Annotated in this window: 39 protein-coding genes and 1 pseudogene; 17 read left to right on the top strand and 23 right to left on the bottom strand. The window is 67.4% G+C overall.

The window, feature by feature from the left end; genetic code table 11:
• Positions 1 to 31: 31 nt before the first annotated feature.
• Positions 32 to 589, top strand: a pseudogene (locus tag HMPREF3115_RS27685) (substrate binding domain-containing protein); the annotation flags it as partial.
• 299 nt (positions 590 to 888) lie between these two features.
• Here the strand turns inward: HMPREF3115_RS27685 and HMPREF3115_RS27690 are convergent.
• Positions 889 to 1,227, bottom strand: coding sequence for an antibiotic biosynthesis monooxygenase family protein (locus HMPREF3115_RS27690; RefSeq protein ID WP_006410924.1), 339 nt, complete (start codon positions 1,225 to 1,227; stop codon positions 889 to 891).
• Positions 1,228 to 1,271: 44 nt separating this feature from the next.
• Complete coding sequence (locus HMPREF3115_RS27695) at positions 1,272 to 1,901, bottom strand: LysE family translocator (RefSeq protein WP_070556969.1); 630 nt, start codon at positions 1,899 to 1,901, stop codon at positions 1,272 to 1,274.
• Between the two features lie 81 nt (positions 1,902 to 1,982).
• On the opposite strand from HMPREF3115_RS27695, the gene HMPREF3115_RS27700 reads away from it, so the two are divergent.
• On the top strand, positions 1,983 to 3,311 hold the full coding sequence (locus HMPREF3115_RS27700; protein ID WP_070556971.1) for an aminotransferase-like domain-containing protein: 1,329 nt from the start codon (positions 1,983 to 1,985) through the stop codon (positions 3,309 to 3,311).
• A 242-nt stretch (positions 3,312 to 3,553) separates the two neighbouring features.
• Here HMPREF3115_RS27700 and HMPREF3115_RS27705 read toward each other — a convergent pair whose 3' ends face one another.
• On the bottom strand, positions 3,554 to 5,131 hold the full coding sequence (locus HMPREF3115_RS27705) for an aldehyde dehydrogenase (NADP(+)) (protein ID WP_006406866.1): 1,578 nt from the start codon (positions 5,129 to 5,131) through the stop codon (positions 3,554 to 3,556).
• A 247-nt stretch (positions 5,132 to 5,378) separates the two neighbouring features.
• Between HMPREF3115_RS27705 and HMPREF3115_RS27710 the strand changes: the two genes are divergently transcribed.
• Together HMPREF3115_RS27710 and HMPREF3115_RS27715 are read left to right on the top strand one after the other, a co-directional pair.
• Positions 5,379 to 6,755, top strand: coding sequence for an MFS transporter (locus HMPREF3115_RS27710; RefSeq protein ID WP_006406865.1), 1,377 nt, complete (start codon positions 5,379 to 5,381; stop codon positions 6,753 to 6,755).
• A gap of 158 nt (positions 6,756 to 6,913) precedes the next feature.
• Positions 6,914 to 7,762: a helix-turn-helix domain-containing protein gene (locus HMPREF3115_RS27715; RefSeq protein ID WP_070556973.1), complete on the top strand. Its 849-nt coding sequence runs from the start codon at positions 6,914 to 6,916 to the stop codon at positions 7,760 to 7,762.
• Between the two features lie 28 nt (positions 7,763 to 7,790).
• On the opposite strand, the gene HMPREF3115_RS27720 is transcribed toward HMPREF3115_RS27715, so the two are convergent.
• The 6 genes from HMPREF3115_RS27720 to HMPREF3115_RS27745 are packed head-to-tail and all read right to left on the bottom strand — an operon-like array spanning position 7,791 to position 14,015.
• On the bottom strand, positions 7,791 to 9,002 hold the full coding sequence (locus tag HMPREF3115_RS27720) for an acyl-CoA dehydrogenase family protein (RefSeq protein WP_070556975.1): 1,212 nt from the start codon (positions 9,000 to 9,002) through the stop codon (positions 7,791 to 7,793).
• Positions 8,999 to 9,853 (bottom strand): hypothetical protein, encoded by an 855-nt coding sequence (locus HMPREF3115_RS27725; RefSeq protein WP_070556977.1) that lies wholly within the window; start codon positions 9,851 to 9,853, stop codon positions 8,999 to 9,001. The genes HMPREF3115_RS27720 and HMPREF3115_RS27725 overlap by 4 nt, the downstream gene beginning before the upstream one ends.
• Before the next feature lie 55 nt (positions 9,854 to 9,908).
• Complete coding sequence (locus HMPREF3115_RS27730; RefSeq protein WP_070556979.1) at positions 9,909 to 10,565, bottom strand: methionine ABC transporter permease; 657 nt, start codon at positions 10,563 to 10,565, stop codon at positions 9,909 to 9,911.
• Complete coding sequence (locus tag HMPREF3115_RS27735; RefSeq protein ID WP_070556981.1) at positions 10,558 to 11,736, bottom strand: methionine ABC transporter ATP-binding protein; 1,179 nt, start codon at positions 11,734 to 11,736, stop codon at positions 10,558 to 10,560. Before HMPREF3115_RS27735 ends, HMPREF3115_RS27730 begins: the two co-directional genes overlap by 8 nt.
• Positions 11,737 to 11,754: 18 nt before the next feature.
• Positions 11,755 to 13,152: an LLM class flavin-dependent oxidoreductase gene (locus HMPREF3115_RS27740; RefSeq protein WP_070557009.1), complete on the bottom strand. Its 1,398-nt coding sequence runs from the start codon at positions 13,150 to 13,152 to the stop codon at positions 11,755 to 11,757.
• Between the two features lie 11 nt (positions 13,153 to 13,163).
• Positions 13,164 to 14,015, bottom strand: coding sequence for a MetQ/NlpA family ABC transporter substrate-binding protein (locus HMPREF3115_RS27745; protein WP_006410923.1), 852 nt, complete (start codon positions 14,013 to 14,015; stop codon positions 13,164 to 13,166).
• Between HMPREF3115_RS27745 and HMPREF3115_RS32935 the strand changes: the two genes are divergently transcribed.
• From HMPREF3115_RS32935 to HMPREF3115_RS27765, 5 genes are all read left to right on the top strand, one after another.
• On the top strand, positions 14,014 to 14,373 hold the full coding sequence (locus HMPREF3115_RS32935) for a hypothetical protein (RefSeq protein WP_175685117.1): 360 nt from the start codon (positions 14,014 to 14,016) through the stop codon (positions 14,371 to 14,373). The two genes, HMPREF3115_RS27745 and HMPREF3115_RS32935, sit on opposite strands and share 2 nt — an antisense overlap.
• Positions 14,374 to 14,430: 57 nt before the next feature.
• Complete coding sequence (locus tag HMPREF3115_RS27750) at positions 14,431 to 15,795, top strand: 2-hydroxycarboxylate transporter family protein (RefSeq protein WP_070556982.1); 1,365 nt, start codon at positions 14,431 to 14,433, stop codon at positions 15,793 to 15,795.
• A 163-nt stretch (positions 15,796 to 15,958) separates the two neighbouring features.
• Positions 15,959 to 17,842, top strand: coding sequence for a sensor histidine kinase (locus HMPREF3115_RS27755; protein WP_006406854.1), 1,884 nt, complete (start codon positions 15,959 to 15,961; stop codon positions 17,840 to 17,842).
• Positions 17,832 to 19,193, top strand: coding sequence for a sigma-54-dependent transcriptional regulator (locus HMPREF3115_RS27760; protein WP_059937173.1), 1,362 nt, complete (start codon positions 17,832 to 17,834; stop codon positions 19,191 to 19,193). Before HMPREF3115_RS27755 ends, HMPREF3115_RS27760 begins: the two co-directional genes overlap by 11 nt.
• A gap of 23 nt (positions 19,194 to 19,216) precedes the next feature.
• The gene (locus HMPREF3115_RS27765; RefSeq protein WP_006411194.1) at positions 19,217 to 19,546 is read left to right on the top strand and encodes a DUF3579 domain-containing protein; all 330 of its coding nucleotides are present in this window, start codon (positions 19,217 to 19,219) and stop codon (positions 19,544 to 19,546) included.
• Positions 19,547 to 19,610: 64 nt separating this feature from the next.
• Here HMPREF3115_RS27765 and HMPREF3115_RS30530 read toward each other — a convergent pair whose 3' ends face one another.
• Entirely contained in the window at positions 19,611 to 19,919 is a 309-nt protein-coding gene (locus HMPREF3115_RS30530) for a hypothetical protein (protein ID WP_081068820.1), read from the bottom strand.
• A 392-nt stretch (positions 19,920 to 20,311) separates the two neighbouring features.
• On the opposite strand from HMPREF3115_RS30530, the gene HMPREF3115_RS27770 reads away from it, so the two are divergent.
• On the top strand, positions 20,312 to 21,166 hold the full coding sequence (locus tag HMPREF3115_RS27770; protein ID WP_006411195.1) for an alpha/beta fold hydrolase: 855 nt from the start codon (positions 20,312 to 20,314) through the stop codon (positions 21,164 to 21,166).
• A 142-nt stretch (positions 21,167 to 21,308) separates the two neighbouring features.
• Here the strand turns inward: HMPREF3115_RS27770 and HMPREF3115_RS27775 are convergent, their stop codons facing one another.
• On the bottom strand, positions 21,309 to 21,749 hold the full coding sequence (locus tag HMPREF3115_RS27775) for a PACE efflux transporter (protein WP_059937175.1): 441 nt from the start codon (positions 21,747 to 21,749) through the stop codon (positions 21,309 to 21,311).
• Positions 21,750 to 21,848: 99 nt separating this feature from the next.
• Here HMPREF3115_RS27775 and HMPREF3115_RS27780 point away from each other — a divergent pair, with 99 nt between their 5' ends.
• Entirely contained in the window at positions 21,849 to 22,739 is an 891-nt protein-coding gene (locus HMPREF3115_RS27780; protein WP_070556984.1) for a LysR family transcriptional regulator, read from the top strand.
• A gap of 147 nt (positions 22,740 to 22,886) precedes the next feature.
• Positions 22,887 to 23,858 carry a helix-turn-helix transcriptional regulator gene (locus tag HMPREF3115_RS27785; protein WP_223852683.1) on the top strand — a complete coding sequence of 324 codons (972 nt, stop codon included), beginning with the start codon at positions 22,887 to 22,889 and terminating at the stop codon, positions 23,856 to 23,858.
• Here the strand turns inward: HMPREF3115_RS27785 and HMPREF3115_RS27790 are convergent.
• The 8 genes from HMPREF3115_RS27790 to HMPREF3115_RS27825 form a co-directional block, all read right to left on the bottom strand.
• Positions 23,821 to 25,341, bottom strand: a complete 1,521-nt coding sequence (locus HMPREF3115_RS27790; protein ID WP_070556986.1) for a hypothetical protein — start codon at positions 25,339 to 25,341, stop codon at positions 23,821 to 23,823. The two genes, HMPREF3115_RS27785 and HMPREF3115_RS27790, sit on opposite strands and share 38 nt — an antisense overlap.
• A 16-nt stretch (positions 25,342 to 25,357) precedes the next feature.
• Positions 25,358 to 26,692: a hypothetical protein gene (locus HMPREF3115_RS27795; RefSeq protein WP_070556988.1), complete on the bottom strand. Its 1,335-nt coding sequence runs from the start codon at positions 26,690 to 26,692 to the stop codon at positions 25,358 to 25,360.
• Positions 26,692 to 28,326: an LVIVD repeat-containing protein gene (locus HMPREF3115_RS27800; protein ID WP_035947705.1), complete on the bottom strand. Its 1,635-nt coding sequence runs from the start codon at positions 28,324 to 28,326 to the stop codon at positions 26,692 to 26,694. The genes HMPREF3115_RS27795 and HMPREF3115_RS27800 overlap by 1 nt, the downstream gene beginning before the upstream one ends.
• A gap of 46 nt (positions 28,327 to 28,372) precedes the next feature.
• Positions 28,373 to 28,798: a hypothetical protein gene (locus tag HMPREF3115_RS27805; RefSeq protein ID WP_175835831.1), complete on the bottom strand. Its 426-nt coding sequence runs from the start codon at positions 28,796 to 28,798 to the stop codon at positions 28,373 to 28,375.
• 493 nt (positions 28,799 to 29,291) lie between these two features.
• Entirely contained in the window at positions 29,292 to 30,833 is a 1,542-nt protein-coding gene (gene opcM, locus HMPREF3115_RS27810; protein WP_006406839.1) for a multidrug efflux transporter outer membrane subunit OpcM, read from the bottom strand.
• Positions 30,834 to 30,843: 10 nt separating this feature from the next.
• Entirely contained in the window at positions 30,844 to 34,029 is a 3,186-nt protein-coding gene (gene ceoB, locus HMPREF3115_RS27815; RefSeq protein WP_053298173.1) for a multidrug efflux RND transporter permease subunit CeoB, read from the bottom strand.
• A 45-nt stretch (positions 34,030 to 34,074) separates the two neighbouring features.
• Positions 34,075 to 35,292 carry a multidrug efflux RND transporter periplasmic adaptor subunit CeoA gene (gene ceoA, locus HMPREF3115_RS27820; protein ID WP_053298172.1) on the bottom strand — a complete coding sequence of 406 codons (1,218 nt, stop codon included), beginning with the start codon at positions 35,290 to 35,292 and terminating at the stop codon, positions 34,075 to 34,077.
• A gap of 31 nt (positions 35,293 to 35,323) precedes the next feature.
• Positions 35,324 to 36,184 carry an alpha/beta hydrolase gene (locus HMPREF3115_RS27825; protein WP_006397264.1) on the bottom strand — a complete coding sequence of 287 codons (861 nt, stop codon included), beginning with the start codon at positions 36,182 to 36,184 and terminating at the stop codon, positions 35,324 to 35,326.
• Positions 36,185 to 36,356: 172 nt separating this feature from the next.
• On the opposite strand from HMPREF3115_RS27825, the gene ceoR reads away from it, so the two are divergent.
• Positions 36,357 to 37,361 carry a putative multidrug efflux transcriptional regulator CeoR gene (gene ceoR / locus HMPREF3115_RS27830; protein WP_053298171.1) on the top strand — a complete coding sequence of 335 codons (1,005 nt, stop codon included), beginning with the start codon at positions 36,357 to 36,359 and terminating at the stop codon, positions 37,359 to 37,361.
• 452 nt (positions 37,362 to 37,813) lie between these two features.
• Positions 37,814 to 38,107: a DUF4148 domain-containing protein gene (locus tag HMPREF3115_RS27835; protein WP_006406837.1), complete on the top strand. Its 294-nt coding sequence runs from the start codon at positions 37,814 to 37,816 to the stop codon at positions 38,105 to 38,107.
• A gap of 218 nt (positions 38,108 to 38,325) precedes the next feature.
• Here the strand turns inward: HMPREF3115_RS27835 and HMPREF3115_RS27840 are convergent, their stop codons facing one another.
• From HMPREF3115_RS27840 to selD, 3 genes are all read right to left on the bottom strand, one after another.
• Positions 38,326 to 39,399 (bottom strand): purine-nucleoside phosphorylase, encoded by a 1,074-nt coding sequence (locus tag HMPREF3115_RS27840; RefSeq protein WP_006406836.1) that lies wholly within the window; start codon positions 39,397 to 39,399, stop codon positions 38,326 to 38,328.
• Positions 39,400 to 39,526: 127 nt separating this feature from the next.
• Positions 39,527 to 40,117, bottom strand: coding sequence for a LysE family translocator (locus HMPREF3115_RS27845; protein ID WP_006406835.1), 591 nt, complete (start codon positions 40,115 to 40,117; stop codon positions 39,527 to 39,529).
• Between the two features lie 64 nt (positions 40,118 to 40,181).
• Positions 40,182 to 41,246 (bottom strand): selenide, water dikinase SelD, encoded by a 1,065-nt coding sequence (gene selD, locus HMPREF3115_RS27850; protein ID WP_080559108.1) that lies wholly within the window; start codon positions 41,244 to 41,246, stop codon positions 40,182 to 40,184.
• A gap of 124 nt (positions 41,247 to 41,370) precedes the next feature.
• On the opposite strand from selD, the gene HMPREF3115_RS27855 reads away from it, so the two are divergent.
• Positions 41,371 to 42,207, top strand: coding sequence for a DMT family transporter (locus tag HMPREF3115_RS27855; RefSeq protein ID WP_070556990.1), 837 nt, complete (start codon positions 41,371 to 41,373; stop codon positions 42,205 to 42,207).
• 40 nt (positions 42,208 to 42,247) lie between these two features.
• Here HMPREF3115_RS27855 and HMPREF3115_RS27860 read toward each other — a convergent pair whose 3' ends face one another.
• A complete protein-coding gene (locus HMPREF3115_RS27860; protein WP_070556992.1) occupies positions 42,248 to 43,759 on the bottom strand; it encodes a MocR-like pyridoxine biosynthesis transcription factor PdxR in 1,512 nt (503 codons plus the stop codon).
• Between the two features lie 120 nt (positions 43,760 to 43,879).
• Here HMPREF3115_RS27860 and HMPREF3115_RS27865 point away from each other — a divergent pair, with 120 nt between their 5' ends.
• A complete protein-coding gene (locus HMPREF3115_RS27865; protein ID WP_045593479.1) occupies positions 43,880 to 45,169 on the top strand; it encodes a 4-aminobutyrate--2-oxoglutarate transaminase in 1,290 nt (429 codons plus the stop codon).
• A 75-nt stretch (positions 45,170 to 45,244) separates the two neighbouring features.
• Positions 45,245 to 46,530 (top strand): NAD-dependent succinate-semialdehyde dehydrogenase (locus tag HMPREF3115_RS27870; protein ID WP_256276451.1); only part of this gene is annotated, 1,286 nt, incomplete at its 3' end.

Genomic DNA, 46,530 nt, shown 5'->3' on the forward strand with positions numbered 1-46,530 from the left:
GCCTTGAACACGGAAATCCTGACACCCCCTCATGGACACACACCCGGAACTCGAAATCGAGTTCATCGCGCGGGACAGTCTTGGCGACCTCGTCATGGACGGCTTCGACCTCGCCGTTAGATTCGGCGAACCGAAAGCCTCTACCCTAATCGCGAGAAAGCTGCTCGACTCCCGCATCGCGACAGTTGCAGCACCGTCGTACGTTGCACGTTGGGGACGGCCGGCAAAACCCGAGGACCTGGAAGGTCGACGCCACAGATGCCTCGAATTTCGAAACCCGGAGACTGGCAAGCCGTTCCAGTGGGAATTCCATCGCAAACGAAAACGCATTGTGGTGAACACTCAGGGACGACTCACGGTCAACGACCCGGGCGCTCTGCTTAACGCATGTCTCGCCGGTTCCGGGATTGCGCAGATGTTGCTGCTCGGTGCCGAGCCCCTGATTGCCGACGGGCGGTTGATCAATCTCTTTCCCGAATGGGTAGACGAACGGTATCCGTTATACGTCTACTACGCATCCCGGCACCACGTGCCGGCAAAGACCCGCGCTTTTCTGGACTTCGTGGTGGAACTGATGCGCAATCACTAACGCGCCGGCACGCGCTGCTGCTGTTACGGCGGACCGGCGAGGCAACATCGAATGGCCCGTTACGGATCCGTTGCGGTCTCCCATGATCAGATTGCGAACGTTCACTTTTGGTCGAAAGCCACCAGCGTCAACTCCCGAAACGCTAGCTGCGCTGGCTTTCCCCGGCCGCTCGCCAGATCGCGCGCAAACATCGGTTGTCCAACCTGTCCGTTTGCCCCGCATCACGCAGCCGCCCCTCTTCCAAAGTGCGCACCCCGAGGATGAACGCGGCGCCTCAACGACGGCGCCGCCCCCACCCATCACCGCCCTCCCAACCTCCGCGAGTCCTGCACAAAGTGCTCGACCGTCCCGTCTCCATACGCCCGCTCAACCTTCGAAATGACGACGTGATACCCGCCGTACCACTTGCGGAATTGTCGTTTCGCATCGAGATGCTGCGGCGCGGACGCAAATGCCTTCAGCGACGCTTCGTCACGCCAGTAGTAGCTGGCATTCACGAGCCGCCCGTCGGCCGATCGCCAGGATTCCGCGCCGACGAAGCCCGGCAAACTCGCCGCGATGCCATCGATGATGGCGCTCAGCCGGTGGAACTCCTCGTCGACTTCACCGGGCTTGTAGATGAACGCTGCGATGTACATCGAGGATTCTCCATACGTTGCGAGTACGACACGCCGTCTACCGCTCAGACGGGACGAGACATCACGGCCAGCCGCACGGCCAGCAGCACGAGCAACGCCGCCAATCCGCGAGACTGCAGTTTCGCCGCGCGCGCATGGCGGCACAGAAAGCGGCGCACCGAACCGCCGACACTGCCGAGCAGCGTGTGAAACACCGTACTGATCGCCGTCAGCACACAACCGAGCACGATCAACTGGTGGCCCACCGCGCCTTTGCCGGGATCCGCGAACTGCGGCAGAAAAACCATGAAGAACAGCAGCGCCTTCGGATTCAGCAGGCTGTTGAGCATCGCACGCACTAACACCGAGCGCAGCGTCGCCTGGGAAGCGGCGACCTGGCCCAGCTCACCCGGTCGACGCATAGCCTTGTAGGCCATCCACAGCAGATAAGCCGCACCGGCATAGCGGATCACGTCGAACGACGGCGGCCAGGCGGCGACCATCGCCGTCACGCCGGTCGCCGTCAGCAGCGTGAGGATCAGGTCGGCGACGCCGATACCGAGCGCCGCAGCCGCGCCGCCGCCGAGCCCGTAGGCCATGCCGTGCGCCATCACGAACGCCATGTTCGGCCCCGGAGACAAAAGCAGCGCCATCACCGCGCCGGAGAAGATCAATAAGGTCGAGGTGTCGATCATGCTGGCGGCCGTTTGCGTGAGTGGAGATCCCAGCGTAATCTCTGCAGGCGATACAAACAAAAAATTGTTCTAGATACATCGATGGCCGAACCTCGATACAAATCCATCGTCGACGATCTGGTCGGCCACATACGGGCAGGCACGCTGCCGCCCGGCACGCAGCTCCCCACGATCCGCGCACTGATGAAGCAGCACGGCGTCGCGCTGGCGACCGCGTCGCGCGTGTACGGCGAACTCGAAGCGATGGGGCTCGTAGTCGGCGAAGTGGGAAGAGGCACCTTCGTGCGCGATACGTCGTTGCCGCGCGGACTCGGGCTCGAGCAAAATCCGGCGTGCTCCGGAACGATCGATCTGACCTTCAACTATCCGTCGCTGCCCGGGCAGGTCGAGTTGCTCCGCACGGGGTTGCGCACACTCGCCGCGTCGGGCGATCTCGATGCACTGCTGCATTCCGCGCCGCAAGGCGGACGCAGGCACGAACGGCAAACCGTCGCCAAACATTTACGCAATCGCGACATCCGCGTGCCCGGCGAACAGGTGCTGATCGTCAACGGCGCGCAGCAGGGGCTCGCCGTGACAGTCATGGCGCTACTGCAGCCCGGCGACATTCTGGCCATCGACGCGCTGACCTACCCCGGCATGAAAGCGCTGGCGCAACTGCACCGGCTCGACCTCGCGCCGCTGCCGTCATGCGTGGGCGGCGGCCCGGATCTGGATCGGCTCGACGCACTCTGCCGGCGACGCCCCGTGCGCGCACTCTATACGATGCCCACGCTGCACAATCCGCTCGGCTGGGTGATGAGCGAACCGGACCGGATTCGCCTCGCCGAACTCGCCGAACGTCACGACTTTCTCGTCATCGAGGACGGCGCCTACGCGTTCCTCGCCGAGCCCGCGCCGAAGCCGGTTTTCACGTATGCGCCCGAGCGGACGGTCTACGTATCGGGGCTGTCGAAAAGCGTCGCATCGGGATTGAGGGTGGGCTTCGTTGCGGCGCCGGCGCGCCTGATACCGCCACTCGAGCGCGCGATCCGCGTATCGACATGGAACACGCCGTCGCTCACCGTTGCACTGGCGTGCCAGTGGATCGAAAGCGGGATGGTCGACACGCTCGAGGAGCGAAAGCGCAAAGATGCGCGGCGCAGACAGTCGCTCGCGCGCCGCATCCTGCGCGGCGGCGCAATCGTCGCGCACCCGAACTCCTACTACGTGTGGCTCGAATTGCCCGACGACCTGCGCGCCGATCGCGTCGCGGCCGATCTCGAACGTGACGGTGTACTCGTGACCACGGCCGAGCCGTTCTCGACCACGCCGAATACGCGTCATGCCCTTCGCTTGGCGCTCGGTTCGCTGTCGCTGGATGCGCTCGGCGATGCTTTGCACAAGGTTCGCCGAGCCGTGATCGGCTGAAGCGGTTCGCGGAATCGGATGATCGGCGACGCGTCGTACAGTTTGCGAACGTGCCGTTGTCGCTGGGAAATCGGCTGGCCGCCAATCGCCGTACGGCCAACGACGGCCACCCCGCCGAACTCGCGCAACGCGCCGCTCTCGACGATAAAAAAGCGGAACCGACCGCCGGGCCGATTCCGCCTCCTCATTTCCCGCCGTCATTCCGGCGGCCGACCGCCCACCGAAACGACGCGTTCAGCACATCACTCCGCCTTCCCGTCCCGCAGCCGCGGAATCGAAAGCGGATTGTCCTGCTGCAGCGCTTCGGGCAGCAGATCGTCCGGGAAGTCCTGATAGCACACCGGCCGCAGGAAGCGGTCGATCGCGGTCGCGCCGACCGACGTGAACGCCGCGTTCGACGTCGCCGGGAACGGGCCGCCGTGCACCATCGCGTCGCACACCTCGACGCCGGTCGGGAAACCGTTCACGAGCAGACGACCGGCCTTGCGTTCGAGGATCGGCAGCAGACGGCGCGCGAGCGGCTTGTCGTCGGCGTCCATCTGCAGCGTGGCCGTGAGCTGGCCTTCGAGCGCGTCGAGCACGCGCGCGACCTCGTCGAAGTCGCGGCAACGCACGATCAGCGACGACGGCCCGAACACCTCGTGACCGAACGCCGGCTCCGACAGGAATGCCTGCGCGCCGACTTCGTACAGCGCGCCGCCCGCCTGGCATTCGGTCTGCGCCGGTTCGCCCGCGCCGATCTCGCGCACGCCCGGCAGTTCGGCGAGCGTGCCGCGGCCGTTGCGATACGCGTCCGCGATGCCGCGCGTCAGCATCACGCCGGCCGGCTTCTTCGCGAGCGCCTGCGCGGCGGCCGCCTCGAAGCGATCGAGCTCGGGGCCGTCGATCGCGAGCACGAGGCCCGGGTTCGTACAGAACTGGCCGACGCCGAGCGTCAGCGATTCGACGAAGCCGGTCGCGATCGCGTCGCCGCGCGCGGCAAGCGCGGCCGGGAACAGCACGACGGGGTTGATGCTGCTCATTTCCGCGTAGACGGGAATCGGCTGCGGCCGCGCGTTCGCGAGCTGCACGAGCGCCATGCCGCCTTGCCGCGAGCCGGTGAAGCCAACCGCCTGAATCGCCGGATGGTTGACGAGCGCCGTGCCGACCACGCGGCCCGGCCCGACCAGCAGCGAAAACACGCCGGCCGGCATCCCGCACTTCTCGACCGCCGCGCGGATCGCGCGGCCGACGAGTTCCGACGTGCCGAGGTGTGCCTCGTGTCCCTTCACGATCACCGGGCAGCCGGCCGCCAGCGCCGACGCGGTGTCGCCGCCCGCGACCGAAAACGCGAGCGGGAAATTGCTCGCGCCGAACACCGCGACGGGGCCGAGCGGAATCTTCTGCAGCCGCAGGTCCGAGCGCGGCAGCGGCGTGCGCGTCGGCTGCGCGGGATCGATCGACGCGGCGAGAAAGCGGCCGTCGCGCACGACGCGCGCAAACAGACGAAGTTGGCCGACGGTGCGCGCGCGTTCGCCCTGCAGCCGCGCGGCAGGCAGCCCCGTTTCCGCGTGGGCGCGCTCGATCAGCGCGTCGCCGAGCGCGACGATCTCGTCGGCGATCGCCTCGAGAAACGCCGCGCGCGCCGCGAGCGGCTGCGCGCGATAGGCGTCGAACGCGCCGCGCGCGAGTTCGCACGCGCGATCGACGTCGGCCTGCGTCGCGATGCCGAAGGCCGGCACATCGATCGGCGCGTCCTTCGACGGGTCGAATGCGTACAAGGTGCCGGCCGAGCCGGTCACCGCGTCGGCGCCGATCAGCATCTCTCCTGTCAGTTGCATGGGTGTGCTCCGTGGGTTCGGTGGGATCGAACATTGTAGCGCAACAGATACGATGTCTGCCGACGTAGGCGTGCTTTCCTTGTCGTCCGAAGCCGGCCTGCGAAAGGCGGGCCGCACGCGATCGCATGACGCGCACCACGGAGATACGATGACTAGCAGTCGGATAACCAAGGGGAAACCCGAACTTTGCACGCCAGCATGCGGCCCCTACACTGCTCACCATGTCATATGACGACGTACATTTAAAGTGACGAATCAGACTCGCTCTCGCGACCTCCCGATCGACCTCGCGCGCACCGAACGCCGAACCGCGGTGCGCTACTGGATCCTGGCGATGCTGTTCGTCGTCACGACGCTGAACTATGCGGACCGCGCGACGCTGTCGATCACCGGCACGCCGATCCGCCAGGCGTTCGGCATCGATCCGGTGACGATGGGCTATATCTTCTCCGCGTTCAGCTGGGCGTACGTGCTCGCGCAATTGCCGAGCGGCTGGCTGCTCGACCGGTTCGGCGCGCGGCGCGTGTATGCGGCAAGCATCTTCCTGTGGTCGGCGTTCACGCTGCTGCAGAGCACGATCGGCCTCGGCGGCAGCGCGGCATTCGCCGTCGTCGCGCTGTTCGCGATGCGCTTCGCGGTCGGCATCGCGGAGGCGCCCGCGTTTCCGGCGAACGCGAAGGTCGTCGCGAGCTGGTTCCCGACCGCCGAGCGCGGCACCGCGTCGGCAATCTTCAACGCCGCGCAGTATTTCGCGGCGGTCGTGTTCTCGCCGCTGATGGCGTGGCTCACGCACGCGTACGGCTGGCATCATGTCTATCTGTGGCTCGGCCTCGCCGGCATCGCGCTCGCGCTGCTGTGGCTGCGCGTCGTGAAGGACCCGGCCGACCATCCGGCCGTGAACCGCGCGGAGCTCGAGCATATCGAGCAGGGCGGCGGCGTCGTACGCGCGGCCGCGCGCCGCGACGGCACGCGCACCGAAGGCTCGCGCGTCGCCGGCTGGTACTACGTGCGCCAGCTGCTGTCGAACCGGATGCTGATCGGTGTCTATATCGGTCAGTACTGCGTGAACGTGCTGACCTACTTCTTCCTCACGTGGTTTCCGATCTACCTCGTGCAGGCACGCGGGATGTCGCTGCTGAAGGCCGGCTTCATGACGTCGCTGCCGGCGATCTGCGGCTTCCTCGGCGGCGTGCTCGGCGGGATGCTGTCGGACGCGCTGATCCGCCGCGGCGTGTCGCTGACGCTCGCGCGCAAGATCCCGATCGTCGGCGGGATGCTGCTGTCGATGGCGATCATCGGCTGCAACTACGTCGACAGCGAAGCGCTCGTGATCGTGCTGATGGCCGTGTCGTTCTTCGGCAAGGGGATCGGCTCGCTCGGCTGGGCGGTGGTCGCGGATACCGCGCCGAAAGAGGCGATCGGCCTGTCGGGCAGCCTGTTCAACATGTTCGGCAACACGGCCGGCATCGTGGCACCGATCGCGATCGGCTACCTCGTCGGCGCGAGCGGCTCGTTCAACGGCGCGCTCGTGTTCGTCGGCCTGAACGCGCTCGTCACCGTGTTCAGCTATCTCGTGATCGTGAAGGACATCCGGCGCGTCGAGTTGCGCCATCGGGCGGGCTGAGCGCGCGTCGCGCCAGGCGGCGGGCTCGCCGGCCCGCCGGCGCAAAATCATCGCTCGGCCGTCGCCCGCACGCCACGCACCGAACCGCCTGCCGTGCACCGCGACGCTTACCTCGCAGGTAATGCCCGCCGCGCACCGGATTGCTTATCATCCGGTGCATGAACCCGACCGCCGCCTTCCATTCGATCCCCTCGTCCGCCGGCCGTGCGTCCGGCGTCGGCCCGCTGCTGCGTACGTGGCGCCAACGGCGCCGCCTGAGCCAGATGGCGCTCGCGCTCGAAGCCGACGTGTCCGCGCGCCATCTGAGCTTCGTCGAATCGGGCCGCGCGCAGCCGAGCCGCGAGATGGTGCTGCATCTGGCCGAGCGTCTCGACGTGCCGCTGCGCGAACGCAACGCGCTGCTCGTCGCGGCCGGCTACGCGCCGCTGTTTCGCGAACGGCCGTTCTCCGATCCGCAGCTCGACGCCGCACGCCATGCGGTCGAAGCGGTGCTGCGCGGTCACGAGCCGTATCCGGCGCTCGCGGTCGATCGTCACTGGACGCTGCTGGCCGCGAACCGCATGCTCGGCGCGCTGGTCGCGCAGGCCGATCCGGCATTGCTGCAGCCGCCCGTCAATGTCCTGCGGCTGAGTCTTCATCCGGATGGTCTCGCGTCGCAGATCGTCAATTGGCAGGAATGGCGCGCGCACATCCTGCATCGCCTGCAACGGCAGATCGACGCGAGCGGCGACCGCACGCTGCATACGCTGCGCGACGAACTCGCCGCGTATCCGGCGCCGCCCGGCCAGCCCGACGAGACGCACACGCGCACCGACTATGCCGATATCGCGGTGCCGCTGCGCCTGCGCACCGCGGCCGGCGAACTGACGTTCTTCAGCACGACGACCGTGTTCGGTACGCCGGTCGACGTGACGCTGTCGGAACTGGCAATCGAGGCGTTTTTCCCGGCGAATGCGCAGACGGCCGACGCGATGCGCGCGCTGGCCGACGCTTTGCCCGCGACCTGACGCGCGCGCGACGGCGTCGATCGTGTCGTCACGTATAGAGCGACGCCTGCGGCAGCGTGCCCGTCAGCGCGAACCGGCCGACGTCCCGCAGCCGATAGTCGAGCGGATCGTGCAGCGTATGCGTACGCGCGTTGCGCCAGAAGCGGTCGAGCGCGAGCGACGCGCCCGTCGCGCGGGCGCCGCATGCGTCGAACAACGCTTCGCCGTTCGCGAGCGCCGCACGCTGCGCGACGATCTTCGCTTCCGATACGGCGAGCGCGACTTCCGCACGCGCATCGGCACTCAGCGTGTCGTGCTGCACCCATGCATGCTGCAGCGCACGTGCCGCGCGGTCGGCAAGCGATGCCGCAGCCACTGCCTGCACGCGCATGTCGCCGAAACGCTGCAGCGTATACGGATCGTCGCTCGCATGCGCGACGTCCGCGTGAATCCACGGCCGCCCATGCTGCAGCACGTAATCGCGTGCGGCCTCGAGCGCGCCTTCGGCGAGCCCGACGAACAGGTTCGTCAGCACGAGCTGCGACACCAGCGTGCGCAGCGTCGCACGCGGCGTCGGCGGCGACTCGGAGCGGTGCAGCACTTCGTCGGGCGCGAGCGTCACCGCGTCGAAACGCACGCTGCCGCTGTCGGTCTGACGCTGGCCGATCGGATCCCAATCGTCGTTGACGGTGATGCCGTCGCGATCGGTCGGCACGACGCCGAACACGGTGCGCCCGGTGTCGCGATCGTGCGCGGACACCGTCATCCGCTGCGAGCCGCGCGTGCCCGAGCAAAACCCTTTCACGCCGTCGAGCCGGTAGCCGCCGTCGGGCGTCGCGGTCGCGACGAGCCGCGTGTCGAGCGGATTGACGGCATTGCCCCACCACCAGCGATGCTCGACCGTGCCGCGCAGATAGCGTTCGCGCTGCGCGGCGTTGCCCCACACGTCGATGCTGACGACCTGCAGGCACTGGAACCCGACCAGATGCGCGAGCGCGCTGTCGACGCGCGCGATCTGCCGAATCGCATCGTAGATCGCCGGCCACTCGGCGCCGCGCCCGCCGAATGCGCGCGGCACCGCGAGCGTCAGCAAGCCGGCGTCGGCGAGCCACTGCTTCTCGCGCGCCGCATGCCCGCCCGCGCGGTCGCGTACGGCCGCCGTGTCGCGCAATGCGTCGATCGTGCGCGCGAGCGCATCGCGGTCGAGCACGGACGAATCGTCGTCGCGCGCAAGCGTCGCCGGGCCGCGTGGATCGTTCATGCGACGACTTCCCGATCGTGTTCCTGACCGACGCTATCGCGCGACAACGGCACGAGCGCGTCGAGACGACGGCCCGTCAGCCGCGACAGCATTTCGCGCCGCCAGTCGTCGTAGATCGCGCGGTAGTCGGCGATATCGGCGCCGAACACGTGCGCGGTGTGCGCGTATTCGTCGTGCAGATAGCCGTCGAGGCGCGCCTGCATCTGTTCGTCGGCCGCGATCACGCGATCGATCAGCGCATCGCGCTCCGCCGCAGGCAGCGCGGCCAGCGTCGCGAACCACCAGTTGACGATCTGTACGCGATGCCATTCCTCGTCCGGCCGGATCCGGTTCTCGCCGTGCTCGCGCATCGCGCCGTCCGCGATGCGGCCGGTCTTGCGCTGAATCCACAGCTTCGCGAGGATGTGCAGCTCGTAATGCCATTCGAAGGCGAGAAAGCCGGCGAGGTCGCGCACCGCGAGATCGCCGATGCGCGCCCAGTGCGCGGCGACGAGCCGGTCGACGTCCGGCAGCGGATCGCGACCGGTCAGCTCGGTCACGCGTTCGCGGCCGATCGCTGCATGCGCGCCGTCGTCGCCGAGCTGGCGCGACAGGATCAGTTGAAAGTGCGGATCGTCGCGAAACAGCGTATCGATCGCCTTCGCGACGACCTGCACGATGAACAGGTCGTGCGACGCCATCTTCGTGTAGTAGTCGGCGACGGCGGCCACTTCGTCCGCCGTGCGCGGTTCGCGCGGCGGCGCCGCGAGCTTGTCCGGGAAGTCGGGACGATGACGTCGCGCGACGTCGACGAATAGCGCTTCCTCGAATTGTCCGTTCCATTCGCGCGGTGCGCCGATGGGCAAAGTCATGATGATTCGGTCTCTCAGGATCGTTGATGAAGCGGGCAGGCGCGCGCGGCGCCGTTCAAGCGCGCCGGGTCACGCGTCGGACCAGGCGGTCGCCCGTGAATTGCACGGCCGAGACGAGCGCGATCAGGATCACGATCACGGTCGCCATCACGGCGGTGTCGAAACGCTGGTAGCCGTAGCGGATCGCCAGATCGCCGAGCCCGCCCGCGCCGACGGCGCCGGCCATCGCGGTCGAACCGATCAACGCGACGACGGTGATCGTGAAGCCGCCGAGCATGCCGGGCAGCGCTTCGGGCAACAGCACGTGCCACACGATGTGACGCCGCTTCGCGCCCATCGCGAGCGCGGCTTCGATGAGCCCGCGATCGACTTCGCGCAGGCTCACTTCGGCGATCCGCGCGAAGAACGGAATCGCGGCGATCGACAGCGGTACGACGGCCGCCCACACGCCGATCGTCGTGCCGATCAGCACGCGCGTAAACGGCAGCAGCGCAACCAGCAGGATGATGAACGGCGTCGAGCGGAACACGTTTACGAGCGCGCCGAGTACGGCGTTGACGCCGCGCCGTTCGTAGATGCCACCCGGCGCGGTCGTCACGAGGACCACCGCGAGCGGAATGCCGAGCAGCGCAGCGATCGCGGCCGACGCGGCGACCATCGACAGCGTGTCGCGGATCGCGTCGAGCAGTTCGGGCCACCACAGTTCAAACATAGCCGAGCACCTCCGCGTGATTCGCATGCCGGCGCGCGCGTTCGAGCAGCGCGGCGACCGCGCCGCGCACGGGCGCGACGCCCGCATCGTCCGCGCGCGGCGGCGCTGCCGCGATCACGAGACGGCCTTGCGCATGGCCCTGGATGCGTTCGATGCCGCCGTGCAGGAACCGCACGGAACCACCGAGCGCCGCCGCGAGCGCGCCGACGTCAGGCTCGCCGCCGCTCTCGCCCGTATAGCGGACGTCGAGCACGATCTGCGCGCCGTCGGGCAGCGCGGCCTCGTCGTGCAGCGGCTGCACGCGCGCCGCGAGTTCGGCCGGCAGGTCGTGCACGAGCGTGCTGAGCAGCGCGCGCGTCGCGCCGTGCTGCGGATTGCCGAACACGCGCCATACCGGGCCCGTCTCGACGACTTCGCCCTGCTCGATCACCGCGACCGTGTCGCACACCGCGCGGATCACCTCCATTTCATGCGTGATCAGCACGATCGTCAGCCCGAGGCGGCGGTTGATGTCCGCCAGCAGCGCGAGAATCGACTGCGTGGTTTCGGGATCGAGCGCCGACGTCGCTTCGTCGCACAGCAGCACCTCGGGGTCGTGCACCAGCGCGCGCGCAATGCCGACGCGCTGCTTCTGGCCGCCCGACAGGCTCGCCGGATAGGCGTCGCGCTTCGCGGCAAGCCCGACCAGTTCGAGCAGCGCTTCGGCCTTGCGCGTGCGCTCGGCCTTCGGCACGCCGGCGATCTTCAGCGGCAGCGCGACGTTCTCGAATACCGTCTTCGCGGACAGCAGGTTGAAGTGCTGAAACACCATCCCGGTCCGGCGGCGCAGCGCGACGAGGCCGTCCTCGTCGAGCGTGCCGACGTCGACGCCCTGCACGCGCACGCGCCCCGAACTCGGGCGCTCGAGCCCGTTCATCAGCCGCAGCAGCGTCGATTTGCCGGCGCCGCTGCGGCCGATGATGCCGAACACCTCGCCGCGCCGTACGTCGAGCGTCACGTCACGCAGCGCGGCGGCCTGCCCGCGCGGCGATGCAAATACCTTGCCGACGTGCTCGAGCGAGACGGCCGCGCCGCTCGTCGCCTCAGCCGACTGCACGCGCGCCTGGGCGTGCGCGCCGGCCTGCGCGGCCGCTGCATCGATGAATCCCAGCGTATCGAACCAATGCGTCATCGCTTGCTCCCGTAATCGTCATGCATGCGCGGATTCGCGCGCGGCGGCCGGCCGGTGCTGCGCGCCCGTATGCCACGCCGGCAGCCGCGCGCCCGCGCCGAACAGCTTTTGGCGCAGCGTCGGCGCGGGATCGTAGTCTTCCTTGTAGACGCCGCGGTTCTGCAGCTCGGGCACGACCCAGTCGACGAAATCCTCGAACGATTCAGGCATCACCGTGCGCGTCAGGTTGAAGCCGTCGATGCCGGTCTCGTCGATCCACGACTGCAGCTCGTCGGCGACCTGCGACGGCGAACCGACGATCGGCGCATAGCGGCCGCCGAGCGACATCTGCTCGAGCATGCGGCGCACGGTCCACGCGCCGCTCGTGCTCTTGCGCGAGATCGCGTCGACGGCCGACTGGATCGAGTCGGTCTTCACATACGAGATCGGCTCGTCGAGGCCGTACTTCGCGAAGTCGATGCCGGTCGAGCTCGCGAAATGCGCGAGTCCCGCTTCCGGGCTCGCATAGCGCCGGTACTCGTCGAACTTCTCGCGCGCGAGCCGTTCGGTCTCGGCCGTGACGACGCTCACGCCCGCGAAGATGCGGATCGATGCCGGATCGCGGCCCTGCCGCGCGGCCGCCGCGCGAATGTCGAGCGCCGCCGCGCGCGCCGCGGCCTTGCTCTGGCCGTTGACGAACACGCACTCCGCATGACGGCCTGCGAACTCGACGCCGCGCGCGGACGATCCGGCCTGATAGAGCACCGGCGTGCGCTGCGGCGACGGCTCGCTCAGGTGGATCGCATCGATCGAATAGAACGGCCCGTCGTGCTTCACGCGCCGCACCTTGTCGGGCCGCGCGAACACGCGTGCGCGCGCGTCGCGAATCACCGCGTCGTCGTCCCAGCTCTGCTCCCACAGCTTGTAGACGACGTCCATATAGTCGTCCGCGCGCTCGTAGCGGTCGTCGTGGCCGATCTGTCGCGCCAGCCCCATCCCGCGCGCGGCGCTGTCGAGATAACCGGTCACGATGTTCCAGCCGATGCGGCCTTTGGTCAGATGATCGAGCGTCGACATCCGGCGCGCGAACAGATACGGCGGCTCGTACGTGAGATTCGCGGTCACGCCGAAGCCGAGATGCCGCGTGACCTGCGCCATCGCCGGCACGAGCAGCAGCGGATCGTTGACCGGCACCTGCACCGATTCACGCAGCGCGACCTCGGGGCCGCCGCCGAACACGTCGTACACGCCGACGATGTCCGCGAGAAAGATGCCGTCGAACTTGCCGCGCTCGAGCGTCTTCGCGAGATCGGTCCAGTAGTCGAGATCGGTGTAATGCGCGGAGCGGTCGCGCGGATGCGTCCACAGCCCGTGATTGATGTGCCCGACGCAGTTCATGTTGAACGCGTTGAGCAGGATCTTCTTGCGATTCGCCATATGCGCCTCCGTCACCATGCGACCGCGTACAGCGAGCCGAACGCGTTATCGAGCGCCTTGCGCACCGCCGGCGAATGCTGGTAGATCGCGATGAACTTGCGGATGCGCGGATCGTTGACGCTGTCGGGGCGCACGACCCACTGAATCGCGAAGTTCTTGTTCTCGGTGCCGTCGAACAGCAGCGCGCTGTTCGGGTCCGTCGTGCCGGCAAGCTTGATGAAGCTCGGATAGCCCTGCGCGAGATCGACGTCGTCGAGCGAACGCGCGAGCTGCGACGCCTCGAGCTGCACGATCTTCAGATGCTTCGGGTTCGCGACGATGTCGCGCGTGGTCGCGCGATAGTCGACGCCCGGTTTCAGCGTGATGAGCCCCGCGCGCTGCAGCAGCAGCAAGCCGCGGCCGCCGTTGACCGGATCGTTCGCGATCGCGACCTTCGCGCCGTCCTTGAGCTCGCCGAAGCTTTTCACCTTCTTCGAATAGAGGCCGATCTTCATGATCGTGCCGGGCGCGATCGCGACGAAGTCGTAGCCGCCCTGCTTCTTCGCGTTCTCGAGAAACGGGATGTGCTGGAAGTAGTTGACGTCGATGTCCTTGTTCGCGAGTGCCGCGTTCGGCGTATTCCAGTCGGTGAATTCGATGATCTTCACGTCGAGACCCTGCGCCTTCGCCTCCTTCGCGGCGACCTTCAGCGCATCGATCTGCGGACTCGTCGCGATGCCGACCTTCAGCGGCGCGGAATCGGCGTGCGCGCCGTTCGGCAGCGCGATGCCGAGCGACGCGGCGAACAGCGCAGTCGCGAACAGCCGGGCGGTGCGCGCGACCCGCGCAGCGACGAAGCGGACGGACAAAACGGCATGCGGCATGGGAACCACTCTCCTGTGCAACGAGGAATCGACGAATGCGCGACGCCGCGGCGAACGCGCAGGCGTTCTCCGGACAGTCGCGGTATCGGAAAAGGATCAGCCGATGATAGAGAGCGGCACGGGGGCGGTCTACGAAGCGATTGTGCGAAGAAAATCGCATCCGGCGATATGGCGCGCGAACCGGCGTGCGGCGCGGGCGGCGGCGCACCTGGCCGAAATCTCGGCCTGCCGCCGGCGCGTTTTCCGAAATCTCGGAACGGCCCTTCGAGGCGGCTTTCTGCAGATGAAACTAACGCCTTTTAAATCAATGCGTTATGTGCGCATCGAGCGACGCAATCCTGGCACGGCGGTTGCGTAATAGAGCGCACACGATGCCGCGCACCGGCGTCGGCATGCCAACATCAGGAGACACGTCTTGCAGACCTCAATCCCTACCCCGTCCCATCCGGAATCGGTCGTCGACGCCGGTTCGGCCGCGCGCACGCGCTTCTGGCCCGAAGGCTGGTGGAAGCTGATGGAAATCCGCATCGGCATCATTCCGCTGCCGGTCTACCTCATCCTGTTCGCGCTGATCGTCGGCTTTGCGGTGACGGGCAAGGTGCCCGGCGAAATCTCGATGGCGATCGCGGTGCTCGCGTTCTTCGGCTTCACCTGTGCGGAACTCGGCAAGCGTCTGCCGCTGCTGCGCAATATCGGCGCGGCCGCGATCTTCGCGACCTTCGTGCCGTCGGCGCTCACCTACTATCACGTGCTGCCGAAGCCGGTACTGAACCTGACCGTCGAATTCACGAAGTCGACGAACTTCCTGTACCTGTTCATCGCATCGATCATCGTCGGCAGCATCCTGAGCATGGATCGCCGCGTGCTGATCCAGGGCTTCCTGAAGATCTTCGTGCCGCTCGCGCTCGGCTCGGTCGCCGCGGCGATCGTCGGCACGGCGGTCGGTACCGCGCTCGGCCTCGGCGCGCGCCACACGCTGCTGTACATCGTCGTGCCGATCATGGCGGGCGGCGTCGGCGAAGGCGCGATCCCGCTGTCGATCGGCTATTCGGAAATCCTGCATCTGCCGCAAGGCGAGATGTTCGCGATGGTGCTGCCGTCGGTGATGCTCGGCAGCCTCACCGCGATCATTCTGTCGGGCGCGCTCGACATGCTCGGCAAGCGCCTGCCGCATCTGACCGGCAACGGCCGCCTGCAGGTCGGCGAAACCGGCGACATGACGCCGGAACACGAGGAAAAGCGCGGCCTCGTCGACGTGACGCATATCGCGGGCGCCGGCATCACGGCGATCACGCTGTACCTCGTCGGGCTGATGGCGCACAAGCTGTTCGGCTTGCCGGCGCCGGTCGCGATGCTGTTCCTCGCGGTGCTCGTGAAGCTCGCGCGCGCCGTGTCGCCGCCGCTCCAGGAAGGCGCGTTCGTCGTCTACAAGTTCTTCTCGACTGCCGTCACGTATCCGCTGCTGTTCGCGATCGGCGTCGCGATGACGCCGTGGGACAAGCTGACCGCCGCGTTCACGCTCGTCAACGTCGTGACGATCGTCGCGACCGTCGCGACGCTGATGGGCACCGGTTTCGTGGTCGGCCGCCTGTTGAAGATGTACCCTATCGACACCGCAATCGTGAACGCCTGCCACAGCGGGCAAGGCGGCACCGGCGACGTCGCGATCCTGACCGCCGCGAACCGGATGCAGCTGATGCCGTTCGCGCAGATCGCCACCCGCATCGGCGGCGCGATCGTCGTCACGGTCACGCTGATCCTGCTCGCGCACTTCGGATGACGCACGGCCGCGCGCATCGTCGCGCACGCCGCGTCGCACGCGCCGCCGCCGGGCCGACCGGCGCGCGGCGCGTGTCGTTGAGGACGGCCAGTTGGACGGCCGGTTGGACGGCCAGTTGGACGGCCAATTGGACGGCCGCTGCGGCAACCGATTGCGGGCTTCGATGAGGGCGAACGTGCAGAAGAGCTTCAAGGGAATCCCGTGGTGGGGCTGGGCGTCGGCGGCCGTGCTGTATGTCGGCGTCGCGGGCGCGGTCGTCGATTTCGCGTGGGAACGCGCGATCGACGCGCTCGAGGAAGCCGGCGCGCATCGGCTCGACCTCTACGCATCGAGCCTGAAGAGCGAACTCGGCCGCTTCGAGATCCTGCCCGCACTGGTCGCGCGGCAGGACAGCGTGCGTGCGTTGCTGAAGGCGTCGCCGCAACAGGCGCGCGACCTGCTGCATCCGGTCGACGTCTATCTCGAAGCCGTGAACCGCGACGCAGGCAGCGGCGCGGTCGACGTAATCGATCTGCGCGGCGACGTGATCGCCGCGAGCAACTGGAACGAGCCGGTCAGCTTCGTCGGCACGAACGTGTCGTACCGGCCGTATTTCAAGGATGCGCTCGCGCGCGGCAGCGGCCGCTTCTTCGGGATCGGCACGAACACCGGCGTGCCGGGCGTCTATTTCGCGAGCGCGGTGCGCGACGGCGGTACGCCGATCGGCGTCGCGGCCGCGAAAATCAGCGTCGATCCGCTCGAATCCGCGTGGCGCGCGCCCGGTGTCGCGGCGATGGTCGTCGACGGCAACGGCGTCGTCGTGATCTCGACCGAACCCGCATGGAAATTCACGGCACTGCGCCCGATCACCGCGCAGCAGCAGCGCGATATCCAGGCGTCGCGCCAGTATGCGGGCCGCACCGTCGACGCGCTGCCGTACCGCCGCATCGGCGAGCACAGCGCGGCGGCGTGGTTCGGCACGCTTCCCGATCCGCATCGCGCGGGGCGCACCGTGCGCTACCTCGTGATGTCGCGTCCCGCGCCGCAGGCCGGCGATTCGCTGATGGTGCTGCTCGACACCGCCGGCGCGCGCCGCCAGCAGCAGACGGCGTTCGTGTTCGTGACGGGTGCGTTCCTGATCGTCGCACTGCTGGTCGGGTATGCAATCCAGCGGCGCCGGGCGATCGCCGCGCGACTGAACGCGCAGGACGCGCTGCGCCGCGCGAACGATCGGCTCGAGCTGACCGTCGCGCAGCGCACCGCGGCGCTCACCGAGGCGAACGAGCGGATGCAGCGCGAGATCGTCGAGCGCGAGCGCACCGAGCAGCGGCTACGCGATTCGCAGCAGGAAGTCGTGCACGCCGGCAAGCTCGCCGTGCTCGGGCAGATGGCGGCCGGCCTCACGCACGAACTGAACCAGCCGCTCGTCGCGATCCGCACGCTGTGCGACAACGCGCGCACGTTCTTCGAGCGCAATCAGCCGGCGCAAGCGTTCGCGAATCTCGAGCGGATCGGCAAGCTCGTCGACGGGATGGCGGTGCTCACCGGCGAACTGAAGACGTTCGCGCGCAAGCCCGACGTCGAGCGCGTCGCGGTGTCGCTGAACGAAGCCGTCGCGCATGCGCGGCTGATCTACGATGCGCGGCTGCGCGACGAAGGCGTTCAGCTCGACGTGAACATTCCGGCCGGCACGACGGTGTCAGCCGAATCGAGCCAGCTGCAGCAGGTGATCGTGAACCTGCTCGGCAACGCTCTCGATGCCGTTCACGATGCGCCGGTGCGCCGCATCGCCATTGCCGCCGACGCCCCGGACGCGCACGGGCGCGTACGCTTCAGCGTGACGGATTCCGGCGCCGGCATCGCACCCGACGTGCTGCCGCACCTGTTCGAGCCGTTCGTCACGACGAAGCCGCGCGGCCAGGGCCTCGGACTCGGGCTAGCGATCACGTCGCGGATCGTCGAAGGATTCGGCGCGAAGATCGCCGCGACGAATCGTGACGGCGGCGGTGCGCAGTTCACCATCGAATTCGCGGCGGCCACGCCGCAAAGGACAGAACATGGAAGATGAAATCCGCGTGCTGGTCGTCGAGGACGATGAAAACGTCCGGATCGGCGTCGAGCAGGCCGTCGCGCTGGCCGGGTTTCCGGTGCAGGCGTTCGCGTCGGCGGCCGACGCGCTTGCGCAGGTCGCGCCCGGCGCGCCGGTCGTGATCGTGTCGGACGTGCGGATGCCCGGCATCGACGGGCTGCAGCTGCTCGAACGCGTGATGGCCGTCGATGCGCAGATTCCCGTCGTGCTGATCAGCGGTCACGCCGACATCTCGACGGCGGTCGGCGCGATGCACGACGGCGCGTACGACTTCATCGAGAAGCCGTTTTCGTCGGACCTGATCGCGGGCCGCGTCGCGCGCGCGGTCGAGAAGCGCCGCCTCACGCTCGAGGTGCAGGGGCTGCGCGCGGTACTGAACAACTGGCAGGGAATCGAAGCGCTCGTGCTCGGCAAGTCGCCCGCGATGGCCGACGTACGCAAGAAGATCCTGCGCCTCGCCGATACGTCGGTGTCGGTGCTGATCACCGGCGAGACCGGCACCGGCAAGGAGCTGATCGCGCGCAGCCTGCACGATTTCGGTGGCCGGCGCGATGCGCATTTCGTCGCGCTGAACTGCGGCGGGCTGCCCGAGCAGATCTTCGAGAGCGAGCTGTTCGGCCACGAGGCCGGCGCGTTTACCGGCGCGATCAAGAAGCGGATCGGCAAGATCGAATGGGCGCAGGGCGGCACGCTGTTTCTCGACGAGATCGAGACGATGCCGATTCCGCTACAGATCAAGATGCTGCGCGTGCTGCAGGAACGCGTGGTCGAGCGGCTCGGCGCGAACGAGCTGATTCCGGTCGACTGCCGCGTGATCGCCGCGTCGAAGGCCGATCTCGCCGAACTCGCGGCTGACGGACGTTTTCGTGCGGATCTGCTGTACCGGCTGAACGTCGCGCAGATCGAATTGCCGCCGCTGCGCGAGCGCCGCGAGGACGTGCCGCTGCTGTTCGAGCATTTCGTGCTCGCGGCCGCGCGGCGCTTCGGCCAGCCGGCGCCGGTCGTCACCGCCGCGCAGGTGTCCGAACTGATGACACATGCGTGGCCCGGCAATGTACGCGAGCTGCAGAACGTCGCGGATCGCTTCGTGCTCGGGCTGACCGGCGACAGCCTGCTGTCGGGCGACGGCCCGCGCCCGACGAGCGGCACGCTCGCCGAACAGCTCGCGTATTTCGAGCGGATGCTGATCGAGGACATGCTGAGGCGTCACCACGGGAACGTCGCGGACGCGAGCATCGCGCTCGGGATGCCGAAGAAAACGCTGTATCACAAGCTGCGCCACCTGCGGATTCCCGCGCGCGGCGACACGGCGCCTGACGGCGGCGAATGACGCGAACGAGGACACGCACCGGCATGGATCGCATCGACATCACCGAGCACGGCCGCATCGACGGCTACCTGATCCGCGGCATCACGCACGCGCGGAAAACCTTCCGACCGAGCGACTGGCCCGAGCGCCTCGCGGGCGTCATCACGCTGTTCGTCGGCGAACGGCGGCCCGGTTATCCGGGTGCGCTGTCGCGGCTGGCGATGCCGGTCGTCGACGGCGGCGTCAAATGCCTGTTCGTGTCGGGCGAATTGCGCGCCGTGTGCGTGGATGCGTTCGACTTCGCGATGCAGTTCGCGGCCGACAACGATCTGCCGGTCGAGGTGAAGACGGCGCCGGTGTTGGCGGTGCGGTGATTCATGCGAAACCCGGCATAACGATCGCGGGGGTATTTCATCCGTTATCGGTGCGACTGATCGATCAGGTCACGTAGGTGGCGAGATGAAACAGAATTGCCAACAGGGTCACGACGACGAACGCGATGCACCATTTGCGTAATGACCAACGTCTGTAGGCAATAGCATTGAGCACTGCACACGCGATCGATGGCCATAGAAGAATGAAGAGCATCGTCGCGACCAAGCCACCGTGAGATGCGCAGGACTCGCCGCAACCGACTGCCGGGCGTGACGGCTTGGCCCAGTCCTGGCGGTTGAAAACATAGAACGATGCCCCCGTCACGAGAAGTCCCCATACGAAGCCTAGAAGGGCGCAAGCCATACGCTTCATCTTACTTCCCAAAACAAAATCTGTGGCGGTTCAGCCAGCTCCGATATCGAGTTCTCGTTCTCGCCGGGACGAAGCCCGGACCGTAGGTCTGACTGCCCCCGCGGAAAGCCGCAATCGTAACGCCGCTGCTCGCCTGTATATCTCGATATGACTGGATATCTCGATCCGCACTGTCACCGTCGCGGCCAGGCACCGGGTCGACACCTTCATGGACCGGCTGAACGTCGGCACGCCGATGGCCGTAAGCCGATCGCCTACCCTCTTGTTCCGACAAGGCTTTGCGCCCGATCCATCAATAAAATTGATCGTCACGATGAAAATTATGCGTTTTGCTTGCAGCTCGCCCTGAGGCATAGTTGCGTCGTGTTGACGCACCTTCGAGTCTTTCAGTCATGAACATGCGAATCGAGCCTTCGGTGCTCGCGAACCCCGACCTGCAATTTGCGACGCTTTCGTCGGGCATCAGCCTGCCGTATGTCGAGCGGGGCAGCGGCGCGCCGATGGTGTTCGTTCATGGTTCGCTGTGCGATTACCGCTACTGGGATCCGCAGCTCGCCGCGCTGTCGGCCCACTATCGCTGCATTGCGCCGAGCCTCAGCCACTACTGGCCGGCCGTCGAAGCCGGCATCCAGGACGAGTTCGGCTGGCAGAACCACGTCGACGAGCTTGCCGAATTCATCGACGCACTCGATCTCGGCCCCGTGCATCTCGTCGGCCACTCGCGCGGCGGCAGCGTCGCGTTCAACGTCGCGCGCCAGCATCCGCACCTCGTCGAATCGCTGACGCTTGCCGATCCGGGCGGCCCGCTGCAGCGCGACGGCGTGCGAGAAGAGGCGAAGCTGCCGGCGGCCGCCATGGCGCTACGGGCGAAGGCGGTGGAGCTGATCGGCAGCGGCAGCGTCGAGGCGGGCCTCGAAATGTTCGTCGATTCGGTGAGCCTGCCCGGTGCGTGGAAGAAGAGCACGCCGCGCTTCCGCGCGATGGCGATCGACAACGCAAGCACGCTGCCGAAGCAGCTGCGCGATCCGCTGCCCGCGTATTCGGCGAGCACCGCGGGCGATATCGCCTGCCGCACGCTGCTGATCGACGGCCAGCGCAGCCCGAAGATGTTCCGCAACAACGTCGAGGCGCTGTCGCAATGGATCCCCAACGCGCAACGGCAGACCGTCGCCGGCGCGTCGCACGGGATGAACGCGGCAAGCCCGGCCGTGTTCAACCGCTTCGTGCACGAGTTCGTCGCGGCTTAAGCGCGCCGTCGTGTCGGGCGGCTTCGGGGCCGCCTTGCCGTGATCCTCGCCAAGGACGACGCGGGGACCGCCCGCGTCGCGTCTTCATCATCCGGCGTGCATCGCCGACGCCTCCGTTTCGCCATACACGCAGCGCGCGGCTTCAAGCCGCCGGCTCGCCGTTGCGCGTCACCGCATCCGGCAGGCCGAACACGCAATCGAACGACCAGTTGTACACGAACGTGAAGATCGGGAAGAACACGATCAGCACGGCGTCGAACAGGAACGCCTGGAGCAGCGATACATCGAGCCACCACGCGATCAGCGGAATCAGGAAGGTCACGAGCGCGACCTGGAATCCGACCGCATGCACGACGCGGCGACCGACCGTGCGCGTCGTCGCCGCGCGCCGCCGCTCCCACGCCTCGAACGCAAGGTTGTAGACGAAATTGACGGTGACGCCCGTCGTCGAGATCATGACGCCGAGCAGACCGCTCGTCTCCACGCTCGCGCCGCTCAACGCGCCGAGCACCGTCGATGCGATCAGGACCCCGAGCGCCTCGAACATCACCACGTAGACGACGCGTCTCTTCCAGCCCTGCATGAATCGCTCCCTTCGAATCGAACAAGGTGGCGAGACTAGCAGCGCGTCCCCCGCCTGCAAAAGTCAGGTCCTTTCAATTTTTCTGACAGGAGGCATTGCATGCTGACCAGCGACCATATCGACATGCTGCTGACCGTCATCGACAAGGGCTCGTTCTCGGCGGCCGCGCGCGCGCTCGGGCGCACGCCGTCGGCGGTCAGCATGGCGATCGCGAATCTCGAGGCCGAGCTCGACCTCGTGCTGTTCGACCGCGGCACGCGCGAACCGACACCAACGGCCGCAATGGCCGCGCTGCTGCCCGATGCGCGCGCGATTGCCGAGCGGCTGCACGCGCTGCGCGCGCATGCGCAGCATCTGTCGGAAGGCGTCGAGGACACGCTGCGGCTCGGTCTCGCGGCGGAGGTCGACGGCGCGCCCGTCGCACGCGCGCTCGCGGCAGTCTCCGCGACATATCCAGCGCTAGCGGTCAGCATCGTCACCGCGCCGCAGGACGCGATCGTCGATGCACTGCATCGCGGCGCCGTCGATCTGTGCGTCGCGTACGGCGGGCTCGATCTTCATCCGCAGGAACAGATCCACGCGCTGTGGACCGAGACGCTCGTCGCGGTCGCCGCGCCGACTCGTCCGCTGATCGCCGAAGCCGCGCATCCGGAAGCGATCGAGCAGCTGTCGGGCTTCCGGCAGATCGTGATCGCCGATCCGGACCGGCCGCTGACCGACGTGCGCCCCGTGATCGGCAACCGCACGTGGAAAGTGACCGACATGGCAACCGCGATCGCGCTCGTCAAGGCCGGGCACGGGTGGGCAAACTTGCCGGAATCGGCGATCGGCGCGCATGTCGCCGCGCGCGAACTGGTGCCGCTGCGCTTCGCGAACATCCGCAACGGGCTGCCACTGCCGGTGTATTTGCGCAGGCCGAAGCATACGGGGCTCGGCAAGGCGGCAGGAGAACTGCTGCGGGCGTTGCAGGGTACCGTCGACCGTCCGTAGCGGTGGCGGCAAAAAGCCGCTGCAGCCGCCATTACGGGGCGGTCACGCCGCCCGGCGCGCACACGTCGTCAGGTAAGTATCCAGTAAGCATCGCGGCCTACAGTGGGTTCGCTCGCACGAAGCCGTCGCGGCATCGAATCGCATGTCATGAATCGCTCGCCAGATCGGACGAAAGGAGAACGCGTGATCAGCCGGCCAGCCATGAGGGACGTCTGCGCGCTTGCGCCGAACGGAAGCCGCGTAAGCTGGCATCCGCCGCACAAGTGGAAAAGGCAGCCCGTCGCACCATCGTTCGCCGCGGTATCAATCGAGCACTACATCGCCGGCGCAACGGAAATCGTCGATCTGGAGACGACCGGCCCGATCCTGGCCATGTACCTGCGGGCGCCGGCGACGCTCGAACTGCGAACGACCGATGGCCGGTGGACACGGGCCCGCATCCACGGGCCGCTGGCTTACGTTCCGCCCGGCTTTTCGTTTTCCGGCCGGTGGTCCGATGAAATCGAATGGATCAGCGTCCACTTCGAACCGTCATGGCTGTCGCGGACGGGACTGCAAAGCGACGTGTGGTTTGCGTCGGCAACGCTCCGGATGGACGTAATCGACGACCTGCTCGCGCAAATCGTCCGCAGCCTCCATGAAGATGCCGTCGCGGGGATGCCGCAGGGGCCGACCTACGCGGAGGCGCTCGGATGCGCCGCGCTGCACCGTATGCTGCATCTGGAGTCGCGGCCACAGGCGAAGCAATATGCGCGTGCCGGCATGATGCACAAGGCCGGCGAATACATCAGGGACCATTTCCGCGGCCCCCTGACGCTGACGATGGTGGCCGATGCCGTCGGCTATCCGGGCGATCTCTATTCGTTCATTCGGAGCTTCAGAAAGGCCAACGGACTGACGCCGCACCAGTACATCATCGAGAATCGCCTTCAAGCGGCCCGCCGTCTGATCGAGCGAGGAGAATGCGACGTGACGGAAGCCGCGCTCGACTGTGGCTTCTCGTCGGCCAGCCACTTTTCGGCGACATTTCGCAAGCGATGGGGTGTGTCGCCGTCCGCACTCAAGCCGCGCGCCGCCACCGCTACGCCAGCGGAAGCGAGAGAATCCACAGGCCGGTGATCGTCAATGCGATCGTCAGCACCAGCAGCGGCAACTGGCCGACGGTCGACCTTCCTGCCCGACTGCCGCTCCGGGCGGCAATCGCGTGCGTGAGCATCACGCTCACGACGTGCCCCGCGAGAATCAACAGCACCTGCGCATGCCAGATGTATCCGACGTCGATGAGCGCCTGAGTCGCAGACACTTCATCGGCCGCGGCGGCCATCGGCAGTAGATTCCACCCGAGCCCCAGCGGATCGGACACGAGCCGGACGATCTGCCGCCCTTGATCCCAGAACAGCGTGAAGTAATGACGGACGTTATAGAAAAACGCGATCGGCAGCAGTATCAGGCAGAACTGCCGCGAGAAAAACGCCCCGCCCGAAGACGACCGCGTACAGGTCGCGCCCGCGGTGCAGCAGCCGAGGAACACCAGGTAGTACGCGATGCCGATGGTCGCGAACGCCAGCCATTGCCACGTCAGCAGAATTTCCGCTGAAAAGGCGTAGTGCCCGCCAAGCGACGGAAACAGATCGACGACGTGTGGATAGATACTGCGCCAGAAGAACCCGTTCCACGTAGCCGTATCGCGCAACCCGTCGTAAGCGGTAGACGACAGCATGAACGACAGCATCGCGACGATGCTGGTATCCGCCAGCCCGTCGCGCGACATGTCGGCAATCGGGTTTCTCCATTCCACGATCACGTGACCGCGGGCTGCCCGACGCCATTTCAGCGGCGACAGCCTCGCGCATAGCCTGCACAGCACGCCGAACGTATCGCCGTGGGCAAGCCAGCGCTCGCGACCGAAGCAGAACGCACCGGTCAGCGCATACAAGACATACACGACGAGGAACAGACCGACGTCGCGCGGCCGTCCCGCCCCGAACAGTTCCAGCGCAATGAGCGCGATGTAGCCGCCCAACGCGGGCCATGAAGCGACGCGTGGCGGATAGCGATAGCGCCCGCGTTCCAGCACGGGCAAACAGCGTGAGGCGGCCCGCAACAGCAGCGCAAGCGGATTGGTGAACGCATAAACGTCGCCCAGTATCGCGCTGACATACAAAGCACCCAGATAGAACCAGATCCAGAAACCCGACATCGCAGGATTCAGGAACGGATTCGCGGTTCCCGCGATGCCGGCAACGACGAGGAGCGCGACGAATACCGCGCTCGCGATTTGTCCTGCGTTCATGAGCGACGCCGGAATTCGCAGCGCTTTCGCCCGGGTTTCCGGTTGCCGTCCCGGCTCGGGGGCGCGCGCACCCGACGCAAACGCGAGGATCATGAAAGACACGATCAGCGTGCCCGTCGCCGCATACGCATACAGCCACAACGGCACCGGGAGGTAGTACGGGATGTTCCACGCATGCGCGTTCGCTCCGGTTGGCATGCACAGGGCAATCGATGCGAGCGCGGCGCTCAACCGTCCCTTTCCGCACGATGCGGAGCGTCCGACGCGGCCGTGCGCGCGCGCCGATTCATGCGCGATGTCGTCACACATTTCGACGTTTTCCCGATCAGTAGTCGGCAGACGAGACCCACCCCGTCACCTTCCAGCCGATTCCATTGCGCTTCTCCGACACGATCCCGAGGGTGTCGTACGGCGAGTCGAGCAATTTGACGAGTGCAACGGCGCGCAGGTTGCCATCGCTCGAGCGCGGCAGCGCAAATATCAGGAAAGGCAGGACGGGCGACGGTTTCTCGCCCTCGACGATCAACGGCAGCACGGCATCGTTCAGTGACGTGAACACCTGGAACGATGCGCGGTTGCGCGCAGGCGAGGACGAATGCGCCGTAGAACGAGGCAGACCTTCGCCGGCCAGATACGCACCATGATCCCTCAGCCTCCATCCGACGAGCGCGTCGACCAGCGCATTGTCGGGCTTCTGCCCGCGCGCGGCCGAAATCGCGGGCAACCAGCGCTTGTCGACCGGCGACGTCGTGACCCAGTCGCTGAAAAAGCGCGTGTAGAAATCGACGATGTCCTTGTCGACGCCGGGCTGCACCGCCGACGGCAGCGGCACGGGCAGGTCGCGCCGCCCGCGCCACCGTACGGCTTTCCACGCGGGCCCGTCAGGCAGACTGATGCCGTCGAGAAACGACGTATCGGCGATACCGTTCGCGACGAACCAGTCGGATTTGGCGCGCTTCGTTCGTGCGGCGATGAACCCGGGAAGCCGTTGCCGCACCTGATCCCACGGTACGGCCCGCCGCGCCGCTCCATTGATATTCGGATACCTCGTCATCTGAAGATAGGTCGCCTGCGCCATCGACTCCACGTCGGCCGCCCGACGCCAGGTCAGTTCGGCCGCGTGGCTCGACGGCGTGGGTTGATCGAGTGGAGCGGCCATCGCGAGGCCGGCATCGCACATGATTCCGTCGCGGCTCCAGTCCGGAACGGATGGCACACCGCGATGCGCCCACGAATCCTGCCAGCCATGAAGCGCGCGTCCGAATTCGCCCAGCATGAACGCGGCCTTGCCGCCGCCCGCCTTGACGAGCGCCGCGTCGATGGGCGCGAGCGCCGCCGGCCCCCCGGGCGCGACTGCTCTTGCCTGCGCATCGGCCGGCACGGTCCGTGTGCCCGGATAGTGCCGAGCCTGCGCATCGACGGCATCGGGAAGAAAGCGCGACAGGCACGCGTACTGCAGCGGAGACGTCATGTACTCGATCGACCCTGCATCGATGCGCTGATCCGCGAGTGCAATGGCCTCGGCGTCGGGCGGCGCGAAGCCGGCCTGCCGTGCGAGCCACAGCGTGAGGCCAAAGTGCACGTCGGCTTCGAAACCGGCACACCTCAGCGGCATCGCGAGCGCGATCGCGCAAACCAGCCAGCCACCGTGAAAGCGCATCAATTTCCGATCTCCGTTGCCTTCGTGCTTTCCGGGAACGGCCAACTGCCGTTCTCGAACGACAGCACAAGCATGCCGTTGTCCTGGCACGCGGTGGTCAGCAGATGGCGGTCGAAATCGAAATCGAGACGCGACGCGCACCAGTCCGGCCCGCCCGCACGGTACTGGCCGAACATGAGGTGCGCGGAGCCCGCGCCGGGCGACTTCACGGAAGCCGGGTTGTAGTACGCGATCTCCTTCGGCTTCGACGGATCGCGGATGTCGAACACGCGAATGCCGGAGTTGAAGTAACTGCACGCGAGCGCCGTCGCGTTTTGCCGGTTATCGACGCTGCAGTAGTGCGCGCCGTACGTGAACGTGGTCAGGCCTGCGATATCGGGAATGACCTTGCTGCAGTTCGCGATCGCGTGCGTTTCGAGCCGGAGCTCCGACACCAGCCGGGGCGCGGCTTCGTTGGACATGTCGTAGATGTGCCCCATCGGGAATGGCGCCACGCCGGCGTTGCACGCGGCCTTGACGGCCGTTGCGCCCGGGTCCTGGAGCCCGCCGCCCCCGCCCTCGTCGACTTCGATCAGATACGGTTTGCCTGCCACGGCGAACGAGATCGTATGCTGCGCAATGCTCCCGTTCCGCACCGGCACGGTCGCGATGCGGTGCATCTTCGCGTTGGGACGCCGGCTCTGCACTTCGCTGGTGTCGACGACGAAAAAGCCGTTGTCGCCGGTCGCGTTGGCATCGTTCAGCGGCGGCGCGCCCATGCCGACGGCCGCGCCGCCGTTCCCCGACGCGACGAAGTATGCGCGCGTCCCGTCCTGGCTCACCGACAGGCCGTGCGAAAAGCTGCCCATGCCGAGCTCCGGCAGACTGATCGCGGAAATCATCTTCGGCCGGGTCGGCACCGTCAGGTCGATCGCGTAGTAGCTTTTCGTGAAGGCGCCGCCGACGTAATACGTGAGCCCGTCGGGTGAAAATCCGCCTTCGTGACCGAGCGACTTGGTCGTCGGTACGATACCGCCGTCCTCGCCCGTGCCGACGGGCACGCTGGCCAGCAACTGCGGACGCGTGCAATCCGAAGCGATGTCGTACAGGTCGATCTCCGGACCGCCGCCGCCGCCCAGGCCGTTGTCGGCAGCGAGGATCCCGCGCGCGACGTTCACGCGCAGCGATTCCCACGGATCGATCATCGACGTCGAGGTCAGCGAAGTCACCCGCACCGGCTGCGCCGGGTGGGTGATGTCGATCACCGGCACGCCCGGGTTCACGCGCGGCGGCGCATCGGGATTGGCGAACAGCGCGCTGGCGCCCATCGTCGCGTGATAGAAGCAGGTCTGACCTTTCCTGTCGGTATAGGTGGCGGCCGACCACGACGCACCTTCGCCCTGAACCTGGCTGACGCGCTTGAGGTTGCAGCTGAAGCCGCCGAATCCCGCCTGTCGTAACGCGGCGGGAACCTGCCCTTGCAGCGCGGTCTCCGGCGTATCGCCCGGGCTGCAGCTCGGCACACGCGGGACGACATAGTCGGCCACGGACACGCCGGGCGCGGCGGCCGACGTGTCGTCGGCTTCTCCGCCGCAACCGGCCAGCACGAACATGCAGAGCGACAGCGCGAACGCTGTGCGAATCGGTAGTTGCATCGTTGTCTCCTTCGGTGTTGTTTGTCGTGATGAAAATGCGCGACGGTCACGGCGCCGGATAGATTTCGATCACGGCGACTTCGATCGTGTCGCCTGTCCGGCTGTGGAAATGCAGCGAGAAACGCCCGGTGATGCCGATCGGGAGAATGTCCAGCGACTGCGCACCGCCGGACGCGCATGCCGCCAACGCACCCGGGATTTCGTGCACCATCAGGACGCCGGTTTCCGTCGCATGCACGTCGATATGCACGGGCACGCCTTCGCGTATCGCGATCACCGGCCGCTCCCACGGCACCCTGCCGCGATCCACGTAGACGGAGAAATGCCGTTGCTCCGGCGGTGCCGGCGATGCGCGCGGCACATGCCTGGCGACGCCGTACGCCAGCAACAGCGCCAATGCGATCGCGATCCATGCCGGCGCGCGCCTGCGCCACGGCCGCGGCCCTGCCTCGATGCTCGTGCTTCGTTCCATCGGCACTTGCGCCACGCGATGTGGCTCCGTCAAACCGCCCGCCCATCGGGTGGATTCGATATCGATGGATGGTAGTGAGCGGTGCCGCGGCGAGATATCGGCTTATTGCGGACTGTCGAGAAATTGCGTACCGAGTAACCCCAGTGGCGGCGACGGACGACGCACGGTGCCGACCTCGTTTCGGCGGATGGGGTGGCCGGAAAAGGTACCGGAGCCCGGCAGGAGGGCTTGCCCGGAAGCGCGGCGAGGACGGCGGGATTCAGCGTGTCGGCCACGCGCGGAACGCGTGGCCGAGCGTATCGCCGCCGCGGTCGGCCGATACGTGGTCGCGCTTGCCGAGCGGACGTACGGCGGAGCGCGAGCGGCATGCATAAAAAAACCCGATCCGCGTCACCAGGGATCGGGTTCTTCCGGCTTTCATCTGCCTTCGTCAATCGAATGTCGGTGTCGGCGATGTGTGGCGACCGCCCCACCACCGGCACCGGCGGCCATCTCACCGCACGGCGACGTCCTGCGTGCCCGTCGCCGCATCGCCGACCGCCGTCGACGCCGGCATATCCCCCCAGCCGCCGCCCAGCGCACGGATCAGGTTCACCGTCGACACCGCCTGCGCACCCGTCAACTGATTCGCCTGCAGCTGCGACTGCAGCACCGAGCGCTCGCTGTCGATCACGTCGAGATACGCGACTTCACCTTCCTGATACTGCGTCCGCGACAGCGTCGCCGCACGGCGCGACGCATTGACGGCCGCATTCTGCGCGCGGATCTGATCGTCGAGCAGCCGCAGATCGGCGAGATTGTCCTCGACCTCGCGGAACGCGACGAGCACCTGCTGCCGATAGTTCGCGACCTGTTCGTCGTACTGCGCGCGCGCCTGCTGCACACCGGCCGCGCGGCGTCCGCCGTCGAACAGCGGCAGCGTCAGCGCGGTGCCCGCGAACGGGCCGAGCAGGAACGTGCGGCTCGACCACAGGAACAGGTTGCCGAGCGTCGACGCTTCATAGCCGAACGATCCGGTGATGTCGAGCTTCGGGAAATACGCGGACTTCGCGAGCCCGATCCGTGCGTTCGCAGCCGCCATCGCACGCTCGGCCGCCGCGACGTCCGGACGGCGTTCGAGCAGCGCGGACGGCAATCCCGGCGGAATCTTCACCGCGACCGGCACGAGCGGCGTTTCCTTGAACGCGAAATCGGCCGGCGCCTTGCCGAGCAGAATGGCGAGCGCATGCTCGGACGCCGCGCGCCGGCGCGCGACGCCGACCGCATCGGCCTGCGCCGACGCAAGCTCGTTCTTCGCACGCGACACGTCGAGCTCGCTGATGTCGCCTTCGTTGAACCGGCGCTGCACGAGCTTCAGCGCCTCCTCGCGCAGTTCCACCGTGCGGCGGTACAAGTCCTGATCCGAATCGAGCTGGCGCAGTTCGAAGTAGTTCTGCGCGACGTCGGCCTGCAGCGCGAGCTGCACCGAACGGAACAGCGCTTCGCTTTGCGCCTGATCCGCGCGCGACGCCTCGACGTTGCGGCTCACGCGGCCGAACAGGTCGGCCTCGTACGACACGGTGCCCTGCGCGCGCCACAGCGTCGCGTTGGTCGGCCCCGTGCCCTGCGGCTGGAACTGCGACGCCGACGAAAGCCCCTCGCGCGTCGGCCCGAAGCCGACGCCGACCTGCGGGAACCACTGCGAGCGCGCGGTGCGCGTCGCGGCGCGCGCCTCCTCGACGCGTGCGGCCGCGGCCTTCAGGTTCTGGTTCGCAGCGAGCGCCTGTTCCTCGAGCGCGTCGAGCACGGGATCGCCGAACACCTTCCACCATTCGCCGCGATGCGCGCCATCGGCGGGCTCGGCCGGCTTCCACGTGCCGGCCTGCTCGCCGGGCGCGAGCGTCGGCGCTTCCTTGAACGCCGCGGGCGTCGTGACGTCCGGGCGCTTGTAGTCGGGGCCCACCGCGCACGCGGCGAGCAGCGTCGCGAGCAGCGTGCTTGCGGCCGCCACCTTCGCGATACGCATCAGGCCGTTTGTGTTGTGCATGTTGTCCATCTTGTTGTCCTCAAGCATCCGGTGCGGGCACGCCGTAACCGGCCGAATCCTTGCCGGCGACGTGAATCTTGCCGCCCGCGAGCGTGCGCAGCACGACGTAGAACACCGGCGTCAGCATCAGCCCGAACAGCGTGACGCCGAGCATCCCGAAGAACACCGCGACACCCATCGCATGGCGCATCTCCGAGCCCGCGCCGGTCGACGTGACGAGCGGCACGACGCCCATGATGAAGGCGATCGACGTCATCAGGATCGGGCGCAGACGCAGCCGGCTCGCCTCGATCGCAGCCTCGAGCGGCGTCTTGCCGTCGTGTTCGAGCTCGCGCGCGAATTCGACGATCAGGATCGCGTTCTTCGCCGACAGCCCCACCAGCACCATCAAGCCGATCTGCGTGAAGATGTTGTTGTCGCCGTGCGTGAGCCATACGCCGGTCAGCGCCGACAGAATGCTCATCGGCACGATCAGGATCACCGCGAGCGGCAGCGTCAGGCTTTCGTACAGCGCGGCGAGCACGAGGAACACGAGCAGCACGCTGATCGGGAACACCCAGATCGCCGAATCGCCGGCCAGGATCTGCTGGTACGTGAGGTCGGTCCACTCGAACCGCACGCCGCGCGGCAGCGTTTCGTGCGCGATGCGCTCGATCGCGGCCTGCGCCTGCCCCGACGAATAGCCGGGCGCCGGGCCGCCGTTGATGTCGGCTGCCGTGTAGCCGTTGTAGCGCACGACCATTTCGGGGCCGAACGTCGGCGTCACGGTCACGAGCGACGACAGCGGCACCATCTCGCCGGCAGCATTGCGCGTCTTCAGCTGCAGGATGTCGTCCGCGCGCTGACGGAACGGCGCATCGGCCTGCACGCGCACCTGGTACACGCGTCCGAAGCGGTTGAAGTCGTTCACGTACAGCGAACCCAGATACACCTGCATCGTGTTGAACACGTCCGTCACCGACACGCCGAGCTGCTTCGCCTTCACGCGATCGAGATCGACGTTGAGCTGCGGCACGTTGATCTGGTAGCTCGTAAACAGCGGGCCGAGTTCGGGCGCCTGCTGCGCACGCTTGATGAAGTCGTTGGTCGCATCCGACAGCTTCGCATAGCCGACCGCACCGCGATCCTCGATCTGCATCTTGAAACCGCCGAGCGTGCCGAGGCCGAGCACCGGCGGCGGCGGGAACACCGCGACGAACGAATCCTTGATGCTTGCGTACTGCTGATTCAGCGCGCCCGCGATAGCACCGGCCGACAGCGCCTTGCCGTGCCGCTCAGAGAACGGCTTCAGCGTGACGAACACGATGCCCGCGCTCGAGCTGTTCGTGAAGCCGTTCACCGACAGCCCCGGGAACGCGACGGCGCTCTCGACGCCCGGCTGCTTCAGCGCGATCGAGCCCATATCGCGGATCACCTTCTCGGTGCGATCGAGCGACGCACCGTTCGGCAGCTGCGCGAACGCGATCAGGTATTCCTTGTCCTGCGCGGGCACGAAGCCGCCCGGCACGACCTTCGACACGAGCACGGTCGCACCGACCAGCACGAGATACACGCCGAGCATCACGGCCTTGCGCGACAGCACGCCGCGCACGCCGCGGCCGTAGTTCTCCGCGCCGCGATGGAACACCTTGTTGAAGCGTCGGAAGAACCCGCCGAGCACGCGGTTCATCACGCGCGTGAGCCAGTCTTCCTTGTCGCCGTGACCCTTCAGCAGAATCGCGGACAGCGCCGGCGACAGCGTCAGCGAGTTGAACGCCGAGATCACCGTCGAGATCGCGATCGTCATCGCGAACTGCTTGTAGAACTGGCCGGTCAGGCCCGACATGAACGCGAGCGGCACGAACACCGCGACGAGCGTCAGCGCGATTGCGATGATCGGCCCGCTCACTTCCTGCATCGCCTTGTAGGTCGCCTGCCGCGCGCTCATCCCGTTCTCGATGTTGCGCTCGACGTTCTCGACGACGACGATCGCATCGTCGACGACGATCCCGATCGCGAGCACCATCCCGAACAGCGACAGCGCATTGATCGAATAGCCGAAGCCGAGCAGCAGCGAGAACGTACCGACGATCGACACCGGCACCGCGATCAGCGGAATGATCGATGCGCGCCACGTCTGCAGGAACACGATCACGACGATCACGACGAGCGCGATCGCTTCGAGCAGCGTATGCACGACGGCCTTGATCGACGAACGCACGAACTGCGTCGGGTCGTAGACGATCTTGTAGTCGACGCCGGCCGGCATGTCCTGCTTCAGCTCGGCCATCGTCTTGCGCACTTCGTCGGAGATCTGCAGCGAGTTCGCGCCCGGCGACTGGTTGATCGCCATCGCGACGGCCGGCTTGTTGTCGAGCAGCGAGCGCAGCCCATATTCCGACGCGTCGAGCTCGATGCGCGCGATGTCGCGCAGGTGCGTGACACCGCCGTCCGGCGTCGTCTTCACGACGATGTCGCCGAATTCTTCCTCGGTCTGCAGACGGCCGCGCGCGTTCACCGACAGCTGCAGCGGCGTGCCGGGCAGCGATGGCGACGCGCCGATCACGCCCGCCGCGACCTGCACGTTCTGCTCGCGGATCGCCTGCACGACGTCTTCGGCGGCGAGCCCGCGCTGCGCGACCTTCTGCGGATCGAGCCACACGCGCATCGCGTAGTCGCCCGAGCCCCACAGCTGCACCTGGCCGACGCCCTGGATCCGCGACAAGCGATCCTTCACGTTGATCAGCGCGTAGTTGCGCAGATACGTCATGTCGTAGCGGTTGTCCGGCGAGATCAGGTGGACGACCATCGTCAGCGTCGGCGAGCTTTTCACGGTCGTGATGCCGAGCCGCTGCACGTCTTCCGGCAGGCGCGGCAGCGCCTGGTTCACGCGGTTCTGCACGAGCTGCGTGGCCTTGTCCGGATCGGTGCCGAGCTTGAACGTGACGGTGATCGTCATGTTGCCGTCGCTGTTCGCCTGCGACTGCATGTAGAGCATGTCCTCGACGCCGTTGATCTGCTCTTCGAGCGGCGATGCGACCGTCTCGGCGATCACCTTCGGGTTCGCGCCCGGATACTGCGCCTTCACGATCACCGAAGGCGGCACGACTTCCGGATATTCCGAAATCGGCAGCAGGAACATCGCGATCACCCCGCCGAGCAGGATGAGCACCGATAGCACCCCTGCGAAGATCGGCCGGTCGATAAAGAATTTGGATATGTTCATGGGTGACTCTGTCTGGTTGAACGCGGATGCGAAGCGGCGCGCCGCTTACGAATCCGCCTTCGCCGGAGCGGCCGGCTTCGCCGTGCTCGCGATCGGCGCCGACGGTGCGTCGCCGCCCGTCATCGGCACCATGTGCGGCTTCACCTGCTCGCCGGGGCGCACGCGCTGCGTGCCGTTCACGATCACGCGGTCGCCGGCGGCCAGGCCGCTCACGATCACGCGCTGATTGCCGTGCTGCATGCCCGGCTGCACTTCCCGATACGACACGCGGCCCTGCTGATCGACGACGAACACGAACTTCTTGTCCTGATCGGTGTTGATCGCCGCATCGTCGACGAGCAGCGCGGCATGCGGCGCGCTGCCGCCGACCTTCACGCGTGCATACAGGCCGGGGACGAGCGTGCCGTCGGCGTTGTCGAAACGCGCGCGCACGCGGATCGTGCCGGACGACGTATCGAGCCGGTTGTCGACCGAATCGATCTCGCCGCTGCGCGAATAGCCGGTCTCGTTGGCGAGGCCGAGTTCGACCGGCACCTTGCGGCCGTTGCGCGCGCCGTTGATGTATTGCAGATAGGTCTGCTCGTCCGCGTCGAACGACGCGTAGATCGGCGACACCGACACGAGCGTCGTGAGCGGCGGCGCCGATGCACCGGCCGACACGACGTTGCCGAGCGTGATCTCCGCGCGCGACACGCGGCCCGACACGGGCGCGGTGATCCGCGTATAGCCGAGATTGATGCGCGCGGTCTCGAGCGCGGCTTCGGCCGCCTTGAGGTTCGCGGCCGCTTCGCGCGCGGCGTTCTGCTTCTCGTCGTAGTCGCGCTTGGCGATCGCGTTGTCGCCGATCAGCCGCTGCGCGCGCTGCCAGTCGCTCTGCGCGTAGCCGTTGCGTGCCTGCGCGGCCGCGAGCTGTGCGGCGGCGCGGTCGACTTCGGCCTGGTACGGGCGCGGATCGATCACGAACAGCACGTCGCCCTTCTTCACGAGCGCGCCGTCCTTGAAGTTCACCGCGACGATCGTGCCCGATACCTGCGGGCGCACGTCGACCTTCTCGACCGCCTCGAGGCGGCCCGAATAGCTTTGCCAGTCGGTCACGGTCTGCGGAACGACCGTCGCGACGTCGACTTCCGTCAGCGGGGCGGCGGCCTTCTCGGGTGCGTTCGCGTTCACGCGCATCGCGCCGAACGTCCCGAGGCCGACGACGGCGATCGTCGCGACCGCAGCGGTCGCGATGCGGGAGCGGGAGGTGCGTAGGATGGCCATGTAGATCTCCGGTAAGCGTGGATTGGATTGGTTATTCGTTGCGATTCGGCTGGCGCGCCTGGAAGCGGCACTGGAAGAAGCGCACGGCTTCGTCGAAGGCGGCTTCGTGCGTCGCGAGCGCGGCATGCGTGACGTCCGGATAGCGGATCACCTGCGTCAGCACGCCCGACGAAATCAGGCAGCCCGCGTATTTCTCCGCCTCGACGTGCAGCACGTCGTTCTGTGCGGTGACGATCAGCGTCGGCGGCAGCCCCGAGAGGCGCACCGACTCGAGCGGCGCCGCATACGGATGCATGCGTTGCGACGCCTGGGGCAGATAGGCGCGATAACAGGCCGCGCATTCGCGTGCGGTGATGTCCGACGCGAGACGTTCGGCATCGCCGATGCGCGTCATGCTCGGGTCGAGCATCGGCCCGAACAGCGCCTGCGCGACGATCGGCACTTCGCCGCGATCGCGCGCGATGAACGCGAGACAGTTCGCGAGCTGTCCGCCCGCGTCGTGTCCCGCGACGCCGATCTTCTTCGGATTGCCGCCGAACGCGCGGGCGCGCGTCGCGGCCCAGACGGCCGCGCGATACGCGTCTTCCGGCGCGGCCGGAAACGGAAACGCGGGCGCGAGCGAATAGTCGACCGACACTACGAGCGCCGGTAAGCGTTCTGCTAAAAAGCGCGCGGCGAAATCCGCGTCGTCGAGCGTGCCGCGCACGAAACCGCCGCCGTGGAAATAAAGCACTACTGGCAACCCGGTCTTGTCGGGGCGGCGATAGAGGCGCAGCGCGATGTCCTGCGCGTAGCCCGGAATTTCCAGCTCCGTGACCGCCAGTGCCGCGCCGGCTCTGGCTTCGGCGGGCAGTGCGGATTTCAGGAATTTGCTGAATTCGGAAGCGTCCATGACGATGCATCGTCCATTTCGAGATGGATCGAATTCTGGGTCCGGCAGACATCCGGATAAATGCCTATAATCCGGCAACACAATTCAACGCCCCCGAACAATCCAGGCTGCGTCTGCCCACGAGGCAGCGCAGCCTCGTTCGTTCCGGGCTCATTAGATTGCGGAGGTAGTGATGGACCGGCTTCAGGCCATGCAGGTGTTTACTCGCGTCGTCGACACGAGCAGCTTCACGAAGGCAGCGGAGACGCTCGGCCTGCCGCGCGCGTCCGTCACGACGATCATCCAGAATCTCGAAGCGTTCCTCGGCGTGCGGCTGATGCACCGGACCACGCGCCGGCTGTCGCTGACGCCCGACGGCGCCGCCTACTACGAACGCTGCGTGCGCATCCTCGCGGACGTCGAGGAAACCGAGGCGAGCTTCCAGAACAACAACCGGAAGCCGCACGGCAAGTTGCGTGTCGACATGCCGGGCTCGATCGGGCGGCTACTCGTGATTCCTTCGCTCTGCGAATTCCATACGCGCTATCCGGACATCGATCTGCAGCTCGGCCTGTCCGATCGTCCGGTCGATCTGCTGCAGGAAGGCGTCGACTGCGTGATCCGCGTCGGCGCGCTGCAGGACTCGTCGCTCGTCGCGCGCCGCGTCGGGCTGTTCGAGGGCGTGTCGGTCGCCGCGCCGGCCTATCTCGAGAAGTACGGCGAGCCGCAGACGATCGAAGACCTGAGCCAGCACAAGGCCGTCAATTATTTTTCGAGCCGCACGGGCCGCACGATCGACTGGTCGTTCCTGATCGACGGCAAGGAAGTCGAGGTCAAGATGAACGCAATCGTGTCGGTGAACGACGCCGACGCGTACGTGACCTGCGGGCTCGAAGGCTTCGGGCTGATCCAGCCGCCGCTCTTCATGGTGCTGCCGCATCTGCGCGAAGGCCGCCTGAAGGAAGTGCTGCCGGGCTTCAAGCCGCTGCCGATGCCGATCTCGGTCGTGTATCCGCACAGCCGCCATCTCTCGCCGAAGGTGCGCGTGTTCGTCGACTGGGTCGCCGAAGTGTTCGACCGCTGTCCGCTGCTGAGCGGCAAGGGCAGCCTCGACGCGACGTGCAGCAAGCGCACGTTCGAGGAAGCCGAGCGCGCACCGGTGCTCGACACGCCCGTCATCAACGAATGGGTCGCATGATCGTCTGACGCGCACGCGCGCGTATCGCGGTGCACGGGCGGATGGCCAGTGCACCGTCCCGCCTTCCTCTCTCTGCATTTCCTTCTGCGTGCCGCGATCGCGCAATGCGCGCGATCGTTTCCCGATCCGCATCGCACCTTTGCGCGACGCGCGTGAATCGCGCGCACATCGCTCGAACATCGTCGGACGAATCGCACGACATCCGCGTCAGGCCCGCGCGCATGCGGTTCGGCGCGATCGTCGGCGAACGGCGAATACCCCTGCCGACAATGCGGATCGCGATTGTTCCTCTCTGACGACAATTCAATTCGCGTCCGTCGCATTTATCGCGGCGCACGACGCTCCTAGAGTAAACCCTGTCGCGCACAGCGTTGCGCATCGAACAGATCCCGCTTCGGGGGGGACCGGGCGCGCCCGAGCGCCGCCCGTATCGATAGAACAGGAGTTTCGCCATGAATCGCCGCCATCTTCTTTCCGCCGTCGCCGTCGCACTCGCCGTATCGGCACCGGCATTCGCCGATACCGATGCGCCGCACGTCGGCGACTACGGCAACACGTCGTCGTACACGCAGCACAACGGCCCGCGCACGCGCGCGGAAGTCCGCGCGGAAGTCGAACAGGCACGCCGCGACGGCACGCTCGCCTATCTGCGCAAGGCCACCTCGTATCCGCAGGGCATCGAACTCGCGCAGGGCCCGTATCGCCCGACGCCGGAAGGCAACCAGCTCGCCGGCGCGGGCCGGTAAACGCACGACGCCGCGCAGCGGGTACGCCCCGCGCGCGGCGCCGTCGATCCATCGCCGATCAATCCGTGAATTGCAGGAGCAGATGATGAACGACCAACTTCCCTCGCCGCTCGATCATTGGGACGACAGCACGCCGGTATGGACGCCGTTCCGTTCGGGTTCGCCATCGCGTTGACCCGACCGTCGCGGTCGTGCGCCTTACCGGCGCGCGTGCCGCGTCAGCGGTGCGGCACGCCGTTGCGCCATTCGCTCCAGTGCGACACGATGTCCTGCACGAGCGGGTTGCCCGCGCGGTACAGGTTCTCGGTCGCGGGCGCGAAGCCGCCCTGGTCCGCGTAGTTCAGCAGGTTGTCCGCGCTCGTCTGGCCGTCGTACGGACGGTCGAAGTCCGAGCCCGTACGCAGCACCGCGACGCGCGACAGATCGACACGCTTGACGCTCGCCGCGCGCTTGAGCGCTTCGAACGTCGCGTTGTCTTCCTGCGCGGTCATGCAGTAGGTGCCCTTGCCGTCGGTCAGGATCTTCGTCCATTGACGCGCGCGCTCGCCGAGCAGCGTGCCGGAGAACCACGTGTTGCCCGACGACGTGTCGCAGCGGATCACGCTCGGCGGCCGGTTCGCCGGCGCATACGAGAATTTCGCGCGCGCGGCCTGCGCCTGCGCGCTATCGGCGAGCACGACGTTGCGCGACAGTGCGTAGGCGGCATCCGCGAGCTGCGGATTGAGCTGAAACACTTCGGTGCGATAGTCGAGCGGCGGCTTGTCGTTCGGGCTCTTCGTGTTGATGCCGAGATAGCCCGTGTTCCAGCCGGCCGGAATCTCGCGCGCGTCGAGCTCCCATTGCAGGCTGAAATCGACGAGGTACTTCGCCCATGCGGCGGAGCCGACCGTGCCTTGCGCCGGATCGACGCCCGCGATGCCCGAGATCAGGAAATACGTGCGCCGCAGGTCGAAGCGCTGCGAGAACGTCAGCGCCATGATCGACGCGGCGGCGTTCGCGTAGCCCATGCCGGTCGTGATCACGCAGACGTCCTGACGGTTGCAGTGCACGGCCGGATAGTCGGGCGACAGGCCCGGCACCGCGACGTCGCGCCACGGGCCGAGCCGGTCGAGCCAGGCCTGGCCTTCCGGCCCGAACATCGTGACGATCATGACCTTCACCGGGCGGCCCTGTGCACCGGTTTCGGCAAAGTCGTTGCCCGCGTTGCCCGGGTTGTCCTGTGCGATCGACGGCGCGGTCGCGCAGGCCGCGAGCGAGAAGGCGGCGGCGGAAAGAATCGAGCGAGTCAGCATCGGCGTTCCTTGTGTCGGGAATGTGAAATGAGAACGGCTGTCGGAGACTGCGCGACCGAGTATAGAACGCGCATCGACCGCGCGTCAGCGGACTACGAAACGCGGGTGCGATGCCGCGCGTGCGGCATTAGAGCCGCGCGAGGCCCGCTACGCCGTAACCGAGCACGACGAGCGCCGCGACGACATGGCTCGCGGCCAGCAGCGCGGGCGATTTGACGAGTCGACCGATCGCACTGCCGCCGAACGCGAACACGAGCTGGCCGGCGAGACTGCCGGCGAACACGCAGGCGGCGCCGAGCAGCCAGTGGCGGTGCGAGGCGGCAGCGGCCGTCGCATAGCCGTAGAACAGCAGGATCGTCAGCGGATTCGCGAGCGTCATCAGAAACATCGACGTGAACGGACGCGCGCCGGGCGGCGGCGCCGCGCCGTCGAGCGTGCGGCGACGATCGCGCAGCGCCTGCCACAGCATCCGCGCGCCCATCGCGAGCAGCACGAGCGCGCCGACCACACGGAACAGCGACAGATGCGACGCGAGCGTGCTCGCGAGCATCGCGCCGATCGTGAACGCGACGACCGCATAGCAGCCGTCCGCCGTCGCGACGCCGACGGCCGCGCGCACGCCGCTCGCGGTGCCGGCGCGCATTCCGTAGTTCGCGATCATCAGCGCAACGGGCCCGACCGACAGCGCGATCATCAGCCCGAACAGGAAGTCGTTCATCGGTCGTCGAAGTAATCGAAGCGCCGTCGGCCTTCGATGCCGGAAACCGCGCGGGAAAAGCGTGTCACGCGACGTCGACGCGTGCGGGCCCGTCGATCATCTCGCCGATCACGGCCGCGCGATCGAAGCCGTCCGCACGGAAGCACGCCAGCACGTCGTCGACCGCATCGGGCGCACAGGCGACCAGCAGCCCGCCCGAGGTCTGCGGATCGGTGAGCAGCGCCTGCGCGGCGGGCGGCAGCGTGTCGGCGATGCGCACGTCCGCGCCGTACGCGGCCCAGTTGCGGCCCGACGCGCCGGTGACGATGCCGTCCGCCGCAAGCGCTTCGACGCCCACGAGCCACGGCAGCGACGCGTAATGCACGCGCGCGGTGAGCACCGCGCCGCGTGCAAGCTCGAGCGTGTGGCCGAGCAGCCCGAAGCCGGTCACGTCGGTCAGCGCATGCACGCCCGGCAGCGCGGCCAGTTCGGCGCCGGGCCGGTTCAGCTTCGTCGTCGTCGCGATCATCTGCGCATAGCCGGCATCGTCGAGCCGGTTCTTTTTCAGCGCGGCCGACAGCACGCCGACGCCGAGCGGCTTGCCGAGCACGAGCACGTCGCCGGCGCGCGCGGCCGCATTGCGTTTCACGCGCGACGGATGCACGACGCCGATCGCCGCGAGCCCGTAGATCGGCTCAACCGAATCGATCGAGTGACCGCCCGCAACCGGAATGCCCGCGTCCGCACACACCGATTCGCCGCCGCGCAGCACGGCGGCAATCGTTTCGTGCGGCAGCACGTTGATCGGCATCCCGACGAGCGCGAGCGCGAGAATCGGCTTGCCGCCCATCGCATAGACGTCGGACAGCGCGTTGGTGGCCGCGATGCGGCCGAAGTCGAACGGATCGTCGACGATCGGCATGAAGAAGTCGGTCGTCGCGACGATCGCCTGCTCGTCGTTCAGCCGATAGACGGCCGCATCGTCGGACGTCTCGGTGCCGACCAGGAGATCCGGGAACAGCGCGGGCGGCGTCGCGCGCTTCAGCAGCTCGGAGAGCACGCCCGGCGCGATCTTGCAGCCGCAGCCGCCGCCGTGCGACAGGCTCGTGAGACGGGGAACGGCGGGCGGGGCTTGGGTGGCTTCGGTCATCGTCGGCATCCGGTGAATCGGTGAATAACAACGTTCTATTATCGACAATTCCTCGTGCGCGCGCGCAATGCCCACATAATGACGGCCCGCCCACGCCGTTTCCTCCGCGCCGCGCCGCCCGTTCATGGATCATCTGTTCATCGGTCTCGTGCTGTGTTCCGCGCTGCTGCACGCGATCTGGAACGCGTCCCTGCACGTCAGCGACGACCGCCTCGTGCAGCTCGGCACGATGTCGCTGCCGTACCTCGCATTCGGCGTGCTCGGCACCGCGCTGCTGCCCGCGCCGGCGCGCAGCGCGTGGCCGTATGTGGGCGCATCGGCGGTGCTCGAGGTCGCGTACTGCTTCACGCTCGTGCGCGCCTATCGCAGCGGCGAGTTCGGGCAGATCTATCCGATCGCGCGCGGCCTGTCGCCGCTGCTCGTCTCGTTGCTCGCGTTCGCGGCGCTCGGCGAACGCCCGACGCCGTTCGGCTTCGCGGGCATCGCGCTCGTGTCGCTCGGCATCATGTCGCTCGCGCTGCGGCGCGGCTTCCGGTTTTCCGGCGAAGGGGTGCCGTACGCGCTGCTCACCGGCGTGTTCATCGCCGCGTATTCGATCTGCGACGGGATCGGCGCGCGCGAATCGGGCAGCGCGCTCGGCTACATCGCGTGGGTGTATCTGCTGTGGAGCGTGCCGCAGCTCGCGCTCGTCTGCGCGATGCGCGGCGGCCCGAAAGCGGTGTTCGGCTCGCCCGCCACGCTGCGCCCGGGCGCGATCGCCGGCACGATCTCGCTCGCCGCCTACGGCATCGTGATCGTCGCGTATCGGCATCTGCCGGTCGCGACCGTGTCCGCGCTGCGCGAAACGAGCTCGATCTTCGCGGTCGCAATCGGCTGGTTCGCGATGCGCGAGCGGCCCGGTGCGCAGCGGCTCGTCGCGTGTGCGCTCGTCGTCGCGGGCGCGGCGCTGATCCGGCTGTAGCGCGCGCCTGCGCCTGCATGCGCACGTGCGCCGCGCGCCGCTACGCGGCCGCGGTGTCGGGCCGCACGAAGGCCCGCGCGTCGATCGCCTCCGCGAGCGTCGCGAACGCCGTCGCGATCTCGTCTTCCGGCACGCACGCGTAACCAAGCAGCAGTCCCGACGATGCGCGCGCGCGATCCGCGTAATAGCCCGACAAGGGCCGCACGACGATATTGCGCTCGAGTGCGGCCTGCGCGACCGCGCGATCGTCGGCGCCGTCCGGCAGCCGCGTGACGAGATGCAGCCCCGCATCGCTGCCGAGCGCGTGGAGCGCGTCGCCGTAGCGGCGCGCGACCGCGTCGAGCAGCACCTCGCGGCGCTGGCCATACAGCGTGCGCATCTTGCGAATGTGCGACACGAAATGCCCTTCCGCGATGAACTCCGCGAGCACCGCCTGCTGCAGCAGCTGACCTTCGCGATAGAGCTCGGCGCTCGCGGTCGCGAAGCTTTCCGCGAGCGGCTCCGGCGCCACCAGATAGCCGACGCGCAGGCCCGGAAACAACGTCTTGCCGAAGCTGCCGACGTAGATCACCTGCCCGGCCGTATCGAGCCCCTGCAGCGACGCGAGCGGCCGGCTGCCGTAGCGGAACTCGCTGTCGTAGTCGTCCTCGATGATCCAGCAGCCGTGCTGGCGCGCATATTCGAGCAGCATCCGCCGCCGCGCGAGGCTCATCACCATGCCGAGCGGATACTGGTGCGACGGCGTGACGAGCATCAGCTTCGGCGGCTCGGCGAGATCGGCGGCGCTCGGCGCGATCCCTTCGTCGTCGACCGGAATCGGCCGCGTCGTGAGCCCCGACACATTCAGCACGCTGCGCACGCCCCAATAGCACGGGTCCTCGGTCCAGATCGCGTCGCCCGGATCGGTCAGCAGCCGCACCGCGAGGTCGATCGACTGGTGGATGCCGGTCGTGATCACGATCTGCTCGGGCGTGCAGCGCACCGAGCGCGACGTGCGCAGATAGTCGGCCAGCGCCTCGCGCAGCAGCGCGAGCCCGCCGCCCGGCGCGTAAGTCAGGAGATCGGGGCGCAGCCGCCGCCAGTACTTGTTGTGGAGCCGCGTCCACACGCGCGCCGGAAATCGCGACACATCGGGCACGCCCGGCATGAAAGCGCCGCCCTGCCGCTTCGACACGCCGGCGCCCTCGACCAGCCGCGTGCCGCGCGCGGACAGCGCGCGCGCCGACGGCTGCACGGCCGCATGCCGCGCGCCCGTCTCGGGCGGCGCGCCGACGATCTCATCGGGCGCGCTGTCGGCGACGAACGTGCCGCGGCCGGTCGCGGAATGCACATAGCCCTCGAGCGCGAGCTGCTCGTACACCTGCGTGACCGTGTTGCGCGCGATCCCGAGCTCGGCCGCGAGCAGCCGCGACGACGGCACGCGCGCGCCGGCCGGCAGTTCGCGCGACAGGATCGCCTGCTGCAGCAGCCGATGCAGCTGCCGGTAGATCGGCTGCTCGCCGCCGCGCACGAGGCGCTGCGCAAGCCAGTCCGACAACACGCTTGCGCGCATGATTGGCTCCTAACTATTTATTGAAATGGCTCTGATTGCCAGAGCCAAATGTGATTATAGTCGCGACCATGGGTTGCCGATGCGCCCGCCTCTCACCTCACCGGACAGAACATCAAGGAGATGACCGTGAAGAATGCCGACCTGCTGGCCCGCAAGAACGCCGCGACCCCGCGCGGCGTCGGAGTGATGTGCGACTTCTACGCCGCCCGCGCCGAGAACGCGGAGCTGTGGGACGTCGAAGGCCGCCGTTTCATCGATTTCGCCGCGGGCATCGCGGTGCTGAACACGGGCCATCGTCATCCGAAGATCGTCAAGGCGATCGCGGAGCAGCTGGACCTCTTCACGCACACCGCCTACCAGATCGTGCCGTACGCGTCGTACGTCGAGCTGGCCGAAAAGATCAACGAACGCGCGCCGGGCGACTTCCCGAAAAAGACGGCGTTCTTCACGACCGGCGCCGAAGCCGTCGAAAACGCGATCAAGATCGCACGCGCGGCAACCGGCCGTCCGGGCGTGATCGCGTTCTCGGGCGGCTTCCACGGCCGCACGATGATGGGCATGGCGCTGACCGGCAAGGTCGCCCCGTACAAGCTGAACTTCGGTCCGTTCCCGGGCGACGTGTTCCACGCGCCGTACCCGAACGCCGTGCACGGCGTGACGACCGCCGACTCGATCAAGGCGATCGAGATGCTGTTCAAGGCCGACATCGATCCGAAGCGCGTCGCCGCGATCATCTTCGAACCGGTCCAGGGCGAAGGCGGCTTCAACCCGGCGCCGGCCGAGTTCGTGCGCGCGCTGCGCAAGATCTGTAACGAGCACGGCATCCTGCTGATCGCCGACGAAGTGCAGACGGGCTTCGCGCGTACCGGCAAGCTGTTCGCGATGCAGCACTACGACGTGCTGGCCGACCTGATCACGATGGCGAAGAGCCTCGCGGGCGGCATGCCGCTGTCGGGCGTCGTCGGCCGTGCGGACGTGATGGACGCGGCCGCGCCGGGCGGCCTCGGCGGCACGTATGCGGGCAACCCGCTCGCGGTCGCGTCGGCGCACGCGGTGCTCGAGATCATCGACGAAGAAAAGCTGTGCGAGCGCGCGACGCAGCTCGGCGACACGCTGAAGGCGAAGCTGAACGCGCTGCAGGCCGAGGTGCCGCAGATCGCCGACGTGCGCGGCCCGGGCGCGATGATCGCGGTCGAGTTCATGAAGCCGGGCACCGGCGAGCCGGACGCGGAATTCACGAAGCGCGTGCAGGCGCGTGCGCTCGAGCGCGGGCTGCTGCTGCTCGTGTGCGGCGTGTACTCGAACGTCGTGCGCTTCCTGTTCCCGCTGACGATCCCGCAAGCCGTGTTCGACGAAGCGCTCGCGATCCTCGAGGAAGTGCTGAAGGAAACGGTCGGCGTGCCGGCCTGAGTTCCCGTCAACCGAATGTGCCGCCGCCGTCGTGAGGACGGCGGCGGCCGTTTCATCTTCACAGCAGGTACCGGAATGAGCACTGTTCAAGAAACCCTGGCACTGAAAGATCCGTCGCTGTTCCGCCAGCAGGCGTACATCAACGGCGAATGGCAAGGCGCGGCGAACGGCGAGACGTTCGAGGTCCGCAATCCGGCCACGGGCGGCCTCGTCGGCACCGTGCCGACGATGGGCGCGGCCGAGACGCGCCAGGCAATCGACGCGGCCAACGCCGCGTGGCCGGCGTGGCGCAAGAAGACCGCGAAGGAGCGCGCGGCGATCCTGCGCAAGTGGCACGACCTGATGATGGAAAACGCCGACGATCTCGCGCTGATCCTCACCACCGAGCAGGGCAAGTCGCTCGCCGAAGCGAAGGGCGAGATCGGCTATGCGGCGTCGTTCCTCGAGTGGTTCGCCGAGGAAGGCAAGCGCGTGTACGGCGACACGATCCCGACGCCGGCGAGCGACAAGCGCATCGTCGTGACGAAGGAGCCGGTGGGCGTGTGCGCGGCGATCACGCCGTGGAATTTCCCGGCGGCGATGATCACGCGCAAGGTCGGTCCCGCGCTCGCGGCCGGCTGCCCGATCGTCGTGAAGCCGGCCGAAGCGACGCCGTTCTCGGCGCTCGCGATGGCCGTGCTCGCCGAACGCGCGGGCGTGCCGGCCGGCGTGTTCAGCGTCGTCACCGGCGATCCGAAGGCGATCGGCGGCGAACTGACGTCGAACCCGATCGTGCGCAAGCTGTCGTTCACCGGCTCGACGCCGGTCGGCCGTCTGCTGATGGCGCAATGCGCGGCGACGGTGAAGAAGGTGTCGCTGGAGCTCGGCGGCAACGCGCCGTTCATCGTGTTCGACGATGCCGATCTCGATGCGGCCGTGCAGGGCGCGATCGCGTCGAAGTACCGCAACAGCGGCCAGACCTGCGTCTGCACGAACCGCTTCTACGTGCACGAAGCCGTGTACGACCAGTTCGCGCAGAAGCTCGCGGCGGCGGTCGCCGAGTTGAAGGTCGGGCGCGGCACCGAGCCGGGCGTGATGCAGGGTCCGCTGATCAACGAAGCGGCCGTGCTGAAGGTCGAGGCGCACATCGAGGACGCCCTTGCGAAGGGCGCGACCGTCGTGACCGGCGGCAAGCGTCACGCGCTGGGCCACGGCTTCTTCGAGCCGACCGTGCTGACGGGCGTCACGCCGGCGATGAAGGTCGCGAAGGAAGAGACGTTCGGGCCGCTCGCGCCGCTGTTCAAGTTCGGCAGCGACGACGAAGTGATCCGCCTCGCGAACGACACCGAATTCGGCCTCGCCGCGTACTTCTACAGCCGCGA

Source organism: Burkholderia sp. HMSC10F09 (assembly GCF_001806955.1).
In the GTDB taxonomy this organism is placed as follows: Bacteria; Pseudomonadota; Gammaproteobacteria; order Burkholderiales; family Burkholderiaceae; genus Burkholderia; species Burkholderia multivorans.

Excerpts from the sequence above, each read along its gene's own strand:
- HMPREF3115_RS27690 (WP_006410924.1), bottom strand. The coding sequence starts at position 1,227 with ATGTACATCGCAGCGTTCATCTACAAGCCCGGTGAAGTCGACGAGGAG.
- HMPREF3115_RS27695 (WP_070556969.1), bottom strand. The coding sequence starts at position 1,901 with ATGATCGACACCTCGACCTTATTGATCTTCTCCGGCGCGGTGATGGCG.
- HMPREF3115_RS27700 (WP_070556971.1), top strand. The coding sequence starts at position 1,983 with ATGGCCGAACCTCGATACAAATCCATCGTCGACGATCTGGTCGGCCAC.
- HMPREF3115_RS27705 (WP_006406866.1), bottom strand. The coding sequence starts at position 5,131 with ATGCAACTGACAGGAGAGATGCTGATCGGCGCCGACGCGGTGACCGGC.
- HMPREF3115_RS27715 (WP_070556973.1), top strand. The coding sequence starts at position 6,914 with ATGAACCCGACCGCCGCCTTCCATTCGATCCCCTCGTCCGCCGGCCGT.
- HMPREF3115_RS27720 (WP_070556975.1), bottom strand. The coding sequence starts at position 9,002 with ATGAACGATCCACGCGGCCCGGCGACGCTTGCGCGCGACGACGATTCG.
- HMPREF3115_RS27725 (WP_070556977.1), bottom strand. The coding sequence starts at position 9,853 with ATGACTTTGCCCATCGGCGCACCGCGCGAATGGAACGGACAATTCGAG.
- HMPREF3115_RS27730 (WP_070556979.1), bottom strand. The coding sequence starts at position 10,565 with ATGTTTGAACTGTGGTGGCCCGAACTGCTCGACGCGATCCGCGACACG.
- HMPREF3115_RS27735 (WP_070556981.1), bottom strand. The coding sequence starts at position 11,736 with ATGACGCATTGGTTCGATACGCTGGGATTCATCGATGCAGCGGCCGCG.
- HMPREF3115_RS27740 (WP_070557009.1), bottom strand. The coding sequence starts at position 13,152 with ATGGCGAATCGCAAGAAGATCCTGCTCAACGCGTTCAACATGAACTGC.
- HMPREF3115_RS32935 (WP_175685117.1), top strand. The coding sequence starts at position 14,014 with ATGGGAACCACTCTCCTGTGCAACGAGGAATCGACGAATGCGCGACGC.
- HMPREF3115_RS27745 (WP_006410923.1), bottom strand. The coding sequence starts at position 14,015 with ATGCCGCATGCCGTTTTGTCCGTCCGCTTCGTCGCTGCGCGGGTCGCG.
- HMPREF3115_RS27755 (WP_006406854.1), top strand. The coding sequence starts at position 15,959 with ATGAGGGCGAACGTGCAGAAGAGCTTCAAGGGAATCCCGTGGTGGGGC.
- HMPREF3115_RS27760 (WP_059937173.1), top strand. The coding sequence starts at position 17,832 with ATGGAAGATGAAATCCGCGTGCTGGTCGTCGAGGACGATGAAAACGTC.
- HMPREF3115_RS27765 (WP_006411194.1), top strand. The coding sequence starts at position 19,217 with ATGGATCGCATCGACATCACCGAGCACGGCCGCATCGACGGCTACCTG.
- HMPREF3115_RS30530 (WP_081068820.1), bottom strand. The coding sequence starts at position 19,919 with ATGAAGCGTATGGCTTGCGCCCTTCTAGGCTTCGTATGGGGACTTCTC.
- HMPREF3115_RS27770 (WP_006411195.1), top strand. The coding sequence starts at position 20,312 with ATGAACATGCGAATCGAGCCTTCGGTGCTCGCGAACCCCGACCTGCAA.
- HMPREF3115_RS27775 (WP_059937175.1), bottom strand. The coding sequence starts at position 21,749 with ATGCAGGGCTGGAAGAGACGCGTCGTCTACGTGGTGATGTTCGAGGCG.
- HMPREF3115_RS27780 (WP_070556984.1), top strand. The coding sequence starts at position 21,849 with ATGCTGACCAGCGACCATATCGACATGCTGCTGACCGTCATCGACAAG.
- HMPREF3115_RS27785 (WP_223852683.1), top strand. The coding sequence starts at position 22,887 with ATGAATCGCTCGCCAGATCGGACGAAAGGAGAACGCGTGATCAGCCGG.
- HMPREF3115_RS27790 (WP_070556986.1), bottom strand. The coding sequence starts at position 25,341 with ATGTGTGACGACATCGCGCATGAATCGGCGCGCGCGCACGGCCGCGTC.
- HMPREF3115_RS27795 (WP_070556988.1), bottom strand. The coding sequence starts at position 26,692 with ATGCGCTTTCACGGTGGCTGGCTGGTTTGCGCGATCGCGCTCGCGATG.
- HMPREF3115_RS27800 (WP_035947705.1), bottom strand. The coding sequence starts at position 28,326 with ATGCAACTACCGATTCGCACAGCGTTCGCGCTGTCGCTCTGCATGTTC.
- HMPREF3115_RS27805 (WP_175835831.1), bottom strand. The coding sequence starts at position 28,798 with ATGGAACGAAGCACGAGCATCGAGGCAGGGCCGCGGCCGTGGCGCAGG.
- opcM (WP_006406839.1), bottom strand. The coding sequence starts at position 30,833 with ATGGACAACATGCACAACACAAACGGCCTGATGCGTATCGCGAAGGTG.
- ceoB (WP_053298173.1), bottom strand. The coding sequence starts at position 34,029 with ATGAACATATCCAAATTCTTTATCGACCGGCCGATCTTCGCAGGGGTG.
- ceoA (WP_053298172.1), bottom strand. The coding sequence starts at position 35,292 with ATGGCCATCCTACGCACCTCCCGCTCCCGCATCGCGACCGCTGCGGTC.
- HMPREF3115_RS27825 (WP_006397264.1), bottom strand. The coding sequence starts at position 36,184 with ATGGACGCTTCCGAATTCAGCAAATTCCTGAAATCCGCACTGCCCGCC.
- ceoR (WP_053298171.1), top strand. The coding sequence starts at position 36,357 with ATGGACCGGCTTCAGGCCATGCAGGTGTTTACTCGCGTCGTCGACACG.
- HMPREF3115_RS27835 (WP_006406837.1), top strand. The coding sequence starts at position 37,814 with ATGAATCGCCGCCATCTTCTTTCCGCCGTCGCCGTCGCACTCGCCGTA.
- HMPREF3115_RS27840 (WP_006406836.1), bottom strand. The coding sequence starts at position 39,399 with ATGCTGACTCGCTCGATTCTTTCCGCCGCCGCCTTCTCGCTCGCGGCC.
- HMPREF3115_RS27845 (WP_006406835.1), bottom strand. The coding sequence starts at position 40,117 with ATGAACGACTTCCTGTTCGGGCTGATGATCGCGCTGTCGGTCGGGCCC.
- selD (WP_080559108.1), bottom strand. The coding sequence starts at position 41,246 with ATGACCGAAGCCACCCAAGCCCCGCCCGCCGTTCCCCGTCTCACGAGC.
- HMPREF3115_RS27855 (WP_070556990.1), top strand. The coding sequence starts at position 41,371 with ATGGATCATCTGTTCATCGGTCTCGTGCTGTGTTCCGCGCTGCTGCAC.
- HMPREF3115_RS27860 (WP_070556992.1), bottom strand. The coding sequence starts at position 43,759 with ATGCGCGCAAGCGTGTTGTCGGACTGGCTTGCGCAGCGCCTCGTGCGC.
- HMPREF3115_RS27865 (WP_045593479.1), top strand. The coding sequence starts at position 43,880 with ATGACCGTGAAGAATGCCGACCTGCTGGCCCGCAAGAACGCCGCGACC.